The organism is Actinomadura meridiana (assembly GCF_039537545.1).
GTDB classification, from domain to species: Bacteria; Actinomycetota; Actinomycetes; order Streptosporangiales; family Streptosporangiaceae; genus Spirillospora; species Spirillospora meridiana.
The window spans coordinates 1-57,671 of record NZ_BAABAS010000033.1; the positions used below are offsets into that span (position 1 = coordinate 1).

The 57,671-nt window shown below is 68.4% G+C and carries 49 protein-coding genes, 1 tRNA gene and 2 pseudogenes (1 of these 52 running past the window's edge); 28 read left to right on the forward strand and 24 right to left on the reverse strand.

The features are described 5' to 3' along the window. Window positions 1-4,472: type I polyketide synthase (locus tag ABD808_RS37240; RefSeq protein WP_344907879.1), on the reverse strand; the 4,472-nt coding region annotated here is incomplete at its 3' end. A gap of 305 nt (window positions 4,473-4,777) precedes the next feature. Between ABD808_RS37240 and ABD808_RS37245 the strand changes: the two genes are divergently transcribed. The 4 genes and pseudogenes from ABD808_RS37245 to ABD808_RS37260 all read left to right on the forward strand — a co-directional run bounded on the left by ABD808_RS37245 (window position 4,778) and on the right by ABD808_RS37260 (window position 8,375). Then, a complete protein-coding gene (locus ABD808_RS37245) occupies window positions 4,778-5,326 on the forward strand; it encodes a ribonuclease domain-containing protein (RefSeq protein ID WP_486303662.1) in 549 nt (182 codons plus the stop codon). Between the two features lie 7 nt (window positions 5,327-5,333). After that, complete coding sequence (locus ABD808_RS37250) at window positions 5,334-5,747, forward strand: barstar family protein (RefSeq protein WP_344908061.1); 414 nt, start codon at window positions 5,334-5,336, stop codon at window positions 5,745-5,747. A 550-nt stretch (window positions 5,748-6,297) separates the two neighbouring features. After that, window positions 6,298-7,081: pseudogene (locus ABD808_RS37255) on the forward strand (transposase family protein). Between the two features lie 670 nt (window positions 7,082-7,751). Further along, window positions 7,752-8,375 (forward strand): hypothetical protein, encoded by a 624-nt coding sequence (locus ABD808_RS37260; RefSeq protein WP_344907885.1) that lies wholly within the window; start codon window positions 7,752-7,754, stop codon window positions 8,373-8,375. Window positions 8,376-8,393: 18 nt separating this feature from the next. Here ABD808_RS37260 and ABD808_RS37265 read toward each other — a convergent pair whose 3' ends face one another. Further along, a complete protein-coding gene (locus ABD808_RS37265; protein WP_344907888.1) occupies window positions 8,394-9,545 on the reverse strand; it encodes a hypothetical protein in 1,152 nt (383 codons plus the stop codon). A 17-nt stretch (window positions 9,546-9,562) separates the two neighbouring features. Further along, entirely contained in the window at window positions 9,563-10,636 is a 1,074-nt protein-coding gene (locus ABD808_RS37270; RefSeq protein ID WP_344907891.1) for a helix-turn-helix domain-containing protein, read from the reverse strand. 184 nt (window positions 10,637-10,820) lie between these two features. Here ABD808_RS37270 and ABD808_RS37275 point away from each other — a divergent pair, with 184 nt between their 5' ends. The 4 genes from ABD808_RS37275 (at window position 10,821) to ABD808_RS37290 (ending at window position 14,403) form a co-directional block, all read left to right on the forward strand. Then, window positions 10,821-10,952 (forward strand): hypothetical protein, encoded by a 132-nt coding sequence (locus tag ABD808_RS37275; RefSeq protein ID WP_344907894.1) that lies wholly within the window; start codon window positions 10,821-10,823, stop codon window positions 10,950-10,952. 156 nt (window positions 10,953-11,108) lie between these two features. Next, the gene (locus ABD808_RS37280) at window positions 11,109-11,390 is read left to right on the forward strand and encodes a hypothetical protein (RefSeq protein WP_344907897.1); all 282 of its coding nucleotides are present in this window, start codon (window positions 11,109-11,111) and stop codon (window positions 11,388-11,390) included. 830 nt (window positions 11,391-12,220) lie between these two features. Further along, window positions 12,221-13,771: a hypothetical protein gene (locus ABD808_RS37285; RefSeq protein WP_344907900.1), complete on the forward strand. Its 1,551-nt coding sequence runs from the start codon at window positions 12,221-12,223 to the stop codon at window positions 13,769-13,771. A gap of 98 nt (window positions 13,772-13,869) precedes the next feature. Further along, window positions 13,870-14,403 (forward strand): hypothetical protein, encoded by a 534-nt coding sequence (locus tag ABD808_RS37290; protein WP_344907902.1) that lies wholly within the window; start codon window positions 13,870-13,872, stop codon window positions 14,401-14,403. A 1,082-nt stretch (window positions 14,404-15,485) separates the two neighbouring features. On the opposite strand, the gene ABD808_RS37295 is transcribed toward ABD808_RS37290, so the two are convergent. Together ABD808_RS37295 and ABD808_RS37300 are read right to left on the reverse strand one after the other, a co-directional pair. Next, window positions 15,486-15,719 (reverse strand): hypothetical protein, encoded by a 234-nt coding sequence (locus tag ABD808_RS37295; RefSeq protein WP_344907905.1) that lies wholly within the window; start codon window positions 15,717-15,719, stop codon window positions 15,486-15,488. Further along, window positions 15,716-17,749, reverse strand: a complete 2,034-nt coding sequence (locus tag ABD808_RS37300; protein ID WP_344907908.1) for an N-6 DNA methylase — start codon at window positions 17,747-17,749, stop codon at window positions 15,716-15,718. The genes ABD808_RS37295 and ABD808_RS37300 overlap by 4 nt, the downstream gene beginning before the upstream one ends. A gap of 171 nt (window positions 17,750-17,920) precedes the next feature. Here ABD808_RS37300 and ABD808_RS37305 point away from each other — a divergent pair, with 171 nt between their 5' ends. Further along, window positions 17,921-20,281 (forward strand): helicase-associated domain-containing protein, encoded by a 2,361-nt coding sequence (locus tag ABD808_RS37305; protein WP_344907911.1) that lies wholly within the window; start codon window positions 17,921-17,923, stop codon window positions 20,279-20,281. Between the two features lie 126 nt (window positions 20,282-20,407). Here the strand turns inward: ABD808_RS37305 and ABD808_RS37310 are convergent, their stop codons facing one another. After that, window positions 20,408-21,232 (reverse strand): restriction endonuclease, encoded by an 825-nt coding sequence (locus ABD808_RS37310; RefSeq protein ID WP_344907914.1) that lies wholly within the window; start codon window positions 21,230-21,232, stop codon window positions 20,408-20,410. Window positions 21,233-21,417: 185 nt separating this feature from the next. On the opposite strand from ABD808_RS37310, the gene ABD808_RS37315 reads away from it, so the two are divergent. Both ABD808_RS37315 and ABD808_RS37320 read left to right on the forward strand, forming a co-directional pair. Continuing rightward, window positions 21,418-21,669: a hypothetical protein gene (locus tag ABD808_RS37315; RefSeq protein ID WP_344907917.1), complete on the forward strand. Its 252-nt coding sequence runs from the start codon at window positions 21,418-21,420 to the stop codon at window positions 21,667-21,669. 765 nt (window positions 21,670-22,434) lie between these two features. Beyond that, window positions 22,435-23,919, forward strand: coding sequence for a site-specific integrase (locus tag ABD808_RS37320; protein WP_344907920.1), 1,485 nt, complete (start codon window positions 22,435-22,437; stop codon window positions 23,917-23,919). 56 nt (window positions 23,920-23,975) lie between these two features. Here the strand turns inward: ABD808_RS37320 and ABD808_RS37325 are convergent. Together ABD808_RS37325 and ABD808_RS37330 are read right to left on the reverse strand one after the other, a co-directional pair. Then, window positions 23,976-24,048, reverse strand: a tRNA-Lys gene (locus ABD808_RS37325). A 44-nt stretch (window positions 24,049-24,092) separates the two neighbouring features. Continuing rightward, complete coding sequence (locus tag ABD808_RS37330; RefSeq protein ID WP_344907923.1) at window positions 24,093-25,397, reverse strand: cytochrome P450; 1,305 nt, start codon at window positions 25,395-25,397, stop codon at window positions 24,093-24,095. Window positions 25,398-25,404: 7 nt separating this feature from the next. Between ABD808_RS37330 and ABD808_RS37335 the strand changes: the two genes are divergently transcribed. The 6 genes from ABD808_RS37335 to ABD808_RS37360 all read left to right on the forward strand — a co-directional run bounded on the left by ABD808_RS37335 (window position 25,405) and on the right by ABD808_RS37360 (window position 33,398). Then, a complete protein-coding gene (locus ABD808_RS37335; RefSeq protein ID WP_344907926.1) occupies window positions 25,405-25,806 on the forward strand; it encodes a PaaI family thioesterase in 402 nt (133 codons plus the stop codon). 1 nt (window position 25,807) lies between these two features. Beyond that, window positions 25,808-26,494 carry a dienelactone hydrolase family protein gene (locus ABD808_RS37340; protein ID WP_344907928.1) on the forward strand — a complete coding sequence of 229 codons (687 nt, stop codon included), beginning with the start codon at window positions 25,808-25,810 and terminating at the stop codon, window positions 26,492-26,494. Between the two features lie 51 nt (window positions 26,495-26,545). Further along, window positions 26,546-27,319 (forward strand): SDR family NAD(P)-dependent oxidoreductase, encoded by a 774-nt coding sequence (locus ABD808_RS37345; protein ID WP_344907931.1) that lies wholly within the window; start codon window positions 26,546-26,548, stop codon window positions 27,317-27,319. 8 nt (window positions 27,320-27,327) lie between these two features. Beyond that, a complete protein-coding gene (locus ABD808_RS37350; protein ID WP_344907933.1) occupies window positions 27,328-28,140 on the forward strand; it encodes a crotonase/enoyl-CoA hydratase family protein in 813 nt (270 codons plus the stop codon). A gap of 190 nt (window positions 28,141-28,330) precedes the next feature. Further along, entirely contained in the window at window positions 28,331-31,225 is a 2,895-nt protein-coding gene (locus tag ABD808_RS37355; protein WP_344907935.1) for a helix-turn-helix transcriptional regulator, read from the forward strand. Window positions 31,226-31,565: 340 nt separating this feature from the next. Beyond that, window positions 31,566-33,398 (forward strand): M4 family metallopeptidase, encoded by a 1,833-nt coding sequence (locus tag ABD808_RS37360; RefSeq protein WP_344907936.1) that lies wholly within the window; start codon window positions 31,566-31,568, stop codon window positions 33,396-33,398. A 70-nt stretch (window positions 33,399-33,468) separates the two neighbouring features. Here ABD808_RS37360 and ABD808_RS37365 read toward each other — a convergent pair whose 3' ends face one another. Beyond that, entirely contained in the window at window positions 33,469-33,837 is a 369-nt protein-coding gene (locus ABD808_RS37365) for a nuclear transport factor 2 family protein (protein ID WP_344907938.1), read from the reverse strand. 95 nt (window positions 33,838-33,932) lie between these two features. On the opposite strand from ABD808_RS37365, the gene ABD808_RS37370 reads away from it, so the two are divergent. After that, a complete protein-coding gene (locus ABD808_RS37370; RefSeq protein WP_344907941.1) occupies window positions 33,933-34,424 on the forward strand; it encodes a winged helix-turn-helix transcriptional regulator in 492 nt (163 codons plus the stop codon). Here ABD808_RS37370 and ABD808_RS37375 read toward each other — a convergent pair whose 3' ends face one another. Both ABD808_RS37375 and ABD808_RS37380 read right to left on the reverse strand, forming a co-directional pair. Further along, window positions 34,425-35,150, reverse strand: coding sequence for a BBE domain-containing protein (locus tag ABD808_RS37375; RefSeq protein WP_344908064.1), 726 nt, complete (start codon window positions 35,148-35,150; stop codon window positions 34,425-34,427). A gap of 105 nt (window positions 35,151-35,255) precedes the next feature. Beyond that, window positions 35,256-35,792 (reverse strand): annotated as a pseudogene (locus ABD808_RS37380) (FAD-binding oxidoreductase); the annotation flags it as partial. Between the two features lie 106 nt (window positions 35,793-35,898). Between ABD808_RS37380 and ABD808_RS37385 the strand changes: the two are divergent. Beyond that, on the forward strand, window positions 35,899-36,528 hold the full coding sequence (locus tag ABD808_RS37385) for a TetR/AcrR family transcriptional regulator (RefSeq protein ID WP_344907944.1): 630 nt from the start codon (window positions 35,899-35,901) through the stop codon (window positions 36,526-36,528). Between the two features lie 146 nt (window positions 36,529-36,674). On the opposite strand, the gene ABD808_RS37390 is transcribed toward ABD808_RS37385, so the two are convergent. Continuing rightward, the gene (locus ABD808_RS37390; protein WP_344907947.1) at window positions 36,675-37,415 is read right to left on the reverse strand and encodes an SDR family oxidoreductase; all 741 of its coding nucleotides are present in this window, start codon (window positions 37,413-37,415) and stop codon (window positions 36,675-36,677) included. Between the two features lie 94 nt (window positions 37,416-37,509). Between ABD808_RS37390 and ABD808_RS37395 the strand changes: the two genes are divergently transcribed. Next, window positions 37,510-38,067, forward strand: coding sequence for a TetR/AcrR family transcriptional regulator (locus tag ABD808_RS37395; protein ID WP_344907950.1), 558 nt, complete (start codon window positions 37,510-37,512; stop codon window positions 38,065-38,067). A 108-nt stretch (window positions 38,068-38,175) separates the two neighbouring features. On the opposite strand, the gene ABD808_RS37400 is transcribed toward ABD808_RS37395, so the two are convergent. The 3 genes from ABD808_RS37400 to ABD808_RS37410 form a co-directional block, all read right to left on the reverse strand. Next, window positions 38,176-38,442, reverse strand: coding sequence for a hypothetical protein (locus tag ABD808_RS37400; protein ID WP_344907953.1), 267 nt, complete (start codon window positions 38,440-38,442; stop codon window positions 38,176-38,178). Between the two features lie 208 nt (window positions 38,443-38,650). Continuing rightward, on the reverse strand, window positions 38,651-38,833 hold the full coding sequence (locus tag ABD808_RS37405) for a DUF397 domain-containing protein (protein WP_344908065.1): 183 nt from the start codon (window positions 38,831-38,833) through the stop codon (window positions 38,651-38,653). An 8-nt stretch (window positions 38,834-38,841) separates the two neighbouring features. Further along, a complete protein-coding gene (locus ABD808_RS37410) occupies window positions 38,842-39,672 on the reverse strand; it encodes a DUF5753 domain-containing protein (protein WP_344907955.1) in 831 nt (276 codons plus the stop codon). A gap of 153 nt (window positions 39,673-39,825) precedes the next feature. On the opposite strand from ABD808_RS37410, the gene ABD808_RS37415 reads away from it, so the two are divergent. Further along, window positions 39,826-40,227, forward strand: coding sequence for an ATP-binding protein (locus ABD808_RS37415; RefSeq protein WP_344907958.1), 402 nt, complete (start codon window positions 39,826-39,828; stop codon window positions 40,225-40,227). Window positions 40,228-40,285: 58 nt separating this feature from the next. Here ABD808_RS37415 and ABD808_RS37420 read toward each other — a convergent pair whose 3' ends face one another. The 8 genes from ABD808_RS37420 to ABD808_RS37455 form a co-directional block, all read right to left on the reverse strand. Next, window positions 40,286-40,585, reverse strand: coding sequence for a helix-turn-helix domain-containing protein (locus ABD808_RS37420; protein WP_344907960.1), 300 nt, complete (start codon window positions 40,583-40,585; stop codon window positions 40,286-40,288). Then, complete coding sequence (locus ABD808_RS37425) at window positions 40,585-40,953, reverse strand: type II toxin-antitoxin system RelE/ParE family toxin (protein ID WP_344907962.1); 369 nt, start codon at window positions 40,951-40,953, stop codon at window positions 40,585-40,587. The genes ABD808_RS37420 and ABD808_RS37425 overlap by 1 nt, the downstream gene beginning before the upstream one ends. Before the next feature lie 72 nt (window positions 40,954-41,025). Beyond that, window positions 41,026-41,451 carry an alternative ribosome rescue aminoacyl-tRNA hydrolase ArfB gene (gene arfB / locus ABD808_RS37430; protein ID WP_344907965.1) on the reverse strand — a complete coding sequence of 142 codons (426 nt, stop codon included), beginning with the start codon at window positions 41,449-41,451 and terminating at the stop codon, window positions 41,026-41,028. A 189-nt stretch (window positions 41,452-41,640) separates the two neighbouring features. Continuing rightward, entirely contained in the window at window positions 41,641-42,513 is an 873-nt protein-coding gene (locus tag ABD808_RS37435; RefSeq protein WP_344907967.1) for a S1C family serine protease, read from the reverse strand. Between the two features lie 258 nt (window positions 42,514-42,771). Continuing rightward, a complete protein-coding gene (locus ABD808_RS37440; protein WP_344907970.1) occupies window positions 42,772-44,166 on the reverse strand; it encodes a sensor histidine kinase in 1,395 nt (464 codons plus the stop codon). A 180-nt stretch (window positions 44,167-44,346) separates the two neighbouring features. Continuing rightward, complete coding sequence (locus ABD808_RS37445) at window positions 44,347-45,075, reverse strand: response regulator transcription factor (protein WP_344908068.1); 729 nt, start codon at window positions 45,073-45,075, stop codon at window positions 44,347-44,349. 83 nt (window positions 45,076-45,158) lie between these two features. Then, a complete protein-coding gene (gene def / locus ABD808_RS37450; protein WP_344907973.1) occupies window positions 45,159-45,689 on the reverse strand; it encodes a peptide deformylase in 531 nt (176 codons plus the stop codon). Between the two features lie 65 nt (window positions 45,690-45,754). Then, window positions 45,755-46,741, reverse strand: a complete 987-nt coding sequence (locus ABD808_RS37455) for a DivIVA domain-containing protein (RefSeq protein ID WP_344907976.1) — start codon at window positions 46,739-46,741, stop codon at window positions 45,755-45,757. A gap of 264 nt (window positions 46,742-47,005) precedes the next feature. On the opposite strand from ABD808_RS37455, the gene ABD808_RS37460 reads away from it, so the two are divergent. The 5 genes from ABD808_RS37460 to ABD808_RS37480 all read left to right on the forward strand — a co-directional run bounded on the left by ABD808_RS37460 (window position 47,006) and on the right by ABD808_RS37480 (window position 54,306). Then, a complete protein-coding gene (locus ABD808_RS37460; RefSeq protein WP_344907979.1) occupies window positions 47,006-47,527 on the forward strand; it encodes a gamma carbonic anhydrase family protein in 522 nt (173 codons plus the stop codon). Window positions 47,528-47,650: 123 nt separating this feature from the next. Further along, window positions 47,651-51,706, forward strand: a complete 4,056-nt coding sequence (locus ABD808_RS37465) for an AAA family ATPase (protein ID WP_344907982.1) — start codon at window positions 47,651-47,653, stop codon at window positions 51,704-51,706. A 259-nt stretch (window positions 51,707-51,965) separates the two neighbouring features. After that, a complete protein-coding gene (locus tag ABD808_RS37470) occupies window positions 51,966-52,157 on the forward strand; it encodes a hypothetical protein (RefSeq protein WP_344907985.1) in 192 nt (63 codons plus the stop codon). Window positions 52,158-52,534: 377 nt separating this feature from the next. Next, complete coding sequence (locus ABD808_RS37475; RefSeq protein WP_344907988.1) at window positions 52,535-53,152, forward strand: DUF47 domain-containing protein; 618 nt, start codon at window positions 52,535-52,537, stop codon at window positions 53,150-53,152. After that, window positions 53,149-54,306, forward strand: a complete 1,158-nt coding sequence (locus ABD808_RS37480) for an inorganic phosphate transporter (RefSeq protein ID WP_425549024.1) — start codon at window positions 53,149-53,151, stop codon at window positions 54,304-54,306. The genes ABD808_RS37475 and ABD808_RS37480 overlap by 4 nt, the downstream gene beginning before the upstream one ends. Window positions 54,307-54,371: 65 nt before the next feature. Here the strand turns inward: ABD808_RS37480 and ABD808_RS37485 are convergent, their stop codons facing one another. Continuing rightward, on the reverse strand, window positions 54,372-56,054 hold the full coding sequence (locus tag ABD808_RS37485; protein WP_344907991.1) for a bifunctional metallophosphatase/5'-nucleotidase: 1,683 nt from the start codon (window positions 56,052-56,054) through the stop codon (window positions 54,372-54,374). 93 nt (window positions 56,055-56,147) lie between these two features. Here ABD808_RS37485 and mshD point away from each other — a divergent pair, with 93 nt between their 5' ends. Together mshD and pstS are read left to right on the forward strand one after the other, a co-directional pair. Then, window positions 56,148-56,990, forward strand: coding sequence for a mycothiol synthase (gene mshD, locus ABD808_RS37490; protein WP_344907995.1), 843 nt, complete (start codon window positions 56,148-56,150; stop codon window positions 56,988-56,990). Window positions 56,991-57,388: 398 nt separating this feature from the next. Further along, on the forward strand, window positions 57,389-57,671 hold the 5' end (the start) of the coding sequence (gene pstS / locus ABD808_RS37495) for a phosphate ABC transporter substrate-binding protein PstS (protein ID WP_344907998.1). 821 nt of this gene lie beyond the right edge of the window; the window shows 283 of its 1,104 coding nt (coding positions 1-283); its start codon is at window positions 57,389-57,391; its stop codon lies beyond the right edge, outside the window.

Here is a 57,671-nt window from a genome sequence, read left to right on the forward strand (position 1 = left end):
AGACCGGTCACCCGGTCGCCTGGCTTCAACGACCGGACGTTCTCCCCGACCTCGATGACCACGCCAGCTTCTTCACCGCCAATGGGAGCGCGGTGATTGACCATTCCGAGTGACACGAGCACGTCCCGGAAATTGAGCCCGGCGGCATAGGTCCGAATGCGCACGTGATCCGGATGAAGCGAATCATCGTGATGGCTCGTCGGGGCCAAGACGATGTCGTCCAGACTGCCCGTCCGCGCCGTGGTCTCCAGTTGCCAGCCGACATCACTCGGCGGAACCAGCAACTTCTCGCGAGTGTTCACCAACCGCGCGTGGAACATGTCCGAGCCGCGCTGCGCCGCCTGCGTTTCGTCGTGCCGACCCGCGGAGGCCACGGCACGGCTGATCGCATCGAGATCGGTCGCGGTGCTGTCGAGGAGGCAGAACCGTCCGGGATGCTCGTTCTGCGCGGTGCGGACCAAGCCCCAGACCGCTGCCTGTGCGGGACGAAGAACCCGATCGTCCTCCGCGACGATGTGGGCCTGACGGGTGACCAGGGTGAGGGTGCTCTGCTCGAAGTACTCTGAGGCGAGCCATTCCTGGACGAGAGCGAGGGCCGTTTCGGTAGCGGCGGTCACAGCCTGCGGGCAGGAGCAGTCGCCGCTGCCATGCGCGCATTCGCTGTCGAACAGGGACGGCAGGACGATCACTTCCCTGGGCGCATCCATCCCTTCATTGATTGAAGCGGCCAATTCGTCCAGCCTCGTGTAGGCGGTCTCGTCATGGGCAAATTTGTCGCCCAGGAATACCGCGTCCGTGACCGGGTCTGCTTCGAAATCTGGGAACGGCTGCCATTCCAGATGGAAGAGATCGGATGCGGTGGGCGCGACGGGAGCCGACGGCGCGATGTCCCCCCTCAGGGCGCGGAGGGTGAGTTCCTCGATGGTGATGACGGGTTGGCCTGTGGGGTCCGTGGCCTGGAGGGAGACGGTGTCGGGTCGTGTCTGGGTGAGGCGGACTTGGAGGGTGTCGGCATTGGTGGCATGCAGCCGGACTCCGCTCCACGAGAAGGGCAACCTGGGAGCGCTGCCTTCGCCATTTTCGGTGTTGGCGGCCAATGCATGGAGTGCGGCGTCCAAGAGTGCGGGGTGGATGCCGTAGCCGGTGACGGGAGTGTTGTCGGCGACCTGAACACGCGCTCGCAGGACGGCGTCGTCGCGGTGCAGCTCGCGGAGATTCTGGAACGAGGGACCGTAGCCGTATCCCTGCTCGGCCAGCTGCTCGTACAAATTCGCGATATCGACCTGCTCTGAAAGGTCCTCCTTGTCGACGGGCGGCGGGACGGTGCCGTCGTCCGGGCCCAGAACGCCGGTCGCGTGAGTCGTCCAGACGGACTGTCCGCGCTGCGGCCGTGAGTGGACGGTGAAGTCGCGTCGTCCTTCGTCGTCGGCCGGGCTCACGGTGACGTGCAGATCCCACGACTCGTCGCCGGAGAACACCAGCGGAGATTGCAGCGTCAGCTCCTCCACGGCCGGGCAGCCTGCGGCGAATCCCGCGTGAAGCGCCAGGTCAACGAACGCGGTGCCGGGCAGGAGCGGGGTTCCGCGGACGGCGTGGTCAGCAAGCCAGGGCTGGGTTTCGAGGGAGAGGTGAGCGGTGGCCTGCCAGGTGCCATCGGGGAGCGTGGCGGCGGTGGCGAGCAGCGGATGTTCGGCTGGTCGCAGCCCCAGCTCGGTGATGTCCCCAGGACCCTGGTTGTCGGCGTCGAGCCAGAAGCGGGTGCGCTGGAAGGGATAGGTGGGCGGCGGGTCACTGGGTTGGTGATTGGTGTTGTGCCAGGCGATGGCGATGCTCGTAGTGGCGTGAACGTGTGCGAGCGTGCTGTGAAAGGCAGTGGTCTCGGATTGTTTGGGATTAAGCGTGGACTGGATTGTGGCCGTGGTAGAGAGGGTTTGGTGGGCGACTGTCGTCAGGGTGGGACGGGGCCCGATTTCGAGGTAGAGACCGGGACGGTGGGTCTGGTCGAGGTAGGTCAGTCCGTCGTGGAAGCGGACGGCGTCGCGGATATGCCGAGCCCAGTAGCCGGGGTCGCTCAACTGCTGTTCGGTGGCGCTGCTACCGGTGCGGTTGGATACGATCGGAATGGTAGTGGGGTGATAAGTGAGCCCGTCCGCAACCGCTTGAAATTCGTCCAGAATCGGATCCATCAGCGGTGAGTGGAAGGCGTGACTGACCTTCAGCCACTGATACCTGATCCCCTGCTCATCCAGGTCGCCAGTGACATGTTCGAGAGCGGTGCGGCCTCCGGACAGGACAGTAGAGTCCGGCGAATTGGTCGCGGCAACCGAGATCGGGTCATGCTTTTCGATTATGGGCTTTAGGGCTTCTTCGGTGGCGTGGGCGGTGAGCATTGCACCGCCAGCCGGAAGTGAGGCCATGAGGCGGGCGCGTGCGGTGATGAGAGTGGCGGTGTCGGTGAGTGTCCACAGCCCGGCGAGGTGGGCGGCGGTGAGTTCACCGATGGAGTGCCCGATGAGGTGATCAGGAGTGACTCCGTGGTGTCCCAGCAGCCGGTACAGGGCGGTCTGTAGCGCGAACAACGCGGGCTGCGCGTAGCGGGTGTTGTTCAGCAACTCCGCATCGTCCCCGAACACGACGCTCTTGAGAGGCCGGTCCAGGTGTAGATCGACCGCCTCGCACACCGCGTCGAACGCCTCGGCGTAGACCGGCGACACGCTGTGAAGCTCCTGCCCCATGCCCAGGTGCTGGCTGCCCTGACCACTGAACATGAACACCACACCACCACCACCGCCGTCCTGGAGGGTGCCGGTGACCAGGGACGGGTGTGGCCGATCGTCCGCTAGCGCCTGAAGGGCCGCTGAGGTCTCGTCGCGGTCATCGCGGCCTGTGACGATAACGGCCCGGTGGCTGAACAAGGCACGCTTGTTCAGAGGTTCGACGAGTTCGGTCGGTGCAAGGCCGGAATGCTCCGCAAGATGGCCCTTCAGCCGCCCGGCGGCATCCCGCAGTGCGCGCGGGCTCTTGGCTGACAACGGAATGGCGACCACGGGGCCAGCCGACGCCTCAACAACGTCCTCGACGGACGTCTCGGGCGCGGCTTCCAGAATGAGGTGTGCGTTGGTACCGCTGATCCCGAACGACGACACTGCGGCCCGACGCGGCCGATCGGTCTCGGGCCAGGGTTGTTTCTGATCCAGCAGGACGACATGCCCGGTGTCCCAGTCGACATGGGGCGACGGCTGATCAATGTGCAGAGACGCCGGAAACGTCCCGTGCCGCATCGCCTGCACCATCTTGATGACACCCGCGACCCCGGCCGCGGCCTGCGTGTGCCCGATATTCGACTTGATCGACCCCAGACGCAACGGCGACTCGGCGGTGTGGTGCCGCCCATACGTGTTGAGCAGAGCCTGCGCCTCGATCGGATCACCCAGACGAGTGCCGGTGCCGTGTGCTTCGACCGCGTCGACCTCGTCCGCCGTCAACCGCGCATTGGCGAGGGCCTGCTCGATGACGCGCTCCTGCGACGGCCCATTCGGCGCCGACAACTGGCTCGTGGTCCCGTCCTGGTTGATCGCCGAGCCCTTCACAACCGCTAGGACGCGATGCCCGAGACGTTCGGCGTCCGACAGCCGCTCCATCAGCAGCAAGCCGATGCCTTCGCCCCACCCGGTCCCGTCGGCGGCCGCGGCGAACGACTTGCAGCGCCCGTCCGGCGACAGCCCCCGCTGACGGCTGAACTCCAGAAACACCGAGGGCGTGGCCATCACGGTGACACCCCCGGCCAGCGCCATCTCGCACTCACCCGACCGCAGCGCCTGCGCCGCCAGATGCATCGCGACCAGCGACGACGAGCACGCCGTGTCCACCGTCACCGCAGGCCCCTGGAACCCGAAGGCGTGCGCGACCCGCCCGGACGCGACGCTCCCCGCGCTCCCCTGCCCGAGATAGCCTTCGATCTCCTCGGACTGACGGCTGATCCGCGACCCGTAGTCGTGATACATCACGCCGACGAACACCCCGGTCGAACTGTTGCGCAGCCCTTCCGGATTGATCGGGGCACTCTCCATCGCCTCCCACGACACCTCCAGCAGCAACCGCTGCTGCGGGTCCATGGAAAGCGCCTCACGCGGGCTTACGCCAAAGAACTCGGCATCAAAGTCCCCCGCATCATGCAGGAATCCGCCGTGCCGCGAATATGTCGTGTGCGGAACATCAGGATCGGGGTCGTACAGCCGATCGACCCGCCACCCCCGATCATCGGGGAATTCCGAGATCGCGTCCCGCCCCGCAGCGACCAGCTCCCACAGTTCCCCCGGTGACCCGACCCCGCCCGGATACCTGCACGACATGCCGACTATCGCGATCGGCTCGGTCTTCTCCAGCTCCAGTTCCCGCACCCTTTCCCGGGCATGGTAAAGGTCGTTGGTAGCCCGCCGCAGATAATCGCGAAATTTCTCTTCATTCGACATGACTATTTTCCTCGTCCGCGCAGAGAGACTCCTTCGGAACATCGTAGCGACACCCCCTAATAGAGCCCTTTGACGCCTCTAAAGCCACCCAGTAGATCCCGCAGAACGACACCCCAACCGAATTCCCGAATCTGCCCGAAGAACGTCACCGAAGTCAGTCAGGACGATCACATTGACGACTACGCGCGAATCAAGCGCGTCATGAGTGCCCACTATTGACACAGAGGGGCCGGTGACGGCAGTCTCAGCGCCTGCAAGAAGAACTCGTCAGTGGTGAGCTGTTTCAACCTCATTCGCCCTTGGCGGTGCAGGACGAGGATGGCTCGGACGATGGCGGTTGGACGAGCATCGCTTTCCCGCAGGGATACCGGAGAAGTCAGGACTTCACACCGCGCGACGCGATCGCCTTCCTCGGGGCAGGCTTGGACGACGGCCAATGGGACGCCTTCTGCCGCACCGTCAACCCGAGCGCGCAAAACGCGTGCCACCGCAACCCCTTCACTGGACACGACACCACTGACTCGGGACTCAAACCCGCCCTCATCGGCGGCGGGATCGCCGCAGTCGCCATCGGCCGCGCGGTCCTTTGCATTTCCGACGACTGTGAATCCGGCGCCTTCGAGTCGGCCGGATCGAGAACGAGATGGGGAATTCAGTTCAGGAACAGAGACGGCGACCTGCACGGCGTGTCTGGAAAATCGTCACCTTATCTCGAATACAGAGTCGCGCCACCGTCAGGTGTTCGTGGCGCCGGGCCGCTGCGGGTCGTCGTCGACCCCCAGACAGGAGCGACCTACTATGCTTGGGCCCACTACGGGGACTCGGGTAACCCGGCATTTGTAAGGATTCGGTGACGTGCTCATGAAACTCGCCTCAGGGGTGTCGATTATCGACACCGTGGACGCCGAAGAGGTCGCGCAGGTGGCAAACCAAGCAGGATGCGTCCTGTACCAGATTTCCATGGCCGGCCGATCTGGACGCGAATCCTTCTTCGCCGCGATCAAGGACGCTCTGCCACTCGATCCACCGATCAGCGGGGCCAGGAGTTGGGAGGCGCTCGCTGATTCCCTTTGGGAAGGGATACACCAGAAGAATCATCGTTGCGCGGTCATACTATGGTCCGATGCCACGACGATGGCCGAAGAGAGTCCACGCGACTTCGCGGCGGCTGTCGACGTCCTGACAGACGTCGCTCGACTACTCGGAGATCCTGATGCGGCCGCTGGGCGGCCGACTGACGTTTGTGTATATGTGGCCAAGAGGACGAATACATAGCTTGAAGACGACACCTGTCGGTACCACCATCGCCGGAATCACAGCCGGGGGCGGCGTGCGAGGTCGCCTCCGGCGGATGGGATGAAGCAATGCGCTGGTTGAACGGCGGATTGCTCAACACCCGGTCGACGGAGGGCTTCCCTTGAGCCCGAAAGGCTTCAGCGGACCGGACTCTGGCATCCCTGACGCGACCGAATGCCAGCGCGGCGACCGCCGCAGCGGCGGCCGCGATCACCAATACCGCGAGCGCGCCGGGTTGACCCAGCCTGGAACTATCTCGACGACCACGTCTCCCCGATGATACCTCGTGCTGAGCGGCAAATAGGCCGAGGAGACCGGGAGTTGGTCGTAGTTCCCCGCGTAGTCGCAGGCCCGATCTCTGAGGAATTTGCCCGAATACCAAACGGATGCGGCAACATACAACGCGCCGTCCCCCTGGGCCGCTGGTCACAGCATGATCGCGATGCTCTGGTTGGGGTTGGGACGTAGAGAGACCCCTGGTAGACGGGTTGATCACCACAATCACGTCGCCTGAACCAGAGGTCTCTTCGTGCTGTTCTACCGCGCCGCCCTGGATTTGTCGCGTTCAACGCTGAACTACGTTGCCGGGCTGATCCGCCGTCGACGCAAGACGATCAGGTCGGCCAGGCGACTGCTCAACCCCGGCCAGCAGGCGCTTCTCGTCCTGGCCTAGTTGCGCAAGGACGAGACGTTCGCCGAGATCAGCGCCAGGTTCGGGGTGTCGGCGACCACCGCCTGGAGGTATGTGGAGGAGACCATCATGCTGCTGTCGGCCCGCTCGCCCAAGCTCGCGCGGGCGTTGCGGAAGGCCGCCCGAGACGGGTTGACCCATATGGTGCTGGACGGGACGCTCATCCACACCGACCGGGTGCGGGCGGACCGGCCGTACTTCTCCGGCAAGCACCGGGGTGCACGGGATGAACGTGCAGGTGATCGTCGGCCCGGACGGGACGATCCTGTGGATGTCGGGCGCACTGCCCGGCAAGGTCCACGACCTGACCGCCGCTTGCGTGTGGGGGATCTTGCGGGAGTTGGACAAGGCCGGAACCCTTACGCTGGCCGACAAGGCCTACCAAGGCGTGGAAACAGCGGTCGTGATCACGCCCTACAAGGGCAGGGACAAACCTGAGTCGCAGAAGCGGGCCAACCGCTCGCACGCCAAGCTCCGCACGCCAGGCGAACGCGCGAACGCGCAGCTCAAATCATGGCGCATCCTGCGCAAGCTGCACTGCAACCCGAGCAAGGCCGGCCACATCGTCAAAGCCATCGCCGTCCTACAAAACCACCGCGGCGCCCAGACAACCCGAGGATGAAATGGGTTCAGTTAAGAGTGTCGGTGGGGTGTGCCGGCGGTGTGGTTGTGAGGATCAGCGGACCAGCCGGGCAGCGGGCCGCACCTGCCTGCGGCTGCAAGCGGAGCGTAGCCACGGGAGTTGGAATCTGTGGCTGAGGCTCGGTGCGGGGCTGGACGGGTAGCGCTGCGGGTCCGGGGGGCGGCTACCGTACCCGCAAGGCTGCGGAGGAGGCCGAAGGTGGCGGGCAACCAGGACATCCTCACGTCTGCCCTGGTCAGGGTGGTGGGTCGCGTGGGACTCGAACCCACAACCTACGGATTAAAAGTCGGCTGCTCTCGTATCAGAACAGTGCTCTCAGTGTCAGACTGTACCGCTCCGTCCACATCCAGCACCATCTCCGTGCTGCCACATCCCGCTCCGTGCCAGTCCGGTTCGAAACCGCCGAGCAGACAACGAGCCGACGTGGTCGGACGCCAGTGACTGTTGCGCAATCGGGCGCGGGCGACACGCGCCTGGACGGTCTCTGTCAAGGGTGGCGCCGCTCTCGCGCTCAGGAGCGGTGCTACGGCCGCCATCACTGTCTCTCGGCGCTGTCAACTGTAGAGACCGCGGTCGACCGGGCGGGCTTTTCAGTGTTCGGTGTGGGGTAGGGCCGGATGACTGGTGGATGATGCGAGAGGGTGGCGGCATGATCAGCGCGACAGGACTCTTCCCTCAGACGGTATGTGCAGCCGCTGGGCGTTTGAACGGGAAAGCGTTCCCGCACTGGACGCCCGTGACCGTTGGGCGGGTCCGCGCGCTGGTCAGTTACCGACTCAACGATCGTGAACACGAGCGGCGTGCAGAGGTTGGCTTGGGGGCGATGACTTCGCCTGACGTCCTGCGACTGCTGATCGCATTGCCGCTAGGCGAGCGGGTGTGGTCGGGTGTGTTGACGTCCGCTGATCGCAGGCGCCTGCGGAGACTGGGTGACGGATCCGTTGTCTCTGAAGGGCCAGAGCTGCTCCGGCTAGCGGTGCCTGCTGTGGAAGCGGGGATTGCTCTGGTGGCTGCTGGGTCGTGGCGTCAGGGGCTGGAGGCGGCGGGGCGCTTCACGCCGTTCTGCGTACGGGCGATCGTGCTGAGACGCAAGCCTCGTGACATGGAGGCATTGCGGTTGGAGGCTGACTTCTACGGGATCGGTGTGATCGTGGCCGATGGCTTTGGTCAAGACGGTCCGTCGGTCTTGGTTCCGCCGGCCCCGTTCGTACGTGAGCGAGTCAGCGTAGGCGGCTGGCTCTTCCTGGAGCAGTTGTACGCCACGATCCTGTAGCCCTAGTGATCAGGTGGTTCAAGCTGTGGGTTCCCGCGCCCATTGCTTGAGGACCGGCGTGGGCTTGAATGCCTTCGGTTGGCGAAGTCGTGTGTTCTCTAGTTCGTGTGCGTCAACGGCTCGCCGACAGCGTGTACGCCACCATGCCTGGCGAGCGGAAAGCCCGGTGTTGCCGAGGAAGTTCGGCAGCCAGGCGGTCCATGTGGCGGTGTTGTGGGCGTGCGCGTCGGCCTTGATGGCATCGGTTGCTCCGTGGAACGACGGGAGCGGGGAGTTGCCGCAACGGCGGCATGTACAGGGCGGAGCGGTGTCATTGGCGTAGATGCGTTCCAAGGTGTCGGCCCGCTTGTAGATCATCAGATCGGGGACCAGAACGCTGGGCCAGTTGGGGCCGCCGGCGCGTTCGGCGCTCTCAGCACGTTCCCCGGCCGGTACCAGGTGTCGGACTGAGCCGCCCGCGCCGATGCCGGCGAATGCCGCACCGTGTGCGAGAGCGTCGAACCCGGCCAGGTCGGTGCGCCAGAGGCCGACCGGTCCGACTTCGTGTAGATCGGCTAGGACCGCTCTGAGGTTCTGCGGTGCGTCGGTGAAGTGCCGGAGGGGATCGCGTTGGCCGCCGAGGATGAGGGCGACCGGATGCGGGATCCGTCTGATGACGGCGGCGAGTTGCCGCCGCTGGTCGTTCATTAGCCAGGTCACCGCTACCGGCAACGGGATCAGCACATCGTCGCGCTCGAGTTCCGCGGCCGTTCGCATGATCGCTTTGAGTGCATCGGAGTCGCCTGCCTGAACATAGCGGGTGGGGGCGATGGCCAGGTCCGCGCCGCGTCGACGTTGCTCATCCAGGACATCGCCGAGTTCTCCGCCGAAGAGGACGTCTGCGGGGAGGTCGAACGGGGCGTCGGCCGTGGCGATCTGCTTTTCGTATGGGGATTGGTCTTCCAGAAGCAGGCCGCTGCAAGCCGGACGTAGAGCGGCGGTGTGCCGGGCGGCCTTGGCGTCGCACAGCACCAGACCACTGTGCGCTGTGTTGACCAGTGCCGGCATCGCAGTGACGAAGCGCGGCCGTTCGAGGATCAGGATCCGCTGGTCGAGCAGTTGGGCGGCTTGGCGGGGAGGTGAGGCAAGGACGGGTGCGGAGATGCGGGCCGGGTTGATGCGGTCGTTCATCTGCTCACCTTCACGGGTCAGCGGTGGGCGACGCCCGAGGCGTCGGGGGCTGCGCCCAGCAGGTGGCGCAGGTCGTCGGGGATCACGCCGACCACCGCCGCAGCGTGGTCGATGCCGCGTTGATCAACCAGTCGAGCGGCTGCGTTCTTCATGCGCTGTGGCGTTTCACGGGGGACTTCACCGGGCTCTTTCGTCCGGTAGCCCAGTGCGGACATCTCGATCATGAGGTTGCGGTATTGCCATTCACTGATGGCCGACAACGTCAAAGCGCGCCGGGCCAGCGCGGCCATCGACACTCGCCAGCGCTGCTTGAGCGCGGCGAGCCGGTTGAGGTCGATCGATCCGGTCAGCTCGACACGAATATCGGCAGCCGGCATCAGCAACTCGCTGGCGAACCGGTCGGCCTCACGCTCCTGATCGGCCGACGCACCCGGTACAGGATGCATGACCACGTGCGCCAGCTCGTGGGCGAGCGAGAAGCGAAAACGGTCACCGGGCGCGTGGGCGTTAAGGAAGAACAGCGGCTCTTCATCGCCGTCCCACTGGCTGGCCGCGTCTAGGTCCCGCGTGCTTAGGTCCTGCAGGAGAACTAGCCCGCCCGCGTTCTCGATGACCTCGACCAGGTCGGCCACCGGGCCAGGAGGCATGTTCCACTTGCGGCGCACCGTTCTGGCGGCATCCTCGGGGCTGTCCAGGTCATTGATGGGCACATGTTCGAACCGGTGCGAGGAGTCTGTGGCCAGTAGGCGCCGGCTGTGCAAGCGGCCCATCGACAGCAGAGCATGAATCTGGCGCAGCGCCTGTGCCCCCAGCCGCGCCTTCTTCCGATGATGAACCAGGCCGATGCCGACGCCGTCCACCTTGGCGCTCATGCACAGGATGTCGGCCGGGTAACGAAGCGCCTGGCCGTACCTCGCCAGGCGCTCCCCGGATACCGTCAGCCGACCGCTTTCCGCCTTGCTCACGTAGCCTTGAGACACCGGTTCGCCAGCCACGTTGGTCATTCGCTTGGCCAGGGCCGTCTGTGTCATGCCGCGGGACTCACGAGCGAGGACGAGCATCCCGGCGTCGGCGACCATCTCCTCGCTCACCCACGTCTCCCTCAAGATCGACTATTTTTTCTCAGGATATCACGTCAAAATATTCCCCAAGTCATGCCTTTTGTCTGTGCGGGTTCGTTCAGCTAGCGAGTGCAGGGCCGAGCCGAACTCCGCACAGTCCGGCTGAGGACGGGGTCGCGGATCGTGGTCGAGCATTGCGCGGTCGAACCTCGCGGTGGCGCTCCGCGACCGAGGCCGGGCCGAGGACCTGCGGGAGGCGAGCGCGCTCATCGACGCCGAGATCGAGCGCCGCGTCCGCGTGCACGGGCGCGACCAGCCGCTGACCTGGACCGCGTGGGCGATCTAGGCCGACATACTGCTCGACCAAGGCGAAGCAGAGGCTGACCCCGCCCGTGCGCGGGAGGACGCCGACTGAGCCTTCGAGGTCGCATCGCGCGTCACCGGCTGCGCGTCGCGCGCTACGGCGGCAGCAGCCCCAAGACGCTTACCGCCCGCGCGCGAGGTGCGTGCGCTGATCGCCCTGGACAGGCGTGCGGAGGCCGTGCGGCTGCTGGAGCGCAACCGGCTCATCGAGGAGGTCACCGGACGCGGACGACACGGCGCGACCGAAGCGCTGCTGGCCGAAGCCCTCCGGATCGACGACCCGGACCAGGCCCGGCGCTTCGAGGTCGCGTCCCTCCACCTCCTCGAAAGCCGCTACGGCCCGGACAACGCACGCGTCGCCGAGGCGCGGCAGGCGGCGGGAACGTTGGGCCCCGCCGCCGGTGAGATCACGGCGCCGTGATCGCCGTGATCGTCGTGGACGAGCCACTGGCGGCGGCCCTTGATGAGGCGACCGCGGACGCGGCCACCATGATCGCCAGTACGCCGAGTGCCTGAAGGCACCCGGAGGCCGCCGGTAAACCCCTGGCGCGTCTGTTCGCTCGGCACGGGCGGGACGATGAGGCTTTCGCGCTGCTCCAGCCGCTTCGAGCACTGGTGGCTTGCCACCGCCCCGGTTGAGGTCGCCGAAGGGTGAGGGCGGGACGAGGATGCCAGGTGGTCTATGTGACGCACTCGCCGTCCCACGGAATGTGAGCCAGAACCGCTTCTCACGGTCGCAACCAACGAGATCTATTCCGGCTCGGCGGAGGATGCCCCCTGACGGTGACTTCGTCTCCTGGCGCGGCGGTGTCGTTGAGGACCTTCAGAACGCGCTGGTGGCGGGCGGTGTCGGCCAGCGGCCATCGCGGCTGTGAGGGAGGCCGAGCGCACCGAGCTGGAGACGGAGCGTGATGTCCTAAATAATCGGTGGTCTTCTGGGTGAGAGAGCCGGTGGGCGCGGCGGCCTTCTTCGCCGACCAGAAGACCGGTCACGGCGTGCCTCATGCGATCGTTCCCGTCTCCCACATCGAGGATGCCCACCGTCGCGGCGAGGCCCGCGGATGGCGGCCGAAGTTCCGCACTCGGGCCAGTGGATGGTTGACGCCCACGCTTGGCCGGATGTGATCACAGCAGCTTGACAGTCACGTAAAGGTTCCTTTAAAGCCCTCGCGTCGATCACGGGTGGGGCGGCCCCTAGCTTCGAGGTTGCGGAGAATATTTCGCCACTCTGTTCGAATCCCCTCGGGTGGAGTGTTCCCCAATCTGTGGAGGAAAGAGAACGTGAAACGACCTCGGTTACTCCGTTCGACCCTCGCCGTCCTGACGATCCCGACCCTGCTGGCCGGGCTGCTGGCCCCCAGCGCTGTAGCCACTCCAGGGGCGGTTCCGGCCGCGGCTCCAGTGGCTCAGTTAGCCGCCCCGGCGGCGGCTCAGGCGCAGCGGTCGCAGCCGCAGCCGCTGGCGGCCAACCCCAAGGAGGCCGCAAAGGCCGCCGCCTCGTGCACCACTCCCGCCCTACATGCCGCCGCCGCCAAAGCCAAGCCCGTCACCGCAGCACAGAACGCCGAGATCAACACCAAGCTCGCCGAAGCCGGTGAGAAGCCTGAGAACCTCGAAGGGATGCGGCTCGCGAGCTGTATCAAGGTCGACGACAAAGCCAGCGGCGGCGCGATCGACAAGGCTCTGGCCCGGCTCCGGAGCCAAGCCCCAAAAGCCCGTAAGAGCGCCCACCCCAAGGTTCAGGAGGAACGCCCGATCCCGCAGTGGTGCGTCGAGCACGCCCTGCAAGGCTGGTGGGGCTACCGCAGGGAGCTGTGTCGCATCGGCGCCGCCATGGTGCTGATCTACGTTCGTACACCGAACGGTCAGTTGGTGTACATGGGCAGTGCCCAGGCGCTCCACTACAACTTCACCTACGCGAGCGAAGTCACCGACTACTTCAACAACCAGTTCAGCGTCGAGAGGATCACCTGCCAGCGGCTGGGCTGCCACCCGTTCTCGACCGTGACCGCGGGGGCGTTCTGCAAGGGTGACTGCAAGCTCGACTACACGACGCCGCTGCGGCCCGGCAGGTTCATTGAGGGCATCCGCGGCACTGCTGATTCGGGCTGGCGTAGCCTCTATACCGACGGGATCGGCCATTCCGAGATCACCTGGGAATGGCAGGTGAACTATCCCGGCGCGGTCCCGTCCATCCCGTCGCCCGCCATCGGTCCCGACACCCGCTGCGACGGCGTGTTCGAAGACGATGGCAACGTGGTCGGCGACCCCAAAGACCCCGCCCGCCGAGCGCCGTGGCTTCCGGGCTGCGTGTTCCCGTTGATCATCCCCACCGTTGAGTACTCCAAGACTCCCGGCTTTGGCGAGTACCCCGAGTTCGCCAAGCATGTCGAAGCGGCACAGCAGTCCGGCTTGCCCGGGGCGCCCGGCAAGACGCCGCTGACTCGCCTCCAGAACCGCGCCGACCGGCGGCGCAACGGAGATAGGGCATGCCCGCAACGGCCGACGTGGGAGCGGCCACCTGGCAAGTCCTGTGACGAGTACCCGTTCCGTTCCACCCATCAAGGTGCGTTCACACAGACGCCGCAGGGCAGCGCCCGCACGTTCGCGCCGCCGAACACCTCCTGGTGTGAGATGGACCCGGCCTGGGGGATCGCGACCGGAGTGACCGGCAGCACCGGGTGGTCATCGTGCATGCTCGACGCGGGCCAGAACTCCGACGCGGGAACGAAGCTCGGATTGTTCTATTTCAAAAACCGGGTCCTTGATGGGGACCCCTTCCACGTGAGGATCACACAGTAACCAGCCCGTAACGACCGGCTCGTCCCGCCCCCGCCACCCTCGCAGAACTCTCCGGCAGGGGCGGGACGAGTCCGACGATCCAGAAAGGGGTGGCTGCGATGCCGACCGAAACGATCTTCCCTGAGTACAACCGGTTTCTCATCGGCCCGCCCGGCTGCCCGCCGTACTCAGTCGACCCACCTCCAGCCAATGGGTTGGCCGAGGCCACCCGCGACCCTGCCGGGGCCGTCGCGGTCCGCCTCGGAGTAAAAGACGATCCCATCACCGTCACCGCTGAACTAGCCGACCAGCAGCCCGGCATCGATGCCGAAGCGTGGGAGGACATCGCCGTCATCGGGATCAACTGGCCCGGCGGGTCCATGCAGGTCATCGGCGCCGACGACGTACCGCCATCGTTGATGACGTTCACCCCCGACCTGCCACCAGGCCGGATGATGATCCTCGTCGCTGGGCGGAACCGGGACCACGGAGAAGCGCGCGGCGACCTCGGGCCGACCGAGGAGTACCTGATCACCACATGGCCTGGTGATGAACCGAACCAAGTGATCAAACAGGGGAGCCTCCAGGGGGCGCGCGTCCGCCAGTACCGCCAGGAGCACGACGACGCCGAGGCCGCCGAAGGCAAGAGCTGAGTGGCCGGCCTTCCCGGCTTCCGCGGCATACCCGTGCGGCGCTCGCAACCCCAAGCCGTCGGCGCGGCGATATCGGCGGCGCGGTAGAAGGCAAAGGTCAGCTTGGAGCAGTCGATGGCGACCGGCGCGGCCGCGCCCCGAACGTACGTTTTGTCGAGCTGGGCGCGGGCGAACACGATCGCCTTGGCGGCGGCCCCGCTCGAGGTCGGCGTGGAAGGGAGGGGGCCAGCTGAAGATCAGACCGCATCTGACACCGAGGAGGGGCCGCACGGTCGTATCGCTGTTGCCTGGCTGCTGTTGGATGATGAGGCCCGTCGGAGCTGATGAGGCGTGGCTGGAGCCTGCTGTTTGTGGCCTCAGGTCGGCCCCGGGCGGGCCTCAGGCATGAGGCCAGGTACGCCTGGCAGAGGGTGTTTTGCCCTGGTTAGGGTGTTGGGTCGCGTGGGACTCGACCCACAACCTACGGATTAAGAGTCGGCGCCATTCTATGCTGCCCTTTCCGCGCCGATCCCCATTTCCGTGTCGCCCCGTGTCGTCGCGTGTCGATTCGTTTCGAAACCGCCGAGCCGACAACGAGCCGACACGGCCGTTGACGATCTCGGGCTTCCTCCCTCCTCGGTGCCCCTGTGCCCGACCTAGACGGAGGAATTGTTCGGCATGCGCAAGAGGGGTCACCGAGTGGCGGAGCCGGTGCGGCGACACCGGCCACCACGGCCCAACCGCAGCGAACGGGTGGGTCGCGATGCATTTAGGACGTCTGGACACCACCTGCTCAGAATTCAACTGCCGAACTGGCCCACTGACGTGCAGCTCCGCGCCGCCGCTGGGACGGTGTTTCCTGGTGACGAGGTGTTCGTTAGCCGTGGTAACGAAGGGCAAGGATCATCTTCTCCAGTTCCACGCCGGATCCAGAAGCGGGGTAGCGGGACGCCGAGTGCCGCTTGCTGCGCTTCGCTGTGGAATGTGGCCCGGTCGTCTTCGGGGACGAATACCGCGCCGACGTCGGTCAAGGCGCTTGCTGGTGGCCTCTAGGTCCGCCCAGTGCCGGGAGGCGTCGAGCAGCATCCGCGTGAAGCCGTGACTCAACTCTCGCCGTCGCCCGGCCCGTTGCCGCTGAGGAAGTAGAACAGAGCGAAGGAGAGCAGCACGGTGGCTCCGAACGCTCCGCATCCATACTGGAACGACTGCGGAAGAGAGTTGCCGTCGAGGCGCTGCAGGATGCCGTCGACCAGTGCGGCGATGACACCGAGAAGGACGGCGATGGTCGCGAGCAGGAAACGGACGGTACGTGATGCCTGTGACCGAGGCGCGGTCATGATTCTCCCTTCAAGGGGTGGACGGTCGCCAGTAGACCGTTGACGAGGCCGTCGGCCAGAGCGGCCCGTGCGGTCTCGGCGGCCCTGGCCAAGGCGTGGTGAGCGGTGATCTGCGTGTCGAGGGCGTCGACCGCTAGGCCGATACGGCGCTGCTCATCGGGTGGCGGCAGCTTCACCGGCAGCATCCCGAGATTCGCGGCGCTGATGGACGGGATGGCGCTGGCCGCCCCGCTGCGCGCCTCGATCCAGTTTTGGACTGTCGGGGATGAGAGAAGCGCCAGCAGGTAACCGGGGTCCACGCCGTCGTCAGGGCGCACGCGAATCAGATTGGTTGATGGCAACCAACCCTCCTCTGCCGCGGTGACGAGCGCTGTGGGGCCGACCGAGCCGGTGCGAACGATGAGAATGTCACCTAGCCGGATCTGGTACTTCTCCAATGCGCGCGCGCTTTCGGCAGAGAGCAGGACGGCATCCTCGGCCGATATGCGGTGGTCTTGCAGATGTGCGGGCATCACCAGCGGGACACCATTGGCCGCGCGTTCGGCCTTTTTGACGAGGCTGTGGGACGGACCTGCCTGGATGCGGCAGAGATCTGCCAATCGCACGCCCTGCCAGTCGCTCTTGTCCATCGTCCGGTGCGCGATCCTGATGTGGCCGACCCGCTCATCGGCTGCCCGGGCCTGTTCCACCTGGAACTCCAGCGCGGTCGCCGGTCGCGGAACCTGGATCCTGGTGTCACAGCCGGGTGAAAGCGGGGTCTCGAGGATGTGCTCCGAAGGGGCGAGCGAGTAGCCGATCTCCGCGATCTCCGCGATCGGGACGGCGGCCACGCCGCGACCGTCCATCGCATCGGGGAAACTCCCGTCCCCGGAACGCCACCGGTGCACACACTCGGTCAGGGCATTGGTCTCGTCATGGGAGAGGACGCGTTGCTTGCCGTCCTTGGTACCGAACCGGCGGGCGTCGATCAGCAGGATGCGCCCGGTGGGTGCCGCCCTCCGGCCGGTGGGACTCCTGAGGACCCAGATCATCGCCGGAGCCGCAGTTCCGGCGAAGAGCTGGCGGGGCAGGGCGATGACGCACTCCACCGCGCCGTCCTCGATCATCCTCCTGCGGATGTGCAGTTCCCGGGCATCGGTGGACACGGCCGCCTGATTGGGCATTAGCACCCCGGCTCGGCCGCCTGGCGCCAGTGTCCCGAGAATGTGCTGGAGCCAGGCGTAATTGTCGTTGTGCATTGGCGGAGGCCCATAGGCCCAGTCCTTGTCCAGCTCCTCGTGGTGGCCGTGCCGCCGGCTGTTGAACGGCGGGTTGGCCAGGACGAAGTCGGCCTGCCAGGTGGGTGAGACGCTTTGATGAGGCTGAGGATCCACGCCCAACTCCACGTGCGGAACGCCCAGTGCGTGGAGTCTCATCCCCGCGATCTCCAGCAGGTCCCGCGAAGGGCTGGTTCCCGACAACCGCAAGCTTGGAGAGACCTCCATCGCGCCTGCCAGGAACTCCCCACCGCCCAGGAAGGGATCATGGAAACGCCCGTTAGCATCGCCATCTTTGAGTAGCAGATCGACCATGGTCTCCACGACCGAGCGTGGGGTGAAGAACGCCTCGTCAGCCGGCTTACTCCAGGTTTGGAAGCAATCGAGCAGCGGATGGAAGGCGTCCATCCCGAGTTCCTCGCACAACCGCACGATGTGCGCCACGTCGTCGACGGCCTCGGTGTCGAGGTCGTCCAACCGGACCGCCGGACTCGGTGGCAGGCCTCCCGATTCCAGCGCCGCCGCGACCCGGTGGCCGATCGTCCTCAGCAACTTCTGCGGGGCCCATTGTTCGTCGAGGGCGCGGCGCACATCGTCGCGCAGCCGGGACCACGCCGGGCGGTCCCGATGCCGCAACACGATGAGCGAGGAAAGGAAGTAGAGGTAGAGGGTTGGGCGCTCGCGTCCGCGGACTCTCACCGAAAGGGGGCCGAAGAGCTCGGTCAGGACCTCTTGGGCGCGTAGGGCGGCTGCGTCGTTCGGTGCGACGGTCATGGCGTAAGTCTCAGCGGAGAACAGTGCAGTGGCAACTGCGCATCATGATGCGCACATACCCCTGCTCTCTCAGCACACGATTGCCGGTCGGCTTGGTGTGGACCTGTTGTTCGGCTCGCCGACGGCTGCGCGCGGTGGCATCGTGGGCGGGTGGCGCAGAAAGAACGAGGTGTGACGGGTTCGTTTGGCACGTGGCTGGCGGGGTTGAGCCGGGAAGAGTTGGCCGGCCTGCTGATCGAGCGGCCGGACGCGACGGCCGACCCGGAGCCGTCGACGTTGGGTGAGCTCGCGGAACGGCTGTCCGGCCCGCGCGGGGTCATGGCGGCGTTCGTCGCCTGCGATCTGCCGTTGGTGCAGTTCGCGGAGGCGCTCGCGGCCCTCGGCGGCACTGCGGCGAGGTCGGACGCCGAGACGTTGCTGGGCGCCGCGCCGGACGACTTCGCGAGGGTGCTGGACGCACTCGTCCGGTGCGGCCTCGTATGGCCGGCGGATGGTCTCCTGCATCTCGCGGAGCCGTTGAGGGAATGGCCGATTGGGGACGGCCCGCTCGGTCTGGGGTCCTCGGCCGCCATTCTGCTGCCGCACCTGAGAGCCGAGGATCTCCGCCGGATCGTCCGCGGCCTGGGAGTCGAGCCACCTGGCAAGCGCAAGGCCGAGCTGCTGGAGGCGGCTCTCGCGGGCCTGAGTGACGCGGAACGGGTGCGGCGGGTCGTGGCCGCCGCGCCGCAACAGGAGCGGCGCCTGATCGAGAAGGTTGCGCGCGCTGGCCGCGTGGACGACTACCAGGGCAATTACCTGTTCGGCCAGAAAGGCCCGTATGCCTGGGCGCTGGCGCGGGGACTGCTCGTCCAGCCCGACTGGCTGGAGCCGCTCATGCCCGCGGAGGTGGCGCTGGCGCTGCGCGGCCCGTCCTATCAGGCGCCTTTCACACCGGCCGCGCCGTCCGTCGGCACGGCCGCGGCGCCGGAGGCTACGGTGACGGCGGAGTTCGCCGCGGCGTCGGCCCGCGCCGTGGAGCAGATGGAGGCGGTTCTGCGGTCCTGCGCCTCGGAGCCGCCGACCCGCTTGAAGTCCGGTGGCCTCGGCGTCCGGGAGCTGCGGCGGACGGCCAAGCGGACAGGAGGTTCCGAGGACGCCGTCCGGCTCTGGCTGGAACTGGCCGCGGCCGAGGGGCTGCTGGACTGGCGCGACGGCGCGCTCGCTCCGACGGCCGAAGGCGGTGATCCGCTGCCGGCCGCCGAGCGCTTGACGTCCATGGTGCGTACCTGGGCGCACATGCCGCGCCTCCCATTGCTGGACGACCCGGAGGAGGGTCGTGGCGCTTCGCTGGACACTCGGGCGTACGATCCGGCGGCGCCCCGGTTGCGCGCCGCGGTGCTCGGAAGCCTCGCGGGGCTGCCCGGAGGACGCGGCGCGACCGGACCCGAGCAACTGGTCGCGGCGGTGACATGGCGGTCCCCGCTCCTGTTCGAGGACGCCGAGCTGGCACCGCCTTACATCGCGGCCGTCTGGCAGGAGGCGGAACTGCTCGGTGTGCTCGCCCATGGCGCGCTCACTGCGACCGGACGCGTACTGGCGGGCGTCGAGGCTAAGACAACGCTGGACGAGGCCGCCGTGGACGCGCTGGAAGCGGCGTGCGGACGGGTGCTCCTGCAAGGCGACCTGACGGCCGTGGTCCCCGGGCCGCCCGCTCCGTGGCTGGCCGGGCTCCTGGAGCTGGTCGCCGACCGCGAGTCCCGGGGCACCGCCTCGGTCTGGAGGTTCGGCCTGGCCAGCGTGCGGCGCGCTCTGGACGCAGGCCGCTCCGCCGAAGGGATCCGCTCCGACCTGGAGGCAGCGGCGGGCACCGATCTGCCGCAGCCGCTGGCGTACCTGATCGACGATGTCGCCCGCAGGCACGGCGAGGTCACCGTCACCGCGCTCGCCTGCGCGATCTGCTGCTCCCGTCCCGCGCTGCTCGCCGAGATCCTGGCCCATCGAGGGCTGCGCCGGCTGAAGCTCCGGGAACTGGCGCCCACGGTGCTCGCCAGCGCCGAGCCGGTGGACCAGACCCTCATGGCTCTCCGGGCGGCCGGTTACGTACCGGTCGGCGCGGGCGACACTGGCGCACCCTTGATCGAACGCGCACCGGCACGCCCCTCACACCGACCGGCACGCTCCTCACTCCGCGGGAGGCGTCCGGCCGGGACGCACGAGGCTTCCCGGCCGCGCACGCCGATCGACCTGGCCGACCGGCTGCACGGAACGTCACCGGACCTGCCCGCCGAAAACGACGGCGTCGGGGCCGGCATGGCGGACCTTGCTCCGCACCTGTCGGTTTCCGAACGGCGCATGCTGGTCCACGCAGTGCGGACGGGCACTGCCATCGGCATCGATTACGTCAACGCCGAGGGCAATCCCACCACCCGTGTGATCGAGAAGATCCGACTCGACGCCCCCTTCCTCACCGCCTGGTGCCGGCTGCGTGACGACGAGAGGGTCTTCCACATCGGCCGCGTCCAGGCCGTAACCCCGGCCGTTCTCATGACCTGAGGACCGGTCATCGGCGCATCGCCGCCGAGGCCCGCTCCTCACCCGCTGGTGTCGACTGCGCGACCACGATCGGGACTTCCACGCCGGCCGCGTCCGGGCCGTGACCTGAGGATGGTCCGCACATGTTCAGGGGCCGGGACGGCCGGTCTGAGTGTTGTTGGAGGCGCGGACCCGGCGGGGCGGGGTGACGCCCGGAATGACACCAGCACCCAGGTGCTTCTTGAGCAGGTGCTTGAGTTCGGCGCCGTTAATGAGGGTGATGCGGTTGCGCTGTGCGAACTGTTCGCTCGCGCGGCCGAACCAGGATGTCGTCACCAGGACCCCGGTCGTCGCGGTGTGGTCTGCCATGACACCGGTGAGTGCGTGCACGGCTTCTAGACCGACCAGACCGGACCATCTTTTGGCCTGGATCAGGTATACGCCGCCGAAGAACATGTTGTTGCTGGTGGCGACCGCGTCGACACCGCCGTCTATGGACGGGATGGTGGTCCATGCCTCGGCGCCCATCGCGACGAACAGTTGGCGGATGAGGTGCTCGAACTCCGTCGGTGACAGTTTGATGAGGTTGGGCCGGGAATCCAGGCCCGAGACCACGTCCATATCCTCGGTGAACCGGAAGCGCTTGAGGTCAAAGGTGATGAACGGCTCGATGGCCTCCAAATCGTAGGGGTTGGGTGAGACCAGTGCGTTGAGCCGTACCGTCTTGCCGGTGGCGGCGTCGATGGTGGTGAGTCGCCCGTTGAAGACGACCGCCTCCACCACCGCGGGTGGTGTCGCGCTGAAAATCTCGTGCAGGGTTCGTAGCGTGATCTGGGCGATGAGCTGCGCGTACCGCTTTTTCGTCTCGGTGATGGGTCGAGGAAGTGGATCGATGGCATCCCGTGTCTTGACGTACTTGTAGCCGCGGATGTCCGGGATCGTGGTGTTGGGAGGAAATTCGAAGTCCACCACGACGTCGCGGTTCTCCGGCCGGTAGGCGACCTGGACACGTCGAGGGAAGTCATCCGGGTATCGGGAGGCTTGTAGCGCCTGGTCGACGAACCACTCGACCGCTCAGGCTCTCCAGCGTCCAGACCGGCCCGGCGCCGGCTCAACTTGGCGTTCGCGGCCTCTGCTTGCGCTTTCAGTGCCTGCAGATGGCTGGTGTACTCGGCTCGGGCCCGATCGAGGGCGCTGAGTCGCTGCGACTCGCGTTGCTCGTGGGCGGCGAGATCTTCCTCGTATTGCCGCCGCGCTTCGGTGAGTGCTCGCTCGTGGCGGGCGCCGCCACCAAAGAGCCGTCCCACTGGACCTGGCGGTATGGGCGGATAGTCGTCCCATTTGGGAGCCTGCTCCGCCGTTGCGAGGCGACCGGAGTCGAAGGGCGGGATGCGCGGCGTGACCGATAGGTCCTCAATGCGCAACGGCTTCTTCGAGAGAGCATCGGTCAGGGGCGAGTCGAACAGCCCGAGGCGGTGATCGATCTCGGATGTCTTGCGTTCGGCCAGTTCTTGCTGGGCCGCGATATGCTGTTCTTTGCGGCGTTTTTCGGCTTCCTTCTCCTGCCGGGCTCGTCCTCGCTCCGCGCGCTCGGCCTCGCGCCGCATCGCCACCTGCCGTCTTTCCCACTCCGAACGGCCGCCCCCACGCTGCGCCACGGCCGCGACCTCCGGTCAGATCCTGACGAACTCCCCTTGTCCACTGTAAGTTGCCGACTTCCGCAATGGAAGGGATGAACTGCGCCCCGCCCGCGCGGAGACCCCCAGGCCCCGGTGTAGGGGCTTTCCGGGTTCGGGGGAAAGTCGAGCACGGTCGTCGGCCGCAGGCACGTCAGTCCCGACGGTGAGCTGCACTCGGTCCTAGAACATCGGCAAGTGACGAGTGCGGAGCCGTGGACCACGGCTGACCATTCTGAGCAGGCGCACGCAGACCTCCTCGGCCTCGGCCCCGCACTCGGCAGGCGCGCAATCATGTGGCGTCGTATCCCTGCCTTCAGTTGCCAAGCGACGGAAACAGCGCCGACCTTTAATCGGCAGACCAAGGGAAATGGGTTCGTTCCCGGCGTTATGGGTGGACGCTGAAGAAATCTCCGGTGCTGGTTCAGGTCGCATCCCGGTATGTAGCCTCAGGTTTCGATGAAGGGGTCGACGTACAAGAGGTGTAAATGCCGTGGCGTGGGCGGAAAGGAACTTGCTTCCCGCTGTCCGCAGTTGCGTCACGAGGACGGCACCTGGAACCCACGGCATGGTAACTGGTACTTCTACTTGGAACTCGATCCTGGCCGGGGTGGTAAGCGCCGGCGGATCCGCCGGGGTGGGTTCACCACGCAAGAGGACGCTGAGAACGCCCTCGAGGATGCGCGGTGCCGGGCATTGCGCGGCTTGGATCCGGACCTGCGGTACACGGTCGGGCAATACCTTGACGAGTGGCTGGCCGGCCACGGTGGCCTGCGTCGCAGTACCCGCAAATCCTATGGTGAGCACATCGAGTATTACCTCAAACCCCACCTCGGCCACATCGAACTGGACCGGCTACGTGTTGCGCATCTAAATGAGATGTTCGCCGCGATCGACGCCGACAACGAGCGCATCTTGTGGGCTGCCGGGGAACGCCGGCGATTGATTGAGACTGCCCGGCAGGCATGGCGGTCTGGGGACAAGGCCGCACACCGAGCCGCTCGCGCCGAACTCGCCGGGCTTCCGCCGCACCGCCGGACGGTCGGGGCAGCGACCATGCAGCGCATTCGCGCGACGCTTCGGTCGGCTCTGGCGGACGCGGTACGGCAAGGCCTGACCGCAGTGAACGTGGCGAAGCTGGCCAAGCTCCAAACAGGCAAGCGGCCCAAGGCACTGGTGTGGACCAGCGAACGCGTCACCGCATGGCAGGCGGCCTACGAGCGGGAACTGGCCGCAGAGCGGGCCAGCGGCCGTACGGTCAATGCGTTCAAGGTCTGGATGTCGCTGCCGCGCCCTTCGCAGGTGATGGTGTGGACGCCCGAACAGACGGGGACCTTCCTCGACCACGCCGCAGACCACCCTCTCTACCCGTTGTTGCACCTGATGGCGTTCCGGGGCCTGCGACGCGGGGAGGCCTGCGGATTGGCGTGGCCGGACCTGGACTTGGCCGGGACGTCGCTGGCGGTCCGGGAGAACCGTGTGAAGATCACCTACCGGGAGATCGAGGACGGTGACCCCAAGTCCGACGCCGGCGACGACACGATTCCACTCGACTCCGGCACCGTCACCGTGCTCGAAGCCCATCGCGGGCGGCAGGACGAGGCCGTGGCCGAGTGGGGCCAGGCGTGGCAGGAGTCGGGAAAGGTGTTCACGCGGGAGGACGGCTCGGCGCTGCATCCCGATCACGTGACCGACGTGTTCGCCCGGCTGGCCCACGGCGCCGGACTACCGCCCATCCGCCTGCACGACCTTCGCCACGGCGCCGCGACGCTGATGCTCGCCGGTGGCGCGGACATGAAACTGGTCCAAGCGCTGCTGCGACACTCCTCGCTCGCCATCACTGCCGACACCTACACCAGCGTCCTCCCCGAGGTCGCCCGCGAAGCCGCAGAAGCCGCTGCGGCACTGGTGCCAAGGAAGATCCCGGCTGAGGAAGACCGGTCTTCCGTCCTCCCCGCGTCCTCCCAAGGTGAGGAGGAGTAGCCCCTCACCGCGTGCACGTGACGTGTATCCGCAAGCCGCATAGGCGATGCGTTGAGTGGGCCGCCTGGGACTCGAACCCAGAACCTACGGATTAAAAGTCCGGAGCTCTGCCAATTGAGCTAGCGACCCGTCCAGGCAAGGGTACCGAGATCGGGGAGGGGTTCGCGACGGGGTTACCTGGGTGGGGCCAAGTGGACGGGGAGGTGCTTCAGGCCGTTCTGGAAGTTGGAGGCCAGGCGGACGGGGGTGCCGGTGAGGGTGATGCGCAGGGGGAGGAGTTCGCGGAAGACGGCGCGTAGTTGGGTGCGGGCCAGGTGGGCGCCGAGGCAGAAGTGGGGGCCGAAGCCGAAGCTGACGTGGTCGTTGGGGGTGCGGGTGATGTCGAAGCGGTCTGGGTTGGGGAAGACGGTTTCGTCGCGGTTGGCCGAGGCGTGGTAGACGACGACCTTGTCGCCAGGGTTGATCTGCTGGTCGGAGAGGGTGAGTTCTTTCGTGGCGGTTCGGCGGAAGTCCATGACGGGGGGCCAGTAGCGGAGCATTTCCTCTACGGCGGAGGGGAGCAGGGTCGGGTTGGAGCGTAGGCGGGAGAGTTCGGTGGGGTGGTCTAGGAGGGTTAGAAGGCCGCCGGGGATGCCGTTGCGCAGGGTTTCGTTACCGGCGACGGCGAAGAGGAAGAACATGTTCTCGAACTCTTCGGTGGTGAGGCCGCCCTCCAGCATGCGGGACATGATGTCGTCTGAGGGGTGCGCGCGTTTGTCGGCGGCCAGGGCGTGGGCGTAGGTGAACATGTCGGCGAGGGCTGTGTAGGAGCGCGGGTTGATGGGGCTTCCGTCCGGGTGGGTGGACGAGGTGGGCCGCTGCCGCATGGCCAGAAGGGCGATGGGGCTCATGGACGCGGTGTCGGCGGTGGAGAGCCCGGCGTACTCGTCATCCTGGTAGCCGATGACGCGGGACGCCCAGTCGTACAGGAGGCGGCGGTCGGAGTCGGGGACGCCCATGATGTGGGCGAGGGTCCAGACGGGGAGGTCGGCGGCGAGTTCGACGAAGTCGGTGTCCTCGCCGAGGGCCGAGGCGATGAGGGCGCGCGCCCGGTCGTTGATGGTGTCCTCCAGGGCGCGGACGGCGCGGGGCGTGAACGCGGCGGCGACGATGCGGCGGAGGCGGGAGTGGTCGGGCGGGTCCTGGTTGAGCATCATCGCGCGGACGAACGCGAGATCCTCGGGCGTGTCGGGGTCGCGGATCTGGGTGGCGCCGAGGTTGGAGGAGAACAGGTCGGGGGACCGCAGGACGTGTTTGACGTCCGCGTGCCGGAACACCGCCCAGAAGCCGGGTCCGGCGGGCCACGGGCCGACGGCCGGTTCCGGGACCCGGGTGACGGGCGAGTCGGCGCGCAGTTTCCGGAACGTCTCGTACGGCACCCCGGACGCGTAGGCGGCGGGCAGGAAGATCTCCTCGTGCATCTCCTCAGCGTGCATCATGGCGGGTGTGACGGTGAAGCCCGAGGAGATCCTGCGTGACAACTTCGCGCCCTGGGTGTTGGAGCTGGGCCTGGTCGCCGAGGAGGTGGGGGAGGACGGCACGGTGACGCTGCGGCTGCCGTGGTCGGACCGGCTGGCGCGGGAGGGCGGCGCGCTGTGCGGGCAGGCGTTGATGGCTGCGGCCGACACGGCGGTGGTGATCGCGGTGTCGGCGGCGAAGGGGGCGTTCGTGCCGATGACGACCGTTCAGCTCAACACGTCGTTCCAGCGTCCCGTGGTGGGGAAGGATGTCCTGGTCGGGGTGCGCCTGACGAAACTCGGACGGACGCTGGCGTTCGCGGACATCGACATGACGGTGGATCAGGCGACCGTCGCGCATGCCAGCGCCGTGTACGCGATCTTGGGGTGACATGGCACGCATCGAGAAGGTCTCCGTTCCGGACGGCGAGTTCGACCTGCACGTGTGGGGGCAGGGTCCGGGCCCGGGAATTCTGCTGGTCCAGGAGATATTCGGGGTCGGCGAGTACCTGGAGGCGGTCGCCGAGGATCTGGTGGCGCTCGGATATGTCGTGGCCGCGCCCGACGTGTTCTGGCGGATCGAGCCGGGCTGGTCGGTCGTCCACACCGAGGAGGCGCTCCCGAAAGGGATGTCGATGGTCTCCCGGTTCGACTGGGAGAAGGGCGTAGAAGACGCCGCGGCGGCCCTGGAAGTACTGAAGGCCATGCCGGACGTGGAAAAGGTCGGCGTCCTGGGTTTCTGTTTCGGCGGGACGTTGACGTATCTGCTGGCGGCGAAGGCCGAGGTCGATTCCCTGGTGTCGTTCTACGGGTCGGGCGTGCCGGATGCCCTGGGCCAGATCGACGCCATTCAGGCCCCGGTGCAGTTCCACTTCGGTGGCGCCGACCCTTACATCCCCCGCGAGAAGGTCACCGAGGTAGAGCGCGCGGTGCACGGGCGAGACGGCATGGAAATCCACGTCCAGGAAGACGGCGGCCACGCCTTCCACAACCGCAAGGCGCCGATGTTCTACCAACCGGAGCCCGCCGCGCGGGCATGGCGGCTCGCCGAGGAGTTCCTCGCCCGGACGCTGGCGTAGCGGCCGGGTGCGGTCCCGAACCGCGTTCGGAATCTGGGTAGGGTGCTGCTCATGGACCTGAACGGAGTTTCCGCCGTCGTATCCGGTGGCGCGAGCGGTCTCGGTGAGGCCACCGTCCGCGCCCTGGCCGCGGAGGGCGTCAAGGTGGTCGTCGCCGATCTGAACGAGGACAAGGGCAAGGCCGTCGCGGACGAGGTCGGCGGGGTCTTCGTCAAGACGGACGTGTCGGACGAGTCCCAGGTGCAGGCCGCAGTGCAGGCCGCCGTCGACACCGGCAGCCCGTTGCGCGTCATCGTGAACAGCGCGGGCATCGGCTGGGCGTCCCGGACGGTGAACCGCGACGGCTCCCCGCACGACCTCGGCCAGTACGAGACCGTCATCCGGATCAACCTGATCGGCACGTTCAACCTGATGCGGATCGGCGCCGCCGCCATCGCCAAGACGCAGCCGGTGGACGAGGACGGCGCCCGTGGCGTGGTGATCAACACCGCGTCCGTCGCCGGGATCGAGGGACAGACCGGGCAGATCGCCTACTCGGCGTCCAAGGGCGGGATCATCGGCATGACGCTGCCCGCCGCCCGCGACCTCGCCGCGATCGGCGTCCGGGTGAACACGATCTGCCCCGGCATCATCGACACGCCCATCTACGGGCAGGGCGAGGCGGCGGAGGAGTTCAAGGCCAAGCTGGCGGCGCCCGTCCCGTTCCCGAAGCGGATGGGGCGGGCCTCGGAGTTCGCGCACCTCGTCAAGGCCCTGATCGAGAACGACTACATGAACGGCGAGACGATCCGCTTCGACGGCGGCATCCGCTTCCAGCCGAAGTGAGGCCCGAAATGTCCGACACTGCACCGTCCGAGGGAGAACGACCTTCCACGCCCCCCGGCGACCCCGCCGTGCTGACCGAGGAGGACGGCGGCGTCCTCATAGTCACGATCAACCGTCCCAAGGTGCGGAACGCGGTGAACGGTGAGGCGGCACGCGCCATCGCGGCCGCGATGGAGGAGCTCGACGCCCGCAAAGACCTGTCCGTCGGTGTTCTGACCGGCGCGGGCGGCACGTTCTCGTCCGGCATGGACCTCAAGGCGTTCCTCAAGGGCGACATCCCGCATGTGGAGGGACGCGGGTTCGCGGGCCTCGCCGAGCGTCCGCCCGCCAAGCCGCTGATCGCTGCGGTCGAGGGCTACGCGCTGGCGGGCGGCTGCGAGCTGGCGCTGTCCTGCGACATGATCGTCGCGGCGCGGGACGCGGCGTTCGGGCTGCCCGAGCCGAAGCGCGGCCTGATCGCGGGCGGCGGCGGGCTGCTGCGGCTGCCCCGGCGCATCCCGTACCACATCGCCATGGAGATCGCGCTCACCGGTGACGCCTACCCGGCGGACCGGATGGCCGAGCTGGGCCTGGTCAACCGGCTCACCGAGCCGGGCGGCGCGCTGGCGGCGGCGAAGGAACTGGCCCTGAAGATCGCCGAGAACGCCCCGCTGGCGCTCACCGCGACCAAACGAATGATCACCGAGTCCGCGGACTGGACGGCTGAGGAGATGTGGCGGCGGCAGCAGGAGATCTCGTTGCCGGTGATCACGTCCAGGGACGCCCAGGAGGGTCCGGCGGCGTTCGCGGAGAAGCGCCGTCCGAACTGGAAGGGCGAGTAGCCGCAGGCCACCCGCGAGGCCGCCCGCGAGGGCGTGGAACGCCCGGAACCTGATGGTTCCGGGCGTTTTAACATTCAGTGCTTCATGCCCTCAACTATGTGGAAAGTGTGTGGAACACGACCGTTGTCGGGGGTCTCTCCCGGTGGTTATTGTCGGTGCGGCGTCCGTTTCCTCCGGAAGGGAGCGCGCCATGGACGTCGCCGCCGCGCCGTCACGAGGTCGGAAGGGTGCACCACCCGCGCTGGTCGGGCGTTCGACCATGCTCGCGTCCTTGGAGGCCCGCCTCAGCGCGAACGGCAGTGCCGTCCTGACGGGTCCGAGCGGCATCGGGAAGACGGCGCTGCTTGAAGCGGTCGGCGCCGCGGCCGCGACGCGGGGCGAGCTCGTCCTGCGGGTCGCGGGCACGGAGACCGAACGGTGGGTGCCCTGTTCGGGTCTCGCCGAGCTGCTCGACCAGCTGCCCGGCACCCTCACCGCCGAACTTCCGCGCGAGCAGCTGACCGGGCTGCCCGCGCCGCACTCGGCCACGGCCGGGGAGCGCGCGCTCGGCCGGACGTATGCGGACCGGTCCACAACCGACCATGTCGCGTGTCGCCTGGCGTTCCGTGGGCTCCTCGCGCGCTGCGCTGGTGAGCGTCCGGTGCTGCTACTCGTCGACGACGCGCAGTGGCTGGACACCGAGTCCGTCCATGCCGTCCGCTACACGGTGCGCCGTCTCGCCTCTCGCGGCGTGCGGGCCGTCGTCGCCGGACACTGGCCGGACGGTTTCGCAGCGGGCGACGGCGGCAGCGCCCCCTGGACACCCACCCCCGACGCGCTGCACCTACCCGTCCCGCCCCTCGGGCCGGACGAACTGGCCGAGATGTTCGACAGCTACGGGCTGCCCGTCCGCGTCGTGAACACCCTGCACTCCGACTCCGGCGGCAACCCCTATCTCGCGCTCGCGCTCGGCGGCGCGTTCACCGACCGCATCCCGAGGCACTGGCGTCCGGCGCCGCTGCCGCAGCGGGTGCGGGCCGTGATCGCCGAACGGCTGGGACGGCTCCCCGCGCAGGCCCACGAGACGCTGCTGATGGCGGCGCTCGCGATCCGTCCGACGACGGACCTGCTGGGACGAGCCGGACGCGCCGAGGCCGCGCGGGACATCAGGCACGCCGCCGTCCTGGGACTGCTCATCACCGAGGGCGGCGGGATCAGGTTCACGCCGCCCGCCGTCGGGACCGTCCTCGCCGAGTCCGCCGACGCCCAGCATCTGGCGCGGGTGCACCGGGCGCTGGCCGCCGTCGTACCGGACGCGGCGGGACGCACCCGGCACCGCGCGCTCGCCGACCCCGGCCCGAACGCGGAGCTGGCGCACTCGCTCGTGACCGCCGCCGAGCAGGCCGTCCGGCAGGGGTCGCACCGGATGGCCGCCGAGCTGTACCGGCTGGCGGCGGACCGGTCACCGGCCGAACCGGCGGCCGAGCGGCTGGAATGGCTGGTCGCGGCGGCCGAGACGGGCGCGAACGGCGGGCTGCCCGACCTCGTGCACCGCGCCGCCGAGGCCGTCCTCGCCGCCGACGCGACCCACGCGCAGCGGGTGCGGGTCAGGTTGGCGCTGCTCGACCTGTCCGGCCAGGGGCTCGCCGAGATGGGCGAGGTGTTCGCCGCCGCGCTGGTGGACGCGGCCGGTGACCCGGCGCTGCTCGGCCCGCTGCGGATCCGGATGGCCCTCGGCGCCCTGCTGAACGGCGCGCCCGAACGCGCGGAGCACGAGGCCAACAAAGCGCTCGCCCACGCACGAGCGGCGAGCGACACCGCGCTGGAAGCCAAGATCCTCGCCGTCCGGGCGAACATCTCCCTGATCGAAGGACGCGGCGACTACGCGGCCGACATCAAGCGCGCGTTGCGTTTGCCCGAACCGCCGTTGGACGGCCAACTGCACACGACCCCGCGCTACATCGCCGCCTACTGCGCCATCGCCGAGGACAGGCTGAGCGAGGCGCGCACCGACCTGCTGCGCATGCTGGCGCTTGTCGAACGCGGGTCCGGCGAAGAGGTCGTGCACGTGCTGCGGAACCTGACCGAGGTCGCCGTCCGCACCGGCCGTTGCCGGGAGGCGCTCGACTTCGCCGACCGCGCGATGCGCATCACCGAGGAGGCCGCGCTCAGCCCCGGACCCGCCTGGTACCACGGCGCGCTGGCGGAGCTGGCGGGCGGCGGCATCCACCGCGCCGTGGCGCTCGCCGAACGGGGACTGCGGGCGTCCGAGCAGGAGAACGACCTCGTCTTCCAGACGCGGCTGCTGCACGTCCTCGGCGTCGCCCGGATGCGGCTCGGCGACGTCCGCGCCGGGGTCGACACCCTGTGGCGCATCGACGCGCTCGCCGCCACCGACGACCGGGGCCGGGGGCTCGGCTCCCCGATGGCGCTGCGCTGGCACAGCGACCTAGCCGAGGGACTCGCGGCGCTCGGTGAGGTCGACCGGGCCGAGGAGGTGATCCGCGCGACGCGCGCGGTGATCGGCGACCGGTCCCGTGGCGTCGGCGTCACCGGACGGCTGGACCGTGCCGAGGCGTGCGTGCACGCCGCGCGCGGCGAACCCGACGAGGCCGTCGCGCTGCTGAGCCAGGCGGCCGCGCTGTTCGAGCGGCTCGGTCAGCCGCTGGAGGCGGGGCAGTGCCTCCTCGAACAGGCGCGGATCGAACGTCGTCGGCGCCGCAGCGGCCCCGCCCGGCAGGCCGGGTCGGAGGCCCTGGAGATCTTCCTGCGCTGCGGGGCGCGGCCCTGGGCCGAGCAGGCGCGGCACCGGCTCGCCCGTCTCGACATGGGCCTCCAGGACGGGACGACCCCGTTCGGCGCGATGGCGCACGCGACGCTGACCGACGGGGAACGGCGGATCGCGCTGCTCGTCGGGCAGGGCGCCACGAACCAGCAGGTGGCGCACCGGTTGTTCCTCAGCGTGAAGACCGTCGAGGCGTCCCTCACCCGCATCTACCGCAAGCTCGGCATCCGCTCCCGGTCGCAGCTCGGCTCCCTGCTCGGCGGCGGCCCGGACGGTCTCGGCGGCGGCCTCGACGGTCCAGGCGCGACCCTGTCCCGGTAGTCCTGTCCCGGTAGTCCCAGCCGTCCCCCGGCACACGCCTGTTGTCCCGCGCGTGTCCGCCCACCTCTGCCGGGACACCCTACGCGGGCGGACACCTTCTCCCGATTCAGGTCCCTTGTCCACCCCTGGGGTGTGTAGGGATTCCCCTTGCATCGGGACCGATGTCCCTACGGATGCGGCGCGGAGCGAACTTTGCGGTGACATGCACACAAATGCATGCGATCGTTCCCGGGTCAACCATCCTCCGGCACTCCGGAGCTCCGCGGGCGTCACCCGTCCGGCGGAGCGAGCCCCCCTCCGCCGTCATCCCCCGAGGACGGCCGGTAGACAAGGAGACCGCGTGAGATCCACCAACGGACGCGCCAACAGGCGCGTCGTCACCAGCATCGCGCTGGTCAGCGCCGCGGCGACCGCGGTGATCGGCATGCAGGCCGTGCAGGCCGCCGCCTCTCCCGCCACACCCGCCAAGCCCCCCGCCCTGGGCAACCCCGGCCAGCGGCCGGCGAAGGTGAGCGCCACCGAGTACAAGGCGCTCGTCGGCAAGGCCAACGCGCAGCGGGACGCGACCGCGTCCGAGCTGAACCTTGGCGACAAGGTCGGCTTGCAGGTCAAGAGCGTCGTCAAGAACCAGGACGGCACCACCCACACCCGCTACACGAGCACGTATGACGGCCTGCGCGTCATCGGCGGCGACCTGATCGTCCACCGGGCGCCGTCCGGCTCGATCACCGGCGTCACGCAGGCGGCCACCAAGCCGATGTCGCTGGACACCGCGCCGAAGACGCTGGCGTCCACCAAGCCCGCCACGCCGAAGGCCGCGGGCAGCGTCGCGCCGCACAAGGTCGTCTGGATGGCCGACGACGGCAGCACGACCCTGGCCTGGGAGACGGTCCACGGCGGGATGCAGAAGGACGGCACCCCCAACCGCCTGCACGTCCTCACCGACGCCCGCAGCGGCAAGAAGATCATCGAGTGGCAGGGTGTCCAGACCGGCACCGGGCGGAGCATGTACTCCGGCACCGTCCAGCTGGGCACGTCGCAGTCGGGCGGCCAGTACGTCCTGCGCGACACCGGCCGCGGCAACCACGAGACCACCGACCTGCGCGGCGCCCAGTCGGGCCGGGGAACCCTGTTCACCGACGCCGACGACAACTGGGGCAGCGGCGCGTCGAGTGACCGCCAGACCGCCGGTGTCGACGCCGCCTACGGCGCGGGCGAGACGTGGGACTTCTACAAGACCGTGTTCGGCCGGGCGGGCATCCGCGGCGACGGCGTGGGCGCGTACTCGCGCACCCACTATGGCAACGCGTACGTCAACGCCTTCTGGGAAGACGGCTGCTTCTGCATGACGTACGGCGATGGTCAGGGCAACAGCCGCCCGCTGACCGAGCTGGACGTGGCCGGGCACGAGATGACCCACGGCGTCACGTCCAACACGGCGGGGCTGGTCTACCAGGGCGAGCCGGGCGGCCTGAACGAGGCCACGTCGGACATCATGGGAACGGCCATGGAGTTCTGGTCGAACAACACGACCGACGTCGGCGACTACTACATCGGCGAAGAGATCGACCTGTTCGGCAACGGCACGCCGCTGCGCTACATGGACAAGCCGAGCAAGGACGGCAACTCGCTGGACTCCTGGTCGTCGCGTGCGGGCAGCGTGGACGTGCACTACTCGTCCGGCATCGCCAACCACTTCTACTACCTGCTGTCCGAGGGCAGCGGGCAGAAGGTCATCAACGGCGTCACCTACAACTCGCCGACGTCCGACGGCAAGCCGGTGACGGGCATCGGCCGGGAGAAGGCCACGGCCATCTGGTACAAGGCCCTCACCGAGCAGATGCGGTCGAACACCAACTACGCCGACGCCCGCCGCTCGACCCTCGCCGCCGCGTCCGCCCTGTACGGCGCGAACAGCGCCGAGTACAACGCGACCGCCAACGCGTGGGCCGGTGTCAACGTCGGCAGCCGGGTGTCCGACCCGGGCGACCCCGGTGACCCGGGCGACCCCGGCGACCCCGGTGACCCGGGCACCACCTGGGCCGCGGACACCTCGTACAACGCCGGCGACATCGTCACCTACGACGGCGTGCAGTACAAGTGCCTCCAGGCCCACACCGCCATGCCCGGCTGGACGCCGCCGAACGTCCCGGCCCTGTGGGAAGCGGTCTGACGGTAGCGAACTGAACAACCTTTCCTTCCGGTGTCGCAGTGCCCGTGCTCCCACGGGCACTGCGGCATTTTCAACGGAAGTCGTTCTCGTTGAGCGGGATCACCCAGGCGCGCCGCTCGGCGATCTTTCCGTCCCGCAGGACGAAGACCTCGGCCATGGACATGCGCATCTCGCCGCCCGCGGCCCGCCTCGCGACGCCGGTCATCTCCGCCATGACGACGTCGCCCTGCTCGACCAAGCGCACCACCTCCAGCTCGGGCGGGTCGATGAACTCGGGCGCGCCGTCGATGGCCTTGTCGTAGGCCTCCTTGCCGGTCAGCCGGAAGGCGCCGAAGACCGTCCACTGGATGTCGTCGGTCAGACAGGACAGGATCTGCTCGTGATCGTTCTTGCGGAAGCCGTCCAGGTACCTGGTGACGGTCTCGCCGTTGCGCGACATGGCTGGGCCCCCTCGATCAAGTGATTGCACTATGCAAGCGCTCAGATCGTGCCAGAAGTGGTTATAAAGTGCAAGCAGGTCGAACTGGAGGTGCCATGGCCGACGGACCGCGTTCCGCATGTCCCATCAACGCAGCGGTCGAGGTGCTCGGGGACCGCTGGACCCTGCTCGTCCTACGGGACATCCTCTTCGGCGACCGCCGCCACTTCCGCCAGTTGCAGTCGCTGTCGGCGGAGCGCATCGCGTCCAACATCCTGGCCGACCGGCTGCGCGCCCTGGTCGAGGCGGGCCTGCTCACCCGCGACGATCCGGGACGCGGACGCCGCGCGACGTACACGCTGACCGAGCCCGCGATCCAGCTCGTCCCCCTGATCGTGCAACTCGGCGGGTGGGGGGCGCGGAACCGTCCGACCAGCCCCGAGGCGCGCGCGGGCGCCGAACTGATGGAGGCGGGCGGCCCGGAACTCTGGGACGAGCTGATGGCCGAACTCCGCGAACGCCATCTGGACGTTCCCCGGCCACCGTCCGACGGCCCCACCGCCACCGACCGCCTGGCCGCCGCCTACGCCGACGCCCTCGCGCGCTGACTAGCCCTTGGGCAGGGGGATGGCGGTGAACACGCCGTCCGGGTCGACTCTCGCCTTGATCTCCAGCAGCCGAGCCGCGTTGCCGCCGAAGGCGTGCGCGATCTGCTCGGTGTCGTCCGGGGCGAGCATGTTGGCGTAACCGCCCGGCAGCGAATGCGGCGCGATCTTCGCCGAGGTCGAGTCGGCCCAGGCCCGGTGCGGGGTCCCGTCCGTTCCGGCGGGCCAGACGGCGATGACCTCCACCGTCAGATGCGGCTCCCGCGTCCCGAAGGCGGTGTCGGCGACCGGCACACGGGTGGCGGCGTTTCGGAACTGATGGATCGAGAGCGCCGACATCGGCGACGGCAACGCGGCCCCGGCCTCCATGAGCGCCGCGGAGATCACCGGCGTCAGCCCGGCCACCGGACGGGTCCTTATGGAGACATGCCGCCCGTTCGGGAACAAGGCGTCGCGCCCACTGACAGCGGCCGCCAGCGGCATCGTGTCCAACTGCACGGCCAGTGGATCACCCAGCCGCCCAAGCGCCCGAACCGGCCCATCGGCCTCCGGATCACCGCACCAGGTGGGCAACAGCATCACGGTCGGCCCGCCGTCCGGACCCGCTGCCACGGCGGTCTGCACGGTCAACTCGTCCGGACCACTGAGAAGGATCTCCCGAAGCCCATCGAGCACCTGCTCCGCCTGGGCCCACGGATACATCACCACACCCGTCACCACAGACGGCATCGCATGCAACCGAAGCCGAACAGAAGTCACGACACCGAAGTTGCCCCCACCACCCCGCAACGCCCAGAACAGATCAGCCTCATGCTCAGCGTCAACCTGCACCAGCGAACCATCAGCCAGCACAACCTCAGCACCAAGCAGGTTGTCAGCAGCCAGCCCCACCCGCCCACCAAGCGGCCCATACCCACCACCAATGGTCAGCCCAACAATCCCAACAGCACCCACAGTTCCGGTAGCCGCGACGAGCCCGAACGGCTCCGCCGCCGCAAGCACATCATTAGCCGTAGCCCCACCCCCCACGTGAGCACGACTCCGCTCAGCATCAATCCGAACGTCCCGCATACCGCTCAGATCCAGCGTCAACCCACCGTCCCGAACCGCACGCCCAACCCAGTCGTGCCCACCACCCCGAACCGACAACGGCAGCCCGTACTCACGCGCCACCCGCACCCCCGCCTGGACGTCCCCCGCACTCCCACACCGCACCACAACCGCGGGCCGATGCTCGACGGCCCCGTTCCACACCGCAGCCGCAGCCTCATACTCAGCACCCTCGGTAACCACCCGCTCAGCAGAAATCCGCCGACGCAGCTCAGCAACGGCCTGCCCTACAGCCACGCTCTGTGTCGTCATGATTGCCATCCCCCTGTAGCGAAGTAAGTGCCCGATGGGAAACTATTAACACGCTCATCAGAGTGCAACTCTGATGAGTAAATACCCGGTCCGGGCAATCTAGAAGAGGTCCACCGTGTCATCGACATCAACCGGCCGCCGCGCCGAGTACGCCGAGCAGACCCGCGAGGCGATCATCACCGCCGCCCGGGAACTGTTCACCGAACGCGGCTACTTCGCGACGACCGTCAACCAGATCGCCGAACGGGCCAGGGTGGCCCCCGCCACCGTCTACGCCGTGACCGGCGGCAAACACGGCCTCATCGCCACCCTCGTCGACCGCTGGAGCACCGCCCCGATCGTCGCCGAACGCGGCGCCCTCATCACCGCGTCCCGCGACCCCCACGAGGCCCTCCGCCTCACCGCCGAGGCCGTCCGCGACATGCGCATCGCCTACGGCGACATCATGCAAACCGCCCGAAGCGTCGCCCCCCACGACAAGGCCGTAGCCGAGTCCCTCCAAACAGCCACAACCCGCTACCGCGCCTCCCTGAACTCCGTAGCCGACCACCTGAACAACCTCAACGCCCTAGGCGTAGACCTGAAAACCGCCCAAGACATCCTCTGGTTCCACTTCGGCTACACCGGCTTCGCCACCTTGGTAACCGAAACCAATTGGACCTACGAACAAGCCACGACCTGGCTGACCACCCAAACCGCCCAAGCTCTAAACCTCCACAAACCACGCGAACTCCACCCCGGCTGACCCAAACCCCGCCACCGTCGCGGCGATGGAGTTGGAGACCCTTCGCGGTTACGCCGCCGCGCTAGGCGGACACGTCGACATGACCATCAGCGTGGGCCCGCATTCCATCAGGGTGGCCTAACTCCGGGTGGCCGTCTCGCTGGTTGTCAGCCTTGGCGGGTGGGTCGGATGGTGATGTCGCCTATTTCGACGTCCTGGGGCTGTTCGATGGCGAACGCTATGGCGCGGGCGACGGCCTTCGGCTCGATCGCGAGTTCGTCCATGTCGCGGCGGATCCGCTCGCGAATTTCGAGGTTGTCGATCGAGTCGGCGAGTTCGGTGCGGACGTAACCCGGTGACACCGCCGTCGTCCGCAGCACACCATCGGTGGATTCCTGCCGCAGCCCTTCCAGAAGGGTGCGGACGGCGTTCTTGGTGGCGGCGTAGACGGCCTGCGAAGGGACGATCTTCAATCCGGCCGTCGACACCGTGGTCACCAGGTGCCCCTGGCCCTGGCGGCGAAAGACCGGTAGCGCGGCGCCGATGCCGTGCAGAACCCCACGCAGGTTGACGTCGATCATCGCGGACCATCCGGCCACGTCGAGATCGGCCACCGGCCCGATCCTGCTGGTGCCCGCGTTGCTCACCAGCACGTCGAGACGGCCGAACTCCGCCACGGCTCGTCCGACGAGCCGTTCGAGGTCCTCGCGCCGGGCGACGTCCGTCGCGCAGGCGACGGCCCGTCCACCGCCAGCACCGATCTCCTGGACGATCTCGTCGAGGCGCCCCGTCCGGCGCGCACCGAGAACGACGTCCGCGCCTCCCTCGGCGAGCAGCCGCGCGGTGGCCTCTCCAATGCCGCTGCTGGCTCCCGTGACGGCGACGACCTTGCCGCTGATACCCGCCATGAGAAGGCCCCCTCTCCCATAAACTGGACACGTGTCCGCTTGACGCAGATTAGCGGACACGTGTCCAGTTGGCTACTCGCCCAGCAGAGGAACGATGGACTCCACCCGCCGCCGCGCCGACGCGGCGGACAACCGCGCGCGGATCATCCACGCCGCCCGCGAGGCCCTCGCGCAGGCGGACGAGGTCAAGCTCAACGCGATCGCCAAGCGAGCGGGCGTCGGTCAGGGCACCCTCTACCGCCACTTCCCGACCCGCGAAGCGCTGCTCGCCGAGGTCTACCGCGAAGATGTGGACGAACTGGTGGCGGCCGCCCCAAAACTGCTCGCCGAACACGACCCGCTCACCGCCCTGGCCAGGTGGTTCGACCGCCTCGTCGAGTACGCGGAGGTCAAACGCGGAGTGCTCGCCGCTGTCGAGACGGCGGTGTGGAAGGACCTGTCCGCCCACAGCCTCGGCCCGATCGGCGACGCACTGACCGTCCTCCTGAACGCGGGCAAAGTCGACGGAACCATCCGCCCAGACGTCGACGCCCGCGATGTCATCCTCCTCGTCGGCTACCTGACCCGCCTCGAACAAGAAGAGTGGACCACCCGAGCCCGCCCCCTCCTCGACGTCATCCTCAACGGCCTACGCCGCGAGGAGAACACCTGAGCCCTTCCGACTGGCCCCGACCTGGCCAGCTGGACATCGCGCGAAAGCCCTCTGGTATACGACGACGCCCCCGGGGCAGGGTCCCGGGGGCATCGTGAGTCTGAGCCGCTAGTCCTCCATGCCTTCGGACTTGGCGACCAGGCGGGCCAGGACTGCGCTCGTCTCCTCCTGGCGCGCCGCCAACTTGCCGAACTCACCCATGATCAGATTGACGGCCGACCCCAGCTCCTGCCTGACCGAGCCGATCTCCTGCCTCAGCTCCTGCCTGACCGAGCCGATCTCTCGGTGGAGGTCGTCCTTGGTGACCAGGTTCTTGAGGTCGTCCTTGGTCACCAGGTCGGCGAGTGTGACCTGTTCGAGGGGCTTCGACGCCATGACAATCATGCTACCTCTCCTGTGTTTTCCCCGGCGGGATCACCGGGAGGGGGGAGCCCTCATCCTCCCATACTCTGACACTCTCTGTGCAACTCTGATCACTCATGGGTGCGGCTCGCTCGTGGGTGCTGCTGGCCGGGTGTTCCGGGACGAGTGTGGATATGGCGAAGCCCCGGCAGGCTGGGCCGGGGCTCTGTTGGGGGGCTCGTCAGAGGTTGAGTTCGTCGCGTTTCGCGCGAGTGAGGAGGGTGACGAAGGCATCGGGGGTGATCGTCAGGTGGCCGATGTGGGGGTTCTTGCTGTCGCGGATGCCGATGCCGGTGGGCAGGTCGGCGACTTCGACGCACACGCTCTGATCCCCGGTGCCGCTGTGGCTTGACTTCCGCCACATGGGGCTGCTCACTTGATGTCCTCCATAAGAGACTTGATGAGGTCGCGCGATGGGGCCTCCGGCAGGGCCTTCGCGCTGATGCGCTCGTACCTTACGGCATAGTTCATCACGTCTGCTGGGGATGACACCAGTCGTCCGCCTCCTGGTGATTCTGAGAATGCCACCTCTCCGAAGTTCGGGCCGCCCATCAGTTGGAAACTCCCGTCAAGCCCTAGGTGAGCTCCGACGTTCCAGGAACGTGGCACCACTCTGATGACTGCGTCCGGCAGTTCGGACAGGTCAAGGAGGTGCTGTAGTTGCGCTCGCATGATCTCGGGTGACCCGACAGGCCACTCCAAGCACGCCTGTGAGAGCAGAGCAGCCGTGTACGGCGGGGGTTGCCGATTGAAGACCGCTTGTCTGGCCAGTCTTTTTTGAACAGCCTCCTCCGGGTTGGGAGGGTTGCCTTCGTTGATCACCGCGCGAGCGTAGTCCTCGGTCTGGAAGAGACCGTGGATCAGTTGTGACGCGAAGATTCTGATGATGTCGGCTCGTTGTTCCAGGGCAAGGTACTGCGCGAACCACTGCGGGTCGTGGCCGATTGAGGCGTACCAGACAAGCAGGGAGAAAAGCCGACCCGCATTCCAGGCTTTGTCGAGCAGGGCGGCCTGTGTCCCGTCCAGCCGTTCCGCTCCGATTTCGATGCGGGACACCTCCGATTTGCTGCCCCTGATGATCCGTCCTACGGCCTCACCCGAGAGGCCGCGCTGGGTGCGTTGGAACCGCAGGTAGTAGGCGATGAAGTCCCACATGTTGTTCTTCGGCTGGGGTAGTTCGTCCGGTGATCGTTTTGTGGCCATCCCTTTGCTCCCCTGTCCCAGGCTTTCCCATGCCATGACCGTACGCGCGACAAGCTGGCCAATGGCGAGGAATCTGTGGCTCAGTTCACAACGGTTCTTGGAGGCCAGCTCATGGGAGTGGTGCGGAAGAAATCGGGCGTGTCCCGGCAATTTATGGCATCCCCGGTTGTGTCGGGGTTGGCTCGGGATCTTGTTTCTGGGGTCCTGCGTCAGTGGGGGATGCCATTGCTGATCTCGGACGCGGTTCTCGTCGTCGGGGAGCTCGTGGCGAACGCGGTGGCGGTGTCCGGGGTCGTGGACATGATCAAGGTGTACGTCGGGCTGGGACCGGGAGATGTCGTGCTCGGGGTGTGGGACGGGTGCGAGGGGCAGCCCGTGGTGCGGAAGGTCGAGATCTCGTTGGAGACGCTCGACCTCAGCGAGGAGAGCTTCGACGACAACGGTGGGCGGGGGCTCGCGATCGTGGAGGCCCTGGCCCGGCGGTGCTGGACCGTTCCCACGCCGCCATGCGGCAAATGGGTCTGCGCGGCACTCTCGCTGGACAGTTGCCAGTGATCGGGACCGTCCTGTGGTGAGGATGCGGCTTCAGCTGGACACAGCGGCTGACCCGAGTTCAGGCGGCGGCGTCGGTTCCCACGGTGATGGTGAACGTGGTGTGCATGGCCTTGGCGATGCGGTCCAGCATCGCCAGTGTGGGTATTCCTGCCCCGCCCTCAATGCGCGACAGCGCGGGCTGACTGATCCCGGCCCGTTCGGCCACCAGCGCCTGAGTGAGTCCAAGTTCGATGCGGCGTTCGCGGATCATGTCGCCGAGCCGCAGGTCAAGACCGGCCTGCTCGTACTCAGGATGAGGCGCCGCGTCCTCGCGCAGCCGCTTCTCCCGGTATGCCCTCCAGTTGCTGTGTCCCGCCATCACTGTTTCCTATCGTAGACGTGCCCTGCGGGTCCAAGGTGGGACGATTCGCAGAGCTTGCGCATGTCGACCGCCCTTGCGATGTCTCGCGGTTGTGAGCCGTTGCGGACCTTCTGGAACGCTGTCAGCAGCACTATGAGACGTCCCCGTCCGGTGGGAAGCCAGTACGTGATCCGCCATGTCGTGGTCTCGAGGAAGAGTCGAAGTTCCCGAACGCCGTCCTGTAACGACCTGGTGTGGTTCCCGTCGAGCACGTCACCGCGGTCGACCAGATAGTCGTCTACGTTGCGCAAGACACGGTGATACTGGGCGAAGGTCAACGTGTCCAACCATGCGACGACCTGAGGTTCCATCTCGATCTCGAACATGCGACTGATGGTATATACCGTCGATGGTAACCCTCGAATCGCCAGGCGTCCAGTGCCCAAGATCTTTTGGGGTTAGTCCCAGCGGGTGGTGCGTTGGCGTTTTGTGGCGCTGCGGCGCTTTTTGTTTTCCAGGCGGCGTTCGTTGATGCCTCGGGGGATCTTTTTTGGGATGCGCTTCTTGGGGGGTGGGGCTGTGGCCTCGGCTAGGAGGGTTGCGAGGCGGGTGCGGGCGGCGTCGCGGTTGCGTTGTTGGGAGCGGTATTCCTCGGCGCGGATGGTTAGGACGCCCCGGACCAGGCGGGTTGCGAGGCGTTCTAGGGCGCGTGTTCTGAAGGGCTCGGGGAGGGACGGGGAGTTCGCCACGTCGAAGGAGAGTTCGGCGGCGGTGGCGCTGGTGTTGACGTGTTGGCCGCCCGGGCCCGAGGAGCGGGAGAAACGCCAGCTCAGCTCGGACTCCGGGATGGAGAGCGAGCCGCGGACATGGATGGGGGCGGGCATGTTCCCATTGTCGCAGGGGCGTGTGATCTTGTCTTCCGAGTATCGGGGGGCGGCCGCGTGGCCCCGTGTGTGGGTCACGCGGCCGCTCTCCTTTTCGTCGGGTCCCTCCCCGCCCGGCCCGGCTGGGAGGGACCCCTCTGGCCCGGTTCGCCGGCCGCCCGCTCCCCCCAGAGCCCGGCCGGTCCCGGGTCAGGCCGAGGCGCCCGCGATGATCGCGTCGGCGGTCTTCTTGGCGGAGTCGGTCGGGATCGCGAAACCGACTCCGATGTTGCCGTTGCTGCCGCCGGACGTGGCGATGGCGGTGTTGACGCCGATCACCTGGCCCGCGGCGTTCACCAGGGCGCCACCGGAGTTGCCGGGGTTGATGGCGGCGTCGGTCTGGATCGCGTTCTTGATGACTGTTTGTTGCTGTTGGGAGAGTTGGCCCTGCAAACCCGGTGGGAGTTGCGGCTGTTCGTTGCCCTCGTTTACCTGGCGGTTCAGGGCGCTGACTATGCCGGATGTGACTGAGCCGTCCAGGCCCAGGGGGCTGCCTACTGCCAGGACCGTGTCGCCTACGGCTAGGGCTTTGCTGTTGCCGAGGGTTGCGGGCTTCAGGTCGGAGAGGTTCTGGGCCTTGACCACGGCTATGTCGGCGGTGGTGTCGGCGCCGAGGATCTCTGCGGGTGCTGTTCGGCCGTCAGCTAGTTTTACGGTCACCTGGCGGGCGCCCGATACCACGTGCGCGTTTGTGAGGATTGTTCCGTCTGAGCGGAGGATCACGCCGGAGCCGCCGCTTACGCCGGATGAGGTTTGCGCCTGGATTGATACGACGCTGGGTTGGACGGCGGCCGCCACCTGAGCGGTGGTGTTCTTCGCGGACGTTCCCGTCACGGTGGTTGGGCTTGAGTAGACGATGCCCTTGTCGGTCAGAGTTGTCGCGATGGCGGCTCCCGCGCCACCTGCTCCGAGGGCCAGTGCGGTGGCGGCCCCTACTGCGGCGAGCTTCCGTCGGGTCGTGCCGAGCAGGCTGTGGCGAGGTTGTTCCCACGGTGGCCACTGGTGCGGGTTGTCGGCGTTCATGCGGTCCCCCTTTTGCTCACTTGGAGACTGCGCAACGGGGCTGCATGGTGGCTGGAGCCAACCTGAAAGTGTCCTGAAGGTGGATGGCAACGAAAAACCGCGACCGGCGGGACGTGCGGCGTGGCGTCCCTCCGGCCGCGGTGCAGGGCGGCGGCTTGTCGCTGGCCAGGGCGCGGACTTCCGTTCCCCGTCGAGAACGGGGCGCGCCCTGTACCAACAGCTAAGCGCACCTAGCTGAACGCTTCCTGAACGTGTGCTTCAGTCGTCGTCCAAGGGCAGGACGACCCTGAACGTGGCGCCCTCGTTGGGGGCGGAGTCGGCCTCCACCAAGCCCTCGTGCGCGGCGACGAGGGCGGCGACGATGGCGAGGCCGAGGCCCGTGCCGCCGCCTGCGCGGGAGCGGGCCTCGTCGGCGCGGTAGAAGCGTTCGAAGACGCGTTCCGCCTGCTCGGGGGACAGACCGGGGCCCGCGTCGGCGACCTCTATCCGGACGGCGGGCGCGTCGCGAAGCGTGCCGGGGGATAGGCGCACGTTGACCGGTGTGCCCTCAGGGGTGTGCGTGAGCGCGTTCGTGAGGAGGTTGCCGAGGACCTGGCGTAGACGTGCCTCGTCCCCTCGGACCTGGTACGCCAGACCTCCCTCAACCGAGAGTTCGATCTTGCGCTCGGGTGCGAGAACTCTGGCCTCCTGGACAGAGTCGGCGGCGACGGCCAGGAGGTCGACCGGGCGGCGCTCGATGGGACGTTGGCGGTCCAGGCGGGCCAGGAGCAGGAGGTCTTCCACCAGGAGGCCCATCCGGGACGCGGCGTCCTCGATGCGGCCGATCAGGCGGTCCAGTTCGGCGGGGCTGCGGGCCGCGCCCTGCCGGTAGAACTCGGCGAAGCCGCGGATCGCGGTCAGGGGGGTGCGCAGTTCGTGGCTGGCGTCGGCGATGAACCGTCGCATTCGTTCCTCGGAGCGGAGTGCCGCCGCTTCTGATTCGGCGCGGGCGCCGAACGCGGCTTCGATCTGCGCGAGCATCGTGTTCAGCGAGCGGCCGAGGCGTCCCATCTCGGTGCGCGGGTCCGCCGGGGGGACGCGGCGGGACAGGTCGCCCGCGGCGATCGCGCCCGCTGTTTCCTCCACTGCTGAGAGGGGGCGGAGGCTGGCGCGGACGACCCACACGCCGAGCCCGAGCAAGACGCTCAGCACCAGCAGTCCCACGATCGCGTCGATCGCGACCAGGCGCCGGACGGTCCGGTCGATCTCCTCCAGGCTGAACGCGAGGATGAGCACGCCGCCCGCGACCGGCGCGGCCAGGATCCGCCACTGCGAACCGCCCGTCCCGGACACCGTGAACGGACGGTCGATGCGATCGTCCATGTCGGTGGGCAGCCGCGGATGGCCCGACTCGCTCCACGCCGAGTTCTGCCAGACGATTCCGCCGCTGGTGGCGCGGACCTGCGCGTACATCTCGCTCGGGATCCGGACGTTGATCTCCTGCTGTCCGCGCCGCAGCCCCTCCACGACCTGGTCGACGGCCCGTCCGACCGAGCCGCGCAGCTGGTCGTCGGCGCGTCCGACCAGGTACTGCCGCAGGACGGACGCCCCCGCCGCGCTCATCACCGTCATCCCGAGCGTGACCAGGACCATCATCCCGGCGATCAGCTTCACGCGCAGTGACGTGCGGCCCCACAGGCGGGACAGTTCGCGGCGCGGCCACCGGAACGGTCCTTTCCGGGGGGAGTGGGGGGTCGCCCCCCCACCAGAGAACGGTCCGGGGTGAGGACTGTCCGGCTGTTCCGGGGTCGTCGCGCGTACGGTCGCCGACGCCCGGAACCGCGTGGCCATCAATCAGCCCGATCTCGACGGCTCGCGCAGGACGTACCCGACGCCGCGCAGTGTGTGGATCAGCCGCGGCTCGGCGTTGTCGACCTTGCGGCGCAGCGCCGACACGTAGGACTCGACGATGCCCGCGTCGCCCCGGAAGTCGTAGTTCCACACGTGGTCGAGAATCTGCGCCTTCGACACGACTCGTCCCGCGTTGGCCATGAAGTAGCGCAGCAGCTTGAACTCGGTGGGCGACAGCTGGATGGCGCGGCCGCCGCGCCACACCTCGTGGCTGTCCTCGTCCAGCTCGACGTCGGCGAACACCATGCGCGGCGGCGGCTCGGTCAGGCCGCCTCGGAACCGCCGCAGGACGGCCCGGATGCGGGCGATGACCTCCTCCAGGCTGAACGGCTTGGTGACGTAGTCGTCCCCGCCGATCGTCAGGCCCTTGATCCGGTCCTGGACGGCGTCCCGCGCGGTCAGGAACAGCACCGGCGTGTGGTCGCCGCCGGACCGCAGCCGCCGCGCGACGTCGAAACCGTCGATGTCGGGCAGCATCACGTCCAGCACGATGAGGTCGGGACGGTACCGCCGCGCCGACTGCACCGCGTCCGCCCCGTTGGTGGCGGTGACCACCTCGAACCCGGTGAAGCGCAGGCTTCCGGCGAGAAGCTCCAGGATGTTGGGCTCGTCCTCGACGACCAGCAGGGTCGCCTCCGTCGCCCTGCCACCGTTCGCCGTACGTTCAACCAATGCCACAGTCCCCCTCCACGCTCAGGGCAGAGGTTCCCACTTCAACCTGAACGTCCCCTGAACGTTCGCCGGGAATCGCCCGCCTAGCGGTCGAGGGCGCGGATGGCGCGCATCGCCTCGCGGCGCGCGTCGCCGGACAGGACGTCGATGTAGACGCCTCCGCCCAGGTGGCCGCACTCGTGCTGGAGGCAGCGGGCGAAGTAGCCGGTGCCCTCGACGCGGAGCGGTTTGCCCTTCACGTCCACGCCTTCCACGACGGCGTGCGCATGCCGGGGCGTGTCGAAATGCAGGCCGGGGACGGAAAGGCAGCCCTCCGGTTCGACCAGCATCTCCCCGTCGGCGACCACGAGCGTGGGGTTGATGACGTGGCCGACGTGCCTGCGGCCCTTGTCGTCCTTGCAGTCGTACACGAACGCGCGCAGACTCACGCCCACCTGGTTCGCGGCCACGCCCGCGCCGTCCTCCTCGTACATGGTGACGAACATGTCGTCGACGAGGCGTTCCAGCGAAGCGTCGAACGTCCGGACCGGGTCGCACTCGGTCCGCAGGACCGGATCCCCGAGAAGTCTGATCGGACGGGCGGTTCCGTTCTGGGTATGGGTCCTCTTGCTCACCCCAGGATCTTATAAACGACTATGTCCGCCCTGGGGCCGACCCTGGGCGGACACGTCGCGACGAGCTACAACTCGATGGGACCCCGCTGCTGGGGCGGGATGGCCGGGCCGGGCGGAGGCGGCGCCGGGGCGCTCGGCTCGTCCAGGTCGTCGTCGATCCGCAGCGCGGGCTCGGCCTGCTGGACGGGTGCCGGGGCGTCCGCGACCGGCTCGGGCTTGAGCATGGACGGGGCGCCCCCACCGCCGGACGCGGGCTTGGCCGCGGGCGGCTTGGACGCGGCCGGAGCGGGCGGCCCCTGCTTGCGGGGGGCGCTCTGCCGGACGGCGTCCTCGACCATCTTCTCCAGCGGGCCCGCCTCGTTCTCCGCCGTGAGCAGCCGGTGCAGGGTCTCGCTGATCTCGGTGAGGCGTTGCAGGGCCTGCGTGTGGTTCTTGGTGAGCGAGGTCAGCCGGTGGGTCGCGCCCTCGTTGATCACGCTGGCACGGCGCTCGGACGCGGTGAGGGTGCGCTCGGCCTCAAGCCGCGCGCTCGTCACCGTCTGCTCGGCCTCCTGCTTGGCGGCCGACAGGACGCTCGCGGACTCCCGCTCGGCGGAGTCGAGCACGTTGTCCGCCTTCTCCTGCGCCTGGGCGAGGTTCTTGTCGGCGTGCGAGCGGGCGTCGTCGATGATCCGGTTGGACTCGTGCTCGGCGTCCTCGCGGATCTCCGCGCCCTTGGCCTCGGCCTGGGCCACCTTGTCCTGGGCCTCGTCCTCGGCCAGGTTGATGATCTGGCGGAGCCGGTCGCTCAGATCGTCGCCGGTGGGCTTGCGCGCCTCCCGTAGCTCGGCCATCTCGCGGCGGAGCCGCTCGGAGTCGTCGTGGGCGCGGGCGAGCCGCGCCTCGAGCTCGCGGTTCTTATGGACGAAGCGGGCGATGTAGTCGTCGACCTGGCGGCGGTTGTAGCCGCGCATGACGATCTCGAACTCGTACGTGTCTTCTTGGAGGAGGTTCGGCAGGATTTCGGCTTCGTTGCTCATGATGCCTTGGGGGTCGTTGGCGGGGGTGATCACCCCGTCAGGGTCGGTAGCTCTCCTCGCCCGCCGGTGCGCGGGTCCACATGTGGAAACGTCAGGATGACTCTTGTCCGGTCCACCCCATTCGCGCAACCCGAACGCGCTTCTCGCTGTGGTTTCTTCACCTGATAGAAGCGACAAACTATCCAATCCCGGAAAATTCACGTCTTCCTGGGGACGGAGCGTCGGGGCGGCGCGTCGGGCGGCGCGCCGCGGACCCCGTCGCGTGGCGGGGACGCGGCGGGTCCTAGCATCGGCCGCATGACCTACCTCGGATCGTTGGGTGAGGACCGGCCGGACGTCCACCCGGAGGCGTGGATCGCGCCCGGCGCGGTCGTCGTCGGACGGGTCGTGCTGGGCCGCGCGTCCAGCGTCTGGTACGGCTCGGTGCTGCGCGGCGACGACGAGGAGATCGTCGTCGGCGAGGAGTGCAACATCCAGGACCTCAGCTGCCTGCACGCCGACCCGGGGACGCCCGCCGTCCTGGAGGACCGGGTCAGCCTCGGCCACAAGGCGATGGTGCACGGCGCCCATGTCGAGACGGGCTCGCTCATCGGCATCGGCGCGATCGTCCTGAACGGCGCGCGCATCGGGGCCGGGACGCTCATCGCCGCGGGCGCGCTGGTGCCGCCCGGCAAGACGATCCCCTCCGGGGTGCTCGTCGCAGGGACGCCGGGACGGGTCGTCCGGGAGCTGACCGATGACGACCGGCTCGTCCTGACGCACACGCCCGAGGTGTACGCGGAGAAGGCGCGGCGGCACCGGGCCGCCGCCTGGGACTGACGTCCCGGCCGCGACGTCCTGGCGGCGGGGTGCCGTCAAGACCTGATTTGATGACCGTCTGACCTGCGGGAACGCCGTAAAACGGCCGGTGGGCGGGACCCCGTCCGTGATCCGCTGACTACGATGACCACCGTGGTGTGGGGACCGGGCTATGGCAGTGCTCCGCCGCCCAGCCCCCCGATGGGGCAGGACCCGTTCGCTGAGGCGGAGCGGGACACGAGGGCGATGGTGGCCACCGTGTGGTGGCCTACGGCACCTCCGCAGCAACGCCATCATGCGATCGGCGGCCGCCTGCTCGCCCTTCCCGACGGCACCCGGTGGCTGTTCGGGGCGTGGGCCCGCTGGTACCGGCTGCATCCGTCGGACGGCCAGTGGTATCTGTGTCCGCCGCCGCGTACGCCCGGGATCCGGATGGCCGCGCGTCCCGCGCAACAGGTGCAGGGACAGGTCCCCAACCTGCCGCCGCATGTGATTCCCGCCGGGCCCGACTTCTCGTATGACCCGCCCGCCGGGCTGCCGTTCGTCGGGCATGGGTTCGCGACAGAGTTGACCTCGCGTGTTCGATCGACCGTCGAGTCCGCCGCCGCGCTGTCGGCGCCCGACCATCCGCATTGGTGGCCGGAGTTCTCGTCTGGGACGCCGTCCACCGTGGTCGTCGCGTGGGGCGTGATGCTGTGGTGCTCGTCCGCGCCCGCGTTCGACTCGCGGCTGGACGCGCAGATGCTCGACCTGTGGAAGCCGTACCGCGCCAAACCGCTCCCGCGCGTGGACGGCCCGCGCTGGCTCACCCCACCGCCGTTGGAGACGCTCGTCGGGCTGTACGCCGAACGGTTGCGGGCCAGCCGGGTGGACGCGGCGGTCGTCGTGCTGCGGACGATGTGGGCCGTCGCCAGCGCGCTCCGCGACGACGTCCGGTTCCAGGCCCGGGCGGACGCGCTGCTCGCCATCCTCGGGACCACGCTCGCCAACCCGACCGTCGACTACGGGGCGCTGCCGTACGGCGACCAGGCGATCGTCCAGCAGTGGCTGACGCGCTGCCCGCCGAACCTCGTCCCCGCGCTGCGGAACGAGAGCTCGCCGGGGGACGACTTCCGGCACGCCTTCTACACGCTCAGCGAGCTGATCGCCGACCTGTCCGGCGACCCGGCGGAGCCCGCCTACATCGAGCCCCGGCTCGTGGCCGCCGCGCTGCTCGCCGCCGATCTGGACGTCGTCCGCAAGGACATGGCCGACACGATCGTCCCGTGGTTGGACCCGGAGATCCGTTACACGGTGCGGGCGGTGGCGGAGCAGCCGGGACACCCGCTGCGCCGTCTGTGGCCGCAGGACATGCGCCTCCCCGAGCCGCTGCGGTCGGCGGCCGGGTCGGGCCCGGGCGCGGAGAACCTGCTGGCCGCGATGTACGAGGTCGATCTGGCCTGGTGCCGTCTCGGCGGCATGCCCGCGCGGCCGCGCGGGTTCCCCGTCCCGACCTCGATCATCGCGGGGATCATCGGCCGCAACCGGGCCCGCGCGACGGCCGCCGCCCCGACCGCCACGCCGCCGCCCAACCCGGCGCCGCCGCAGCCGTCCCCGTTCGGCATGCAGAGCCAGCCGGGGATCGCTCCCGGGACGCCTCCGCATCCGCAGGGGCCGCCGTCGGAGCCGGACCGTCCGTTCGTCCAGCCGCCCGCCCAGCCCGGGTTCGCGCCACCCGACCCGATGCTGAGCGCCCAGCCCGCCCCCACCGAGGAGGACCGGGACGAGGGCAACGTCGCACCGCCCTACACAGAACTGGGATTCCAACGCCCCGGCGCGGCCCCACCCGCCGCCATGCAGAACCCGGCGCCGATGCAAAATCCCGCGCCGATGCAGAATCCGGCGCCCGTGCAGAGTCCTGGGCCGGTGCCGAACCCGGTGCCGATGCAGAGCCCGGCGCCGCCGCCGAATCCGGCACCGGTTCCGATGCAGAATGCCTCGCCGCCGCCTCCTCAGCCCGCCGTGCCCGAGCAGCAGCTCGGCGGGTTCTCGCCTCCTGAGAGCGACGAGCAGAACGAGCACTTCGCGCCGCCGTACACGCAGCTCGGCTATCAACCAGCGGGCGCCGTCCCTCCGCAGCCCGCGCAGCCCGCGCAGCCCGTCCAGCCCGTCCAGGCGCCTCCGCCGCCCCGGCCGCCGGAGCCCGCGCGGCAGCAGCAGGCGCCGCCGCCCAACGTCCCTCAGCAGTCGCCGCAACAGCCGCCGCAGACGTCGGTCGATTCGTCGTTCGACTCGTCCTCCACCCGTGTGGAGGACGCGGCGCCCAGCCCGCAAGGCCCGGCGAGCCCGCCCGGTACGCGGGTGATGGGGCCCGCCGACCTGGAGGACGGCCCCGCGCCGACGCCCGCGCAGGGTGCCGCGCCGGGGACGAAGGTCATGTCCAAGACGATGGTCGGCGACTTCGACTTCCTGGACGACACACCGTCGCCGGAACAGCCCGTCCACGAGATCCCGCCGCCGAAGGACCGCAGCGAACGCCGCGTCCTGGAGCGGTTCGGGTTCGGTTTCGTGTACGGCGACCACGACCCGAGCGACCTGCTCGCGCAGGTCAGGGAGCAGGCCCAGGAGTGGAACGCCCCCGCCGGGGAGGGCGCCGAGGAGACCCGGGTGGACGGCGCGCCCAGCTCGATCAAGCCGGGAGTGCCGGGCGTGCTGCTGGTCGGCGGCCCGCACTCGGGGCAGCGCAGGCTGTCCCGGATGATCGCGCTGACACTGGCGAACGCGGGCCTCGGTGACGGGTCGATCCGCGCGCACGACGCCGAGGACGTCCGTGAGGCGCCCGCTGAACGCATCGCGCGGATCTTCGCCCAGTCGGGCCCTGCACCCGGTGGGGGAGCGGCCCCCCACGCCCCCCGGAACGACCTTGTGGTCTTGTTCGAGCGCCTGGACGTCGCGATCCGCTGCTCTCCCGACCCGGCCGCCGTCGTCGGCGCCGTGCGCCGGGCGCGCCGCGACCCGGTGAACACGACGCCCGTCATAGCGACCTGCGAGCCGCAGGCGTACAAGCGGCTGCTGAGCGAGCATCCCAAACTCGTCCAGGCGTTCCGCGTGCACCGGCTGCCCGACTTCAGCGATATCGACAACCGCATGACGCTGCTGCACCTGCTGGCCGAGGAGCGGCGCGTGACGATCGGCTCGTCCGCGATGGAGGCCGCCAGGGAGGACCTGAACCGGCTGCGCGGGCCGGGCGACCTCGTCAACGCGCGCCTGGTCGAGGCGTATCTGGACCAGGCGGCGCAGCGGAACATGGAGCGCGCGGGCGCGTCCCACGACCGGCTCGTGCTGACCCCGGACGACCTCGCGGGCGTCGCGGAGGGTATCGAGCCCGCGCTGCGTCCGCCCGGCGACATCGACGGCTACCTGCGCCAGCTCGACCAGCTCACGGGCCTGGAGGACGTGAAGGCCACCGTCCGCGAACTGGCCGAGGAGGCGGGTCTCGCGGCCGACCGGGCGCGGTACGGGGTGTCCGGCGACGACGCGCGGCACCTGGTCTTCGTGGGGCCGCCGGGGACTGGGAAGACGACCGTCGCGGGCCTCATCGGCGGGATCTACGCGGCGCTCGGGCTGCTGGAGTCCGGGCATGTGGTCGCGTGCCGTCCCGTCCATCTGGCGGGACGCGACCGGGCCGACACCGAGAACCGGGTCGCGGGCATGGTGGAGCAGGCGCTCGGCGGGGTGCTGCTCATCCAGGAGGCGCACCGGCTCGACCGGGCCCGTCCCGTCGTGGTGGAGTTGCTGCGCCGCATGAACGCGGGCGGCGCCCGGTTCATGGTGGTCTGCTCCGGTGCGGCGGCCGAGATGGAGGGCTTCCTCGCGGGCGACCCGGAGTTCCGGGCCGAGTTCGGCCGCATCGTCGAGTTCACCGGGATGGGCGACCGCGACATGGTGGGGCTCTTCCAGAGCTACGCCGAGCGCGACCTGTACATGCTGGACGAAGAGCTTCGGGTCGAGTTGCTGCACCGGTTCGAGCGGCTGCGGGACGACCCCGAGTTCGCCTACGCCAGGACCGTCCGGGCGCTGTTCGAGCAGACGGTGGCGCGGCAGGCGGCCCGGCTCGCGGGCGCCGACGTCAACGCGGCGACCGTGGCCCGGCTGACGGCCGGTGACCTGCCCGAGACGGCGCTGGAGCAGATGCTCGGCGACTTCCGCCCGGGGAGCTGACCCGTCCCACCCAGGGCCCCGCCCCGCCCGGCCCCGCCGGCCCTGGGACGAACGGGACATAGGTATTAAACCGGGACCTTCTGGGAAGGGTTCGAGGAGTCGCCGAGGCTACGGTCCGGGGGCGCGCGACCCGCCGGAACCGGTGGGACGTACCCCGGATTGACAGGGTCGAGGGTGGCCATCGAATGGCCCTCTTGGGTCATGTGCCTGTCCGGAAGGGGCGCGTAGCCTCGGACTTGGGTGTGGGGAACGAACGGAGGTGGACGCGGTGCGTCAATACCTTGATTTGCGCGTCCACGACCGCGTTGCGCTGGACGAGATCGAACTCTATGCCGAGATGCTCAGTGCGGTGGCGGCGGCGAAGCGGCCGCTGACCGTGGCGGAAATCGACATGGTGCTCGGAGTACGGTCCGACGAAACCGGTCGTCGCGAACTGACACCGCAGGACTGAGAGTGGCCGCGGGGCCCCGGGAGGTCGTCCTCCCAGGTGGGAGCGGCGGCAGCCACACGTACGGAACCGGAGGACGCCGATCGAGGCGCCTCCGGTTCGTCGTTTCGGGAACGGCTCTGCGGGCATGGCCCATCGCGCTCTGTAACGAATCTCACCTGTGACCTCTACTGGACTCCGGGGGGTTCGGCGGGGAGCCCCGAAACGGCCGCCGATCCTTGCAGATAGGGGCCTCGCGACGGGTATGTCCCTGATGATCCTGGGCAATCTTGGAAGTGAGAGGATGGAGGACACCAGCGGAAGCTGGGGCAAAGGTTCTTTTTACGGCTGGTTGCGCCTACGATCCTCTGCGGACTGTTCCGGCACATCAGGAGAACGACGTGCGCTTGCGTCTCACGCCGCGTGAGGACAGCTTCTACGGCATGTTCGCCGACTCGGCGAACAATCTGGTCACCGGCGCCAGGCTGCTCGTGGAGCTCATCAGCGACGGTGCCGACCGCGCGGCGATCGCGGAAAAGATGCGCGCCTGCGAACACGCGGGCGACGAATGCACCCATGCGATCATGCGGCGGCTGAACGAAACGTTCATCACGCCGTTCGACCGCGAGGACATCTACCGGCTGGCGTCCGACATCGACGACGTCATGGACGAGATGGAGGAGGCGGCCGACCTCGTCGTCCTGTACAAGATCGAGGAGTTCCCGAAGGGCGTCGTCCACATGGTGGAGGTGCTCGAACGCGCGGCCGAACTGACCGCCGAGGCGATGCCGAGGCTCCGGTCGATGAAGGAGCTCAACGAGTACTGGATCGAGATCAACCGGCTGGAGAACCAGGGCGACCAGATCTACCGCAAGCTGCTCGCCAAGCTCTTCAACGGCGACTACGACACCCTGACCGTCCTGAAGCTGAAGCAGGTCATCGACCGTCTCGAGGACGCCGCCGACGCCTTCGAGCACGTCGCGAACACGATCGAGACCATCGCGGTCAAGGAATCATGAGCGACGTCGGCTCGACCGTCCTCAAGGAGCCCGCTCCGGAGGACGATCCAGCCTCCCTCGGCGAACAGGCCACGCACCGGGTGTCCGGCCGCGCGTGGCTGCTGCTGCTCGCCGGGATCGGGCTCGTCATGCTGCTCGGCGCGCTCGGCCTGCGCTCCGACGCGCAGATGGCGGTGCTCATCCTGGTCGTCGTCGTCGCGCTCGTCTTCGACTACACCAACGGTTTCCACGACGCCGCCAACGCCATCGCGACCGCCGTCTCCACCCGCGCCCTGACGCCCCGCGTCGCGCTCGGCATGGCGGCCGCGATGAACATGGTCGGCGCCCTGCTCGGCGTCGGCGTCGCCAAGACCGTCAGCGAGGTCATCACCCCGCCCGACGGCCTGCACGGCCTCACCGTCGTCGCCGCCGGGGTCCTCGGCGCGATCACCTGGAACCTGATCACGTGGTACTTCGGCTTGCCGTCGTCGTCGTCCCACGCGCTGATCGGCGGCGTCGTCGGCGCGGGCCTCGCGTCCTCGTCATCGGTCAACTGGTCGAGCGTCCTCGACAAGGTCGCGATCCCGATGGTCCTGTCGCCCATCGTGGGCTTCGCGATGGCCTACCTGCTGATGGTCGGCATCCTGTGGACGTTCCGCCGCTCCCAGCCCAGCCGGGTCGGCCGCCGCTTCCGCATCGCCCAGACCCTGTCCGCGTCGTCCCTGGCCCTCGGGCATGGCCTCCAGGACGCCCAGAAGACGATGGGCATCATCGTCCTGGCCCTGGTCACCACCGGCCACTCCGACGGCGACTCGGTCCCCTGGTGGGTCATCATCCTGTGCGCGGGCGCTCTGTCCGCCGGAACCTACGCGGGCGGCTGGCGCATCATGCGCACCCTGGGCCGCAAGGTCATCGAGGTCGACCCGCCCAAGGGCTTCGCCGCGGAAGCGACGGCCTCCATCGTCCTGTACGCGACCGCCTTCATCTGGCACGCTCCAATTTCCACGACCCACACCATCACCTCGGCAATCATGGGCGCCGGAGCCACCAAGCGCCTCTCCGCCGTCCGCTGGGGCATCGCAGGCAACATCATCACCGCCTGGATCCTCACCATGCCCATGGCGGCCGCGGTAGCAGCGGCGGTCTACGTGATAGTCCACTTCTTCGGCGCGTGATTTCTGCGGGGTGATCCCCGCCCTCGGGCGAGGATCACCCCGCAGAGCACGCCCCAAAAACAGGGTCAGGGAGTGGTGATTCGGGTTAGTTGGGGTGGGGTGATGGTGCCTTGGGTTGTGAAGTGGGTGACCAGGGCGTCCAGGTCAATTGGGCCTAGGACCTGGTCTTTGGCTTCGGTGAAGGTTGTGAAGCCGTCGCCGCCGCCCAGGAGGAAGTTGTTCGCGGCGACTTTGTAGGTGGTGGTGGGGGCGATCGGGGTGCCGTTGATGGTGATGGCGGAGACGCGGTCGCCCACGGGCTTGGTGCGGTCGATGGTGAAGTGCAGGGTGGAGGACGGTTGGAGGATCTTCTCTCCGGCGGACGTCCACTGTTGCTCCAGCAGGGCGTCCAGTTGGGCGCCGGTCAGGGAGACGACGCCCATCACGTTGCTGAAGGGTTGGACGGCGAACGCCTCGCCGTAGGTGACGAGGCCGTTGCCCTCCTGGCCGCTCGCCGCGTAGGTGAGGTCGGTGCGGACGCCGCCGGGGTTCATGACCGCGACCTGGGCGCCCAGGTCCTTCATGGCGGCCAGTTGGGCGTCGGCGATGACGTCGCCCAGTGCCGTCTCGCCCGCGGGGGACTGGGAGCGGGTGAGGTCGGCGGTGATCTTTCCGATGGGCTTGTCGGCGATCTCGGAGACGCGGTCCTTCCAGGTCTGGACGAACCGTTCCGTCGCCGGGTCCGGCGGGACGTCGCGGGTGACGACGTGGTTGTCGCCCTTCATGGAGGAGCGGACGATGTCGCCGGTGCGGCGGTTGACCTGGAGGTTCACCTCGGTGATCACGCGGCCGAAGGACGAGCCGGACGAGAACAGGCGCGGGTCGCCGTGCGGGTCCTTGACCGTGCAGATGTACTGCTGGTGGGTGTGGCCGGACAGGACGACGTCGATCTCCGGGTCCGCCTCCCTGGCGATGCGGGAACCGGCGCCGGGCTCGATGCCGCACTCGTCCGGACGGGAACCGGCCTTGACCTGGTCGCCCTCGTGGACGAGCAGGACCATCGCGCGGACGTGGCGGCGTTTCAGCTCGCGGGCCGCGCGGTTGGCGGCGGCGACCTCGTCCACGAACTCCAGGTCCTTGATGCCCTCGGCGGTGACGATGCCGGGGGTGGTCTTGGTCACGACGCCGATGAAGCCGACGCGGACGCCGTTGATCCGGCGGATCGTCCACGGCCTGAGGGCGGGCCGCTGGCGACTGTTCTTCAGCAGCACGTTGGCGCCGAGGTAGTCGAACTTCGCGCCGCGCCACCGGCCCGCGGGGGAGCAGCCGTCGACGGGATGGCAGCCGCCGCGCTGGATGCGCAGCAGCTCCCGGTAGCCCTCGTCGAACTCGTGGTTGCCGACCGCGGAGGCCGTGACGCCCACGTCCCCGAGGAACTGGACGGACGGCTCGTCGTGGTACGCGGCCGAGATCAGCGGTGAGGCGCCGATCAGGTCGCCCTGCGCGACGGTGAGGGTGTCGCGGTTCCGCAGCTGCCTGAGGTGCGCCGCGACGTAGGAGGCGCCGCCCGCGAGCACGGTGTTCCCGTTCTCGTCGATGGCCCTGCCGGAGCTTCCGGACGGCGGTTCGAGGTTGCCGTGGAAGTCGTTGAGCGCCAGCAGCCGTACCCGTGCCGTCGGCGCGGGGTGCGCGGCCGCCGGTTGCGCGGTCGGGCCCACGATCGTCAGGCCCGCCGTGGCGCAGGCCAGGATGGTGCGTCGTCGAGTCATGATGCGGACGGTAAGTGCGTCCGGCATACGCCGTTCGGCGGCGCGGTGACGTTTCCGTGACGACTTGATCAGCCCTTTGCGTAGGGTGAGGGCGTGAGGGAACTGAAGGACGGCGAGGTCATCGACGTGCTGGCCGTGATCGAGGCGGCCGCCGACGCCGACGGGGTGGGGCCACTCTCCGAACACGCGGTGCTCGCCCTGCGAGGCGGCCACGGCGGGCTGGTGATCTCCGACGACGACACGATCGTGGCCTACGCGCATCGCGACCCGGAGGCCGGGGAACTGGTCGTCCACCCGAAGCACCGGCGCCTTGGCCACGGCCGCGCCCTCCTGCGCGCACTGCGCGAAGCAGCCGGTGAATCATTCCGGGTATGGGCGCACGGTGACCTACCTGCCGCAGCGGCGCTGGCCGAGACCGAGGGCCTGACACGAGTCCGTGCGCTGTTCCAAATGCGTCGCCCGGCATCCGGCCCGCTACCTGAGCCACATCTCGCCGAGTGCGTCACCCTACGAACCTTCGAGCCCGGACGCGACGAGAACGCATGGCTGCACGTGAACGCCCGCGCCTTCGCCCACCACCCCGAGCAGGGCGCCTGGACGATCGAGGACGTCCGCGACCGCGAGGCGGAAGACTGGTTCGACCCGTCCGGCCTCTTCCTCGCCGAACGCGACGGCCGCCTGGCCGGTTTCCACTGGACGAAGGTCCACCCGGACGGCCTGGGCGAGGTCTACGTGGTCGGCATCGACCCGGACGCCCAGGGCTTCGGCCTTGGCCGCACCCTCACCCTGACGGGCCTCCACCACCTACGCGACGTAGGCGTCGACCAGTTCATGCTCTACGTGGACGAATCCAACACGGCCGCCGTCCACCTGTACGAGTCCCTGGGCTTCACCCCCCACACAGTCGACGTCATGTACGCATCAAATTCGGAATGAGATTGTGGCTCACTTCGCGATGGCAAGAAGTGCGCGGAGTACGCCATTGCCGTTGTCTTTGGTCGCCTCAAGTGCGTTCACCAGTCGGAGGGAACGGCGGTGAAGTCGGGGCGTGATGTTTGTGCAGGTCGTGGTTGGGTGCGGTTCTAAACCTGCTTTGCTTGGTTCGGGTGAGTGTTTTGCGTGGCTGAGCTGCGTTGTTAACCCGGCGTCCATGGCAAATCGGGACATTCTTCGCGGTGGCGCTCATCCTCGTTCATCTGTCGTTCATCTGGATCGGGGCGGCTGGTCACTTCGCCTGCCTAGCGTCACAACCGACGGTGGCCCCGGCGTCCGCGGAGAGCGGTTCAGGATCGGCACGGGGGATCCGCCGGACGAAACCCAAGAGGAGACCCTCGGTGAAGAACGGTTCACGCCTCGCCGCCCTCGGCGGCGTGGTCGTCGCGGGGGCGCTGGCCCTTACCGCCTGCGGAAGCGACAACAACACGACCACGACCTCGGCCACGGCGCCGACCGGTGACATCGACTGCGCGAAGGCCAGCGTCAACGCGGCCGGGTCCAGCGCGCAGAAGAACGCCGTCGAGGAGTGGACGAAGGTCTACGCGAGCAAGTGCGCGGGCGCGAATCTCAACTACAACCCGAACGGCTCGGGCGCGGGCATCCAGGCGTTCACGAGCGGTC

What these genes read in the sequence shown, in the direction of transcription:
- ABD808_RS37340 (WP_344907928.1), top strand. Translation starts at nt 25,808, where the DNA reads ATGGCACGCATCGAGAAGGTCTCCGTTCCGGACGGCGAGTTCGACCTG.
- ABD808_RS37480 (WP_425549024.1), top strand. Translation starts at nt 53,149, where the DNA reads ATGAGCGACGTCGGCTCGACCGTCCTCAAGGAGCCCGCTCCGGAGGAC.
- ABD808_RS37425 (WP_344907962.1), bottom strand. Translation starts at nt 40,953, where the DNA reads ATGTTCGAGATCGAGATGGAACCTCAGGTCGTCGCATGGTTGGACACG.
- ABD808_RS37295 (WP_344907905.1), bottom strand. Translation starts at nt 15,719, where the DNA reads ATGACCGCGCCTCGGTCACAGGCATCACGTACCGTCCGTTTCCTGCTC.
- arfB (WP_344907965.1), bottom strand. Translation starts at nt 41,451, where the DNA reads ATGCCCGCCCCCATCCATGTCCGCGGCTCGCTCTCCATCCCGGAGTCC.
- ABD808_RS37435 (WP_344907967.1), bottom strand. Translation starts at nt 42,513, where the DNA reads ATGAACGCCGACAACCCGCACCAGTGGCCACCGTGGGAACAACCTCGC.
- ABD808_RS37465 (WP_344907982.1), top strand. Translation starts at nt 47,651, where the DNA reads ATGACCACCGTGGTGTGGGGACCGGGCTATGGCAGTGCTCCGCCGCCC.
- ABD808_RS37345 (WP_344907931.1), top strand. Translation starts at nt 26,546, where the DNA reads ATGGACCTGAACGGAGTTTCCGCCGTCGTATCCGGTGGCGCGAGCGGT.
- ABD808_RS37390 (WP_344907947.1), bottom strand. Translation starts at nt 37,415, where the DNA reads ATGGCGGGTATCAGCGGCAAGGTCGTCGCCGTCACGGGAGCCAGCAGC.
- ABD808_RS37395 (WP_344907950.1), top strand. Translation starts at nt 37,510, where the DNA reads ATGGACTCCACCCGCCGCCGCGCCGACGCGGCGGACAACCGCGCGCGG.
- ABD808_RS37250 (WP_344908061.1), top strand. Translation starts at nt 5,334, where the DNA reads ATGAAACTCGCCTCAGGGGTGTCGATTATCGACACCGTGGACGCCGAA.
- ABD808_RS37370 (WP_344907941.1), top strand. Translation starts at nt 33,933, where the DNA reads ATGGCCGACGGACCGCGTTCCGCATGTCCCATCAACGCAGCGGTCGAG.
- ABD808_RS37400 (WP_344907953.1), bottom strand. Translation starts at nt 38,442, where the DNA reads ATGGCGTCGAAGCCCCTCGAACAGGTCACACTCGCCGACCTGGTGACC.
- ABD808_RS37300 (WP_344907908.1), bottom strand. Translation starts at nt 17,749, where the DNA reads ATGACCGTCGCACCGAACGACGCAGCCGCCCTACGCGCCCAAGAGGTC.
- ABD808_RS37290 (WP_344907902.1), top strand. Translation starts at nt 13,870, where the DNA reads ATGCCGACCGAAACGATCTTCCCTGAGTACAACCGGTTTCTCATCGGC.
- ABD808_RS37415 (WP_344907958.1), top strand. Translation starts at nt 39,826, where the DNA reads ATGGCATCCCCGGTTGTGTCGGGGTTGGCTCGGGATCTTGTTTCTGGG.
- ABD808_RS37420 (WP_344907960.1), bottom strand. Translation starts at nt 40,585, where the DNA reads ATGGCGGGACACAGCAACTGGAGGGCATACCGGGAGAAGCGGCTGCGC.
- ABD808_RS37330 (WP_344907923.1), bottom strand. Translation starts at nt 25,397, where the DNA reads ATGATGCACGCTGAGGAGATGCACGAGGAGATCTTCCTGCCCGCCGCC.
- ABD808_RS37460 (WP_344907979.1), top strand. Translation starts at nt 47,006, where the DNA reads ATGACCTACCTCGGATCGTTGGGTGAGGACCGGCCGGACGTCCACCCG.
- ABD808_RS37485 (WP_344907991.1), bottom strand. Translation starts at nt 56,054, where the DNA reads ATGACTCGACGACGCACCATCCTGGCCTGCGCCACGGCGGGCCTGACG.
- ABD808_RS37315 (WP_344907917.1), top strand. Translation starts at nt 21,418, where the DNA reads ATGGCTGGTGTACTCGGCTCGGGCCCGATCGAGGGCGCTGAGTCGCTG.
- ABD808_RS37350 (WP_344907933.1), top strand. Translation starts at nt 27,328, where the DNA reads ATGTCCGACACTGCACCGTCCGAGGGAGAACGACCTTCCACGCCCCCC.
- ABD808_RS37375 (WP_344908064.1), bottom strand. Translation starts at nt 35,150, where the DNA reads ATGCCGTCTGTGGTGACGGGTGTGGTGATGTATCCGTGGGCCCAGGCG.
- ABD808_RS37365 (WP_344907938.1), bottom strand. Translation starts at nt 33,837, where the DNA reads ATGTCGCGCAACGGCGAGACCGTCACCAGGTACCTGGACGGCTTCCGC.
- ABD808_RS37355 (WP_344907935.1), top strand. Translation starts at nt 28,331, where the DNA reads ATGGACGTCGCCGCCGCGCCGTCACGAGGTCGGAAGGGTGCACCACCC.
- ABD808_RS37265 (WP_344907888.1), bottom strand. Translation starts at nt 9,545, where the DNA reads ATGAACGACCGCATCAACCCGGCCCGCATCTCCGCACCCGTCCTTGCC.
- ABD808_RS37410 (WP_344907955.1), bottom strand. Translation starts at nt 39,672, where the DNA reads ATGGCCACAAAACGATCACCGGACGAACTACCCCAGCCGAAGAACAAC.
- ABD808_RS37405 (WP_344908065.1), bottom strand. Translation starts at nt 38,833, where the DNA reads ATGTGGCGGAAGTCAAGCCACAGCGGCACCGGGGATCAGAGCGTGTGC.
- ABD808_RS37260 (WP_344907885.1), top strand. Translation starts at nt 7,752, where the DNA reads ATGATCAGCGCGACAGGACTCTTCCCTCAGACGGTATGTGCAGCCGCT.